This window comes from Kosakonia sp. SOY2, from assembly GCF_027109175.1.
In the GTDB taxonomy this organism is placed as follows: domain Bacteria; phylum Pseudomonadota; class Gammaproteobacteria; order Enterobacterales; family Enterobacteriaceae; genus Kosakonia.
Window position 1 is genome coordinate 975,047 of sequence record NZ_JAPVXH010000001.1, and the last position, 57,378, is coordinate 1,032,424.

53 protein-coding genes and 3 pseudogenes (2 of these 56 only partly in view) are annotated in these 57,378 nt (G+C 52.1%); 26 read left to right on the forward strand and 30 right to left on the reverse strand.

Annotated elements, in window-relative coordinates; all coding sequences use genetic code 11:
- Positions 1-207, reverse strand: the beginning of a protein-coding gene (gene ogt / locus O3S68_RS04635; RefSeq protein ID WP_016496243.1) for a methylated-DNA--[protein]-cysteine S-methyltransferase. 309 nt of this gene lie to the left of the window's left edge; the window shows 207 of its 516 coding nt (coding positions 1-207); it begins with the start codon at positions 205-207; the stop codon falls past the left edge of the window.
- A 523-nt stretch (positions 208-730) separates the two neighbouring features.
- On the opposite strand from ogt, the gene smrA reads away from it, so the two are divergent.
- The gene (gene smrA, locus O3S68_RS04640) at positions 731-1,294 is read left to right on the forward strand and encodes a DNA endonuclease SmrA (RefSeq protein ID WP_269230889.1); all 564 of its coding nucleotides are present in this window, start codon (positions 731-733) and stop codon (positions 1,292-1,294) included.
- Positions 1,295-1,371: 77 nt separating this feature from the next.
- Here the strand turns inward: smrA and O3S68_RS04645 are convergent, their stop codons facing one another.
- The 5 genes from O3S68_RS04645 to O3S68_RS04665 form a co-directional block, all read right to left on the reverse strand.
- Positions 1,372-1,575, reverse strand: a complete 204-nt coding sequence (locus O3S68_RS04645; protein WP_269230890.1) for a hypothetical protein — start codon at positions 1,573-1,575, stop codon at positions 1,372-1,374.
- 10 nt (positions 1,576-1,585) lie between these two features.
- Positions 1,586-2,656, reverse strand: a complete 1,071-nt coding sequence (buk, locus tag O3S68_RS04650) for a butyrate kinase (protein ID WP_269230891.1) — start codon at positions 2,654-2,656, stop codon at positions 1,586-1,588.
- Between the two features lie 2 nt (positions 2,657-2,658).
- On the reverse strand, positions 2,659-3,549 hold the full coding sequence (locus tag O3S68_RS04655) for a phosphate acyltransferase (RefSeq protein WP_269230892.1): 891 nt from the start codon (positions 3,547-3,549) through the stop codon (positions 2,659-2,661).
- A gap of 72 nt (positions 3,550-3,621) precedes the next feature.
- On the reverse strand, positions 3,622-4,365 hold the full coding sequence (phbB, locus tag O3S68_RS04660; RefSeq protein WP_442913097.1) for an acetoacetyl-CoA reductase: 744 nt from the start codon (positions 4,363-4,365) through the stop codon (positions 3,622-3,624).
- 34 nt (positions 4,366-4,399) lie between these two features.
- The gene (locus O3S68_RS04665; RefSeq protein WP_269230893.1) at positions 4,400-5,587 is read right to left on the reverse strand and encodes an acetyl-CoA C-acetyltransferase; all 1,188 of its coding nucleotides are present in this window, start codon (positions 5,585-5,587) and stop codon (positions 4,400-4,402) included.
- A gap of 526 nt (positions 5,588-6,113) precedes the next feature.
- On the opposite strand from O3S68_RS04665, the gene O3S68_RS04670 reads away from it, so the two are divergent.
- Positions 6,114-6,554: a MaoC family dehydratase gene (locus O3S68_RS04670; protein WP_269230894.1), complete on the forward strand. Its 441-nt coding sequence runs from the start codon at positions 6,114-6,116 to the stop codon at positions 6,552-6,554.
- A complete protein-coding gene (gene fabV, locus O3S68_RS04675) occupies positions 6,554-7,747 on the forward strand; it encodes an enoyl-ACP reductase FabV (RefSeq protein WP_269230895.1) in 1,194 nt (397 codons plus the stop codon). Before O3S68_RS04670 ends, fabV begins: the two co-directional genes overlap by 1 nt.
- An 83-nt stretch (positions 7,748-7,830) precedes the next feature.
- On the opposite strand, the gene umuC is transcribed toward fabV, so the two are convergent.
- Together umuC and umuD are read right to left on the reverse strand one after the other, a co-directional pair.
- Complete coding sequence (gene umuC, locus O3S68_RS04680) at positions 7,831-9,093, reverse strand: translesion error-prone DNA polymerase V subunit UmuC (protein ID WP_097407777.1); 1,263 nt, start codon at positions 9,091-9,093, stop codon at positions 7,831-7,833.
- Positions 9,077-9,511 carry a translesion error-prone DNA polymerase V autoproteolytic subunit gene (umuD, locus tag O3S68_RS04685; RefSeq protein WP_269230896.1) on the reverse strand — a complete coding sequence of 145 codons (435 nt, stop codon included), beginning with the start codon at positions 9,509-9,511 and terminating at the stop codon, positions 9,077-9,079. Before umuD ends, umuC begins: the two co-directional genes overlap by 17 nt.
- 369 nt (positions 9,512-9,880) lie before the next feature.
- Here umuD and O3S68_RS04690 point away from each other — a divergent pair, with 369 nt between their 5' ends.
- Both O3S68_RS04690 and O3S68_RS04695 read left to right on the forward strand, forming a co-directional pair.
- Positions 9,881-10,783, forward strand: a complete 903-nt coding sequence (locus O3S68_RS04690) for a hypothetical protein (protein ID WP_269230897.1) — start codon at positions 9,881-9,883, stop codon at positions 10,781-10,783.
- Positions 10,784-10,846: 63 nt separating this feature from the next.
- Entirely contained in the window at positions 10,847-11,116 is a 270-nt protein-coding gene (locus tag O3S68_RS04695) for a hypothetical protein (RefSeq protein ID WP_016496231.1), read from the forward strand.
- 239 nt (positions 11,117-11,355) lie between these two features.
- Here O3S68_RS04695 and O3S68_RS04700 read toward each other — a convergent pair whose 3' ends face one another.
- Together O3S68_RS04700 and O3S68_RS04705 are read right to left on the reverse strand one after the other, a co-directional pair.
- The gene (locus O3S68_RS04700; RefSeq protein ID WP_045513410.1) at positions 11,356-12,927 is read right to left on the reverse strand and encodes a methyl-accepting chemotaxis protein; all 1,572 of its coding nucleotides are present in this window, start codon (positions 12,925-12,927) and stop codon (positions 11,356-11,358) included.
- A gap of 577 nt (positions 12,928-13,504) precedes the next feature.
- A complete protein-coding gene (locus O3S68_RS04705) occupies positions 13,505-14,293 on the reverse strand; it encodes a MipA/OmpV family protein (protein ID WP_442913128.1) in 789 nt (262 codons plus the stop codon).
- A 124-nt stretch (positions 14,294-14,417) separates the two neighbouring features.
- Between O3S68_RS04705 and O3S68_RS04710 the strand changes: the two genes are divergently transcribed.
- The 9 genes from O3S68_RS04710 to O3S68_RS04750 all read left to right on the forward strand — a co-directional run bounded on the left by O3S68_RS04710 (position 14,418) and on the right by O3S68_RS04750 (position 26,891).
- The gene (locus O3S68_RS04710; protein ID WP_269230898.1) at positions 14,418-15,113 is read left to right on the forward strand and encodes a response regulator; all 696 of its coding nucleotides are present in this window, start codon (positions 14,418-14,420) and stop codon (positions 15,111-15,113) included.
- Positions 15,110-16,306, forward strand: a complete 1,197-nt coding sequence (locus O3S68_RS04715) for a sensor histidine kinase (RefSeq protein ID WP_269230899.1) — start codon at positions 15,110-15,112, stop codon at positions 16,304-16,306. The genes O3S68_RS04710 and O3S68_RS04715 overlap by 4 nt, the downstream gene beginning before the upstream one ends.
- Positions 16,307-16,384: 78 nt before the next feature.
- Entirely contained in the window at positions 16,385-17,539 is a 1,155-nt protein-coding gene (locus O3S68_RS04720) for an efflux RND transporter periplasmic adaptor subunit (protein WP_269230900.1), read from the forward strand.
- A complete protein-coding gene (locus tag O3S68_RS04725; protein ID WP_269230901.1) occupies positions 17,536-20,592 on the forward strand; it encodes an efflux RND transporter permease subunit in 3,057 nt (1,018 codons plus the stop codon). The genes O3S68_RS04720 and O3S68_RS04725 overlap by 4 nt, the downstream gene beginning before the upstream one ends.
- 208 nt (positions 20,593-20,800) lie before the next feature.
- On the forward strand, positions 20,801-22,408 hold the full coding sequence (locus tag O3S68_RS04730) for an EAL domain-containing protein (protein WP_016496223.1): 1,608 nt from the start codon (positions 20,801-20,803) through the stop codon (positions 22,406-22,408).
- 95 nt (positions 22,409-22,503) lie between these two features.
- Positions 22,504-23,568, forward strand: a complete 1,065-nt coding sequence (locus O3S68_RS04735) for an AI-2E family transporter (protein ID WP_016496222.1) — start codon at positions 22,504-22,506, stop codon at positions 23,566-23,568.
- A 380-nt stretch (positions 23,569-23,948) separates the two neighbouring features.
- Positions 23,949-24,305: a multidrug/spermidine efflux SMR transporter subunit MdtJ gene (gene mdtJ / locus O3S68_RS04740; protein ID WP_269230902.1), complete on the forward strand. Its 357-nt coding sequence runs from the start codon at positions 23,949-23,951 to the stop codon at positions 24,303-24,305.
- Positions 24,292-24,621, forward strand: coding sequence for a multidrug/spermidine efflux SMR transporter subunit MdtI (gene mdtI / locus O3S68_RS04745; protein WP_016496219.1), 330 nt, complete (start codon positions 24,292-24,294; stop codon positions 24,619-24,621). Before mdtJ ends, mdtI begins: the two co-directional genes overlap by 14 nt.
- A 107-nt stretch (positions 24,622-24,728) precedes the next feature.
- On the forward strand, positions 24,729-26,891 hold the full coding sequence (locus O3S68_RS04750) for a putative bifunctional diguanylate cyclase/phosphodiesterase (RefSeq protein WP_016496218.1): 2,163 nt from the start codon (positions 24,729-24,731) through the stop codon (positions 26,889-26,891).
- Position 26,892: 1 nt separating this feature from the next.
- Here the strand turns inward: O3S68_RS04750 and O3S68_RS04755 are convergent, their stop codons facing one another.
- The 3 genes from O3S68_RS04755 to O3S68_RS04765 form a co-directional block, all read right to left on the reverse strand.
- A complete protein-coding gene (locus tag O3S68_RS04755; protein ID WP_269230903.1) occupies positions 26,893-27,723 on the reverse strand; it encodes a trypsin-like serine peptidase in 831 nt (276 codons plus the stop codon).
- Positions 27,724-28,003: 280 nt separating this feature from the next.
- On the reverse strand, positions 28,004-28,339 hold the full coding sequence (asr, locus tag O3S68_RS04760; RefSeq protein WP_016496216.1) for an acid resistance repetitive basic protein Asr: 336 nt from the start codon (positions 28,337-28,339) through the stop codon (positions 28,004-28,006).
- Positions 28,340-28,502: 163 nt separating this feature from the next.
- Complete coding sequence (locus tag O3S68_RS04765; RefSeq protein ID WP_269230904.1) at positions 28,503-29,987, reverse strand: carboxypeptidase M32; 1,485 nt, start codon at positions 29,985-29,987, stop codon at positions 28,503-28,505.
- A gap of 133 nt (positions 29,988-30,120) precedes the next feature.
- Here O3S68_RS04765 and O3S68_RS04770 point away from each other — a divergent pair, with 133 nt between their 5' ends.
- Positions 30,121-30,213: a KPN_01571 family protein gene (locus O3S68_RS04770; RefSeq protein WP_016496214.1), complete on the forward strand. Its 93-nt coding sequence runs from the start codon at positions 30,121-30,123 to the stop codon at positions 30,211-30,213.
- A gap of 61 nt (positions 30,214-30,274) precedes the next feature.
- Here O3S68_RS04770 and O3S68_RS04775 read toward each other — a convergent pair whose 3' ends face one another.
- Positions 30,275-31,525 (reverse strand): MFS transporter, encoded by a 1,251-nt coding sequence (locus O3S68_RS04775; RefSeq protein ID WP_016496213.1) that lies wholly within the window; start codon positions 31,523-31,525, stop codon positions 30,275-30,277.
- A gap of 120 nt (positions 31,526-31,645) precedes the next feature.
- Between O3S68_RS04775 and O3S68_RS04780 the strand changes: the two genes are divergently transcribed.
- The 3 genes from O3S68_RS04780 to bioD all read left to right on the forward strand — a co-directional run bounded on the left by O3S68_RS04780 (position 31,646) and on the right by bioD (position 34,713).
- Positions 31,646-32,542, forward strand: a complete 897-nt coding sequence (locus O3S68_RS04780; RefSeq protein WP_016496212.1) for a LysR family transcriptional regulator — start codon at positions 31,646-31,648, stop codon at positions 32,540-32,542.
- Positions 32,543-32,671: 129 nt separating this feature from the next.
- Positions 32,672-33,892 carry a sugar metabolism global transcriptional regulator Mlc gene (gene mlc / locus O3S68_RS04785; RefSeq protein ID WP_269230905.1) on the forward strand — a complete coding sequence of 407 codons (1,221 nt, stop codon included), beginning with the start codon at positions 32,672-32,674 and terminating at the stop codon, positions 33,890-33,892.
- Between the two features lie 125 nt (positions 33,893-34,017).
- Entirely contained in the window at positions 34,018-34,713 is a 696-nt protein-coding gene (bioD, locus tag O3S68_RS04790; RefSeq protein WP_045513380.1) for a dethiobiotin synthase, read from the forward strand.
- Positions 34,714-35,307: 594 nt separating this feature from the next.
- Here the strand turns inward: bioD and O3S68_RS04795 are convergent.
- A pseudogene (locus tag O3S68_RS04795) lies at positions 35,308-35,409 on the reverse strand (Tat proofreading chaperone DmsD); the annotation flags it as partial.
- Between O3S68_RS04795 and O3S68_RS24265 the strand changes: the two are divergent.
- The 3 genes and pseudogenes from O3S68_RS24265 to O3S68_RS04810 all read left to right on the forward strand — a co-directional run.
- Positions 35,401-35,856, forward strand: a pseudogene (locus tag O3S68_RS24265) (RHS repeat-associated core domain-containing protein); the annotation flags it as partial. The pseudogenes O3S68_RS04795 and O3S68_RS24265 overlap by 9 nt on opposite strands.
- 684 nt (positions 35,857-36,540) lie before the next feature.
- Entirely contained in the window at positions 36,541-36,879 is a 339-nt protein-coding gene (locus tag O3S68_RS04805; protein ID WP_269230906.1) for an esterase/lipase family protein, read from the forward strand.
- Between the two features lie 66 nt (positions 36,880-36,945).
- On the forward strand, positions 36,946-38,682 hold the full coding sequence (locus O3S68_RS04810) for a lipoxygenase family protein (protein ID WP_269230907.1): 1,737 nt from the start codon (positions 36,946-36,948) through the stop codon (positions 38,680-38,682).
- Positions 38,683-38,826: 144 nt separating this feature from the next.
- On the opposite strand, the pseudogene O3S68_RS04815 reads toward O3S68_RS04810, so the two are convergent.
- The 3 genes and pseudogenes from O3S68_RS04815 to O3S68_RS04825 form a co-directional block, all read right to left on the reverse strand.
- A pseudogene (locus O3S68_RS04815) lies at positions 38,827-38,990 on the reverse strand (IS3 family transposase); the annotation flags it as partial.
- Between the two features lie 361 nt (positions 38,991-39,351).
- A complete protein-coding gene (locus O3S68_RS04820; RefSeq protein WP_269230908.1) occupies positions 39,352-39,696 on the reverse strand; it encodes an S-type pyocin domain-containing protein in 345 nt (114 codons plus the stop codon).
- A 99-nt stretch (positions 39,697-39,795) separates the two neighbouring features.
- Complete coding sequence (locus O3S68_RS04825) at positions 39,796-40,752, reverse strand: sensor domain-containing diguanylate cyclase (protein WP_016496206.1); 957 nt, start codon at positions 40,750-40,752, stop codon at positions 39,796-39,798.
- A gap of 536 nt (positions 40,753-41,288) precedes the next feature.
- On the opposite strand from O3S68_RS04825, the gene O3S68_RS04830 reads away from it, so the two are divergent.
- Positions 41,289-44,108, forward strand: coding sequence for an RHS repeat protein (locus O3S68_RS04830; RefSeq protein WP_269230909.1), 2,820 nt, complete (start codon positions 41,289-41,291; stop codon positions 44,106-44,108).
- Positions 44,109-44,511: 403 nt separating this feature from the next.
- Here O3S68_RS04830 and dmsD read toward each other — a convergent pair whose 3' ends face one another.
- The 6 genes from dmsD to O3S68_RS04860 form a co-directional block, all read right to left on the reverse strand.
- Positions 44,512-45,123, reverse strand: coding sequence for a Tat proofreading chaperone DmsD (gene dmsD, locus O3S68_RS04835; protein WP_269230910.1), 612 nt, complete (start codon positions 45,121-45,123; stop codon positions 44,512-44,514).
- A gap of 40 nt (positions 45,124-45,163) precedes the next feature.
- Positions 45,164-46,021: a DmsC/YnfH family molybdoenzyme membrane anchor subunit gene (locus O3S68_RS04840; RefSeq protein ID WP_269230911.1), complete on the reverse strand. Its 858-nt coding sequence runs from the start codon at positions 46,019-46,021 to the stop codon at positions 45,164-45,166.
- Position 46,022: 1 nt separating this feature from the next.
- Positions 46,023-46,640: a DMSO/selenate family reductase complex B subunit gene (locus O3S68_RS04845; RefSeq protein WP_045508601.1), complete on the reverse strand. Its 618-nt coding sequence runs from the start codon at positions 46,638-46,640 to the stop codon at positions 46,023-46,025.
- Between the two features lie 10 nt (positions 46,641-46,650).
- Positions 46,651-49,089, reverse strand: a complete 2,439-nt coding sequence (ynfE, locus tag O3S68_RS04850) for a selenate/tellurate reductase subunit YnfE (protein ID WP_269230912.1) — start codon at positions 49,087-49,089, stop codon at positions 46,651-46,653.
- Positions 49,090-49,240: 151 nt separating this feature from the next.
- A complete protein-coding gene (locus O3S68_RS04855) occupies positions 49,241-49,522 on the reverse strand; it encodes a DUF1161 domain-containing protein (RefSeq protein WP_249881997.1) in 282 nt (93 codons plus the stop codon).
- Positions 49,523-49,608: 86 nt separating this feature from the next.
- Entirely contained in the window at positions 49,609-50,526 is a 918-nt protein-coding gene (locus O3S68_RS04860) for a LysR substrate-binding domain-containing protein (RefSeq protein WP_269230913.1), read from the reverse strand.
- A gap of 109 nt (positions 50,527-50,635) precedes the next feature.
- Between O3S68_RS04860 and O3S68_RS04865 the strand changes: the two genes are divergently transcribed.
- The gene (locus tag O3S68_RS04865; protein WP_269230914.1) at positions 50,636-51,271 is read left to right on the forward strand and encodes a LysE family translocator; all 636 of its coding nucleotides are present in this window, start codon (positions 50,636-50,638) and stop codon (positions 51,269-51,271) included.
- A 79-nt stretch (positions 51,272-51,350) separates the two neighbouring features.
- Positions 51,351-52,061, forward strand: coding sequence for a YnfC family lipoprotein (locus O3S68_RS04870; RefSeq protein ID WP_269231659.1), 711 nt, complete (start codon positions 51,351-51,353; stop codon positions 52,059-52,061).
- Positions 52,062-52,080: 19 nt separating this feature from the next.
- Here O3S68_RS04870 and speG read toward each other — a convergent pair whose 3' ends face one another.
- Both speG and O3S68_RS04880 read right to left on the reverse strand, forming a co-directional pair.
- Positions 52,081-52,641 carry a spermidine N1-acetyltransferase gene (gene speG / locus O3S68_RS04875; protein ID WP_269230915.1) on the reverse strand — a complete coding sequence of 187 codons (561 nt, stop codon included), beginning with the start codon at positions 52,639-52,641 and terminating at the stop codon, positions 52,081-52,083.
- Between the two features lie 51 nt (positions 52,642-52,692).
- Positions 52,693-53,031, reverse strand: coding sequence for a DUF1283 family protein (locus tag O3S68_RS04880; RefSeq protein ID WP_016496191.1), 339 nt, complete (start codon positions 53,029-53,031; stop codon positions 52,693-52,695).
- Between the two features lie 148 nt (positions 53,032-53,179).
- Between O3S68_RS04880 and O3S68_RS04885 the strand changes: the two genes are divergently transcribed.
- On the forward strand, positions 53,180-53,506 hold the full coding sequence (locus O3S68_RS04885; RefSeq protein WP_269230916.1) for a YnfA family protein: 327 nt from the start codon (positions 53,180-53,182) through the stop codon (positions 53,504-53,506).
- A gap of 273 nt (positions 53,507-53,779) precedes the next feature.
- Here O3S68_RS04885 and O3S68_RS04890 read toward each other — a convergent pair whose 3' ends face one another.
- On the reverse strand, positions 53,780-54,046 hold the full coding sequence (locus O3S68_RS04890) for a hypothetical protein (protein ID WP_269230917.1): 267 nt from the start codon (positions 54,044-54,046) through the stop codon (positions 53,780-53,782).
- Between the two features lie 168 nt (positions 54,047-54,214).
- On the opposite strand from O3S68_RS04890, the gene O3S68_RS04895 reads away from it, so the two are divergent.
- Positions 54,215-55,678 carry a mannitol dehydrogenase family protein gene (locus O3S68_RS04895; protein WP_269230918.1) on the forward strand — a complete coding sequence of 488 codons (1,464 nt, stop codon included), beginning with the start codon at positions 54,215-54,217 and terminating at the stop codon, positions 55,676-55,678.
- A 79-nt stretch (positions 55,679-55,757) separates the two neighbouring features.
- Here the strand turns inward: O3S68_RS04895 and ydfZ are convergent, their stop codons facing one another.
- The 3 genes from ydfZ to ydfG all read right to left on the reverse strand — a co-directional run.
- A complete protein-coding gene (gene ydfZ, locus O3S68_RS04900; protein ID WP_016496186.1) occupies positions 55,758-55,961 on the reverse strand; it encodes a putative selenium delivery protein YdfZ in 204 nt (67 codons plus the stop codon).
- Positions 55,962-56,129: 168 nt separating this feature from the next.
- Positions 56,130-56,816, reverse strand: a complete 687-nt coding sequence (locus O3S68_RS04905; RefSeq protein ID WP_016496185.1) for a GntR family transcriptional regulator — start codon at positions 56,814-56,816, stop codon at positions 56,130-56,132.
- A gap of 89 nt (positions 56,817-56,905) precedes the next feature.
- On the reverse strand, positions 56,906-57,378 hold the 3' portion of the coding sequence (ydfG, locus tag O3S68_RS04910; RefSeq protein ID WP_016496184.1) for a bifunctional NADP-dependent 3-hydroxy acid dehydrogenase/3-hydroxypropionate dehydrogenase YdfG. The gene runs 277 nt beyond the window's last position; 473 of the gene's 750 nt are visible here — the last part of the coding sequence; its start codon lies beyond the right edge, outside the window; it ends in the stop codon at positions 56,906-56,908.

Consider the following 57,378-nt stretch of genomic DNA (forward strand, 5'->3'; position numbering starts at 1 on the left):
ATAGTCCTGCAATTTTTGGCTTAGCCCGCCCGGATTATGCGCTGCCACGCGCTGGTAACCCTCCCGGCGATAGTGGATATTTAATAACTCAACCATCCGATCGCTGTGTTCTTCCCATTCAACCGCGCGAAGCTGGAATTGTTCATCGCACAGCACCCAAAGTGGGCCAAGCGGCGTGGAAATATTATCTTCAAGTAAAGTCAGCATCTGGCATCCTTTTCAGTGGGCAACGGCGCCAATTTACCAAACGTCCGGCGATGCTGCTATACCCCGAAAGAGACTATATTCTGGGTAAAGAAATAAGCTGGTGAAATAATAGCCAGCGAAGTATGCATTATTTAATAGATGATATATTGCGCTTATTTCGCGAATAAAAAAATAGAGCCTGCCGACATCCGTCAGGCTCTACAGTACACACAGCAGCGCATCCGTTCGTTATTTTATGCATTTTCATCCTTGCGCGGTAAATATAGTTATAGCGTTCCTTCATCATATTTCCAGTAAGAATTGGTGATTGATTTCACGTTAATTTAACTGAAATTCAGAATATTAATTTTTCTTAAGTTGAGTTTTTCATAACATTACTAAGAGTGATGTTATTGGAATATCGTCCAGGAGAACCATTCGCTATTATTTTTTTCGGGTGCAAAAGCCATTTTGCCACCAGGCATTGTGAGCGCAGGCCCTGCCAGCTATAGTACGGGGGCTGAAGTAGCCGGAGGACTGCCCTATGAACCCTGACGACAAATTGCTTTTCCTTGACGCCATGGAAGATGTCCAACCCCTGAAGCGCAGTGCCGATGTGCACTGGCAACCGAGCCACAATTCGCGCACGCTACAACGCGTCGACACGCTGCAACTCGACAACTTTCTGACCACCGGGTTTCTTGATATCGTGCCGCTTGATTCACCGCTGGAGTTCAAACGAGAAGGCCTGCAGCAAGGGGTGCTTGATAAATTGCGCCAGGGAAAATATGGCCAACAGGCAAGCCTGAACTTACTGCGCCAGCCGGTCGAACAGTGCCGACAAATGGTGTTTCGTTTTATGTATCATGCGCGCCAGGATGGGCTACGCAATGTGCTTATCATTCATGGTAAAGCGCGTGAAGAGGGTTCGCATGCGAATATCATTCGGAGTTATCTGGCGCGCTGGCTACCTGAATTCGATGAGGTTCAGGCGTTTTGCACCGCGCTGCCGCACCACGGCGGAAGTGGCGCTTGCTATGTTGCGATCCGCAAATCTGAGCAGGCGAAACAGGATAACTGGGAACGGCATGCGAAACGCAGCCGTTGAAAATCGCGGTGGTGTCGGATAATTAGTTTGCGAATGATAAATAAAAGGCGGGAACCAGACCGGTTCCCGTTGTTTTTTTAATCGGCATATTCGGCCGCAATAAGAATTTCATTTTGCCGGGTACCCAGCGCGCTTGAAAGATGTTCTGCCTCCGTACTACTCAGCTCAATTGAAATATCCTCCTGTCCATCGTTGAAATCGATGTGCAGGCATACACTGCCATTAGATTTCGTCACGGAGATTTGATTTGGAAACAATGCAATATTCTTTTTACCCATCATTAATACCTCTTCAGTATTCGACTAACTCCCTTTGACCTTCCATCGCTGCCAGTACACCATCGGCCAGCGCGAACATTTCATCCTCACCAGGATAAACGACGATTTCAGATGTAATAAAACTGACGCGCTGACGAATAAGTTCGACAATTCTTCTGTTATAGGCAATGCCGCCGGTAATGATGATGGCGTCGACCCAACCCTCCAGTACGGCGGCGCACGAGGCGATCTCTTTGGCTATCTGATAGGCCATGGCTTCCAGAATGTCCTGCGCTTTTTTATTCCCATCCATAATCTGTTGCTCAACATCGCGGATATCCTTGGTGCCGAGATAGCCATATACGCCGCCTTCGCCAATCAACTTCTTCTTCAATTGCGCATAAGTGTACTGCCCTGAAAAGCATAGTTTTAATAATTCATAGCTGGGAAGGCGGCCTGCGCGTTCCGGCGAGAATGGCCCATCGCCGCCCAGGGCTGAATTCACATCCACAATACGACCGTCGCGGTGAGCGCCCACGCTGATGCCGCCACCTAAGTGGGCAACGATCAATTTAAGCGTGGAATAGGGGCGGTTTGTTTCCGTGGCATAACGGTGCGCGACAGCTTTTTGATTCAGCGCGTGAAAAGCGCCCACGCGTGAAATCTCCGGCATTCCGGATATTTTTGCTATCGGGTCATATTCGTCGACGACGACAGGATCAACGGTATACGCCATCTCTTCTTTATTTACCGCCCGCGCGAGTTCCCAGGCCAATATGGCACCCAGATTAGAAGCATGTTCACCGTTCAGGCCGACACTGGCATCGTGAATATAGTCATCATTAATACGATAAACACCGCTTTGCAAATGACGAACCAGACCACCGCGCCCGATAAATATATCAATGTCATTTAAGCGAAAACCATGTTCCTGCAATATGTCGAGAATAATCTGCTTGCGAAAGGCTTTTTGATCCAGAATCGTGGAAAAAGCCGCCATCTCTTTTTCATCATGGTTAAATGTGCGGTAAATAAGCTGCGTGCGGTTGTTATATACCGCAATTTTTGTAGACGTTGAACCTGGATTTATCACCAAAATATACATAGTCAGTCCTTGCATTGAGATATCGCACAAGCAATAGCAAAATATTTTGTTTTAGCGCTGTCTGATCGTGAGGTAAATACCACCGGTTTTGTTGTTCCCGTCAGTGTGCTTGCGCTCAATGCTCCGCCAAGCTGCATCACCGTTTTATAAAAGACATTGGCGCTGTTGATATCCGGAAGGATGGCCAGGTCAATATCGCCGCCGACCTGCGAATGCAACCCTTTATGTCGGCAGGATTCTTTATTAAAAGCCAGATCGATGGACAACGGCCCTTCAACAATACAGTTATCATAAGCGATGCCGCTCAGCGCCGCGGCATCCACGGTAGCGGCGATTGCAGGCGTAATATGCTCAACGGCGGCAATCAGCGCGACTTTGGGCACCGCAATACCAACCTGATGCAGGACATTAACCGACTGGGCAATCATCGTGGCTTTATCTCGCTGATCAGGTGTAATAGTGATACCGGCATCAGTGATTGCAAACAGCTTGTGATAATGCGGGCTTTCGATAAACGCTAATTGCGTGACAAGCCGCGATGCCGCAATGCCAGTCTCTTTATTTAAAATCGCTCGCAAATAAATGGCGCTATCGACAAGTCCTTTCATTAAAATATGCGCTCGCCCGGATTTAACGACGCTCACCGCCGCTTTGCAGGCTTCTGTTTTATCTGGAATATCAATTATTTCGATATGGCTGATATCAAATTTAAGATGTTCGGCGAGCGAGGTTATTTTATCCCGGCAACCAATCAGAATGACCTCTGCCAGCCCGTCATTTCTGATCCATTTAATGGCTTCGAGTGCATGAGAATCTTCTGCTGCGGCAACGGCAATTATTTTCGGCCTTTTCCTGCGCGCAAGCTCAACAAACGAACTTAATTTTTCAAGCATGATAAAAAATCCTGAGTCCCCAATATTGCCTCACCAGATGTATCACCGGTGAGGCCCGGAAATGGCATATCTTTAATACATATGCTGGCCGCCATTGATGGCGATATTGGAGCCGGTAATAAACCCGGCCTTATCACTGGCGAGATACAGGGCCAGTTCGGCGATTTCATCGGCTTCGCCGAGGCGACCAACGGGAATTTGCGCCACAATAGCTTCCAGTACATCGGTGGGGATGGCCTGCATCATCTCGGTGTTGATGTAGCCTGGGGAGATGGTATTAACGGTAATATTTTTACGTGCTACCTCCTGCGCCAGTGCTTTCGTGAAACCATGCACACCCGCTTTGGCGGCCGAATAATTAGTCTGTCCAAACTGTCCTTTCTGACCATTTATCGACGATATATTAATGATGCGCCCGCGCTGGTTAGCCAGCATGTTATCCAGAACGGGTTTGGTCATATTGAACATACTGTTCAGATTGACCTGAATAACCGCATCCCATTGCGATTTATCCATTTTTTTAAAGGTTGCATCGCGGGTAATACCCGCGTTGTTTACCAGAACATCGATATGACCATATTGCTTCAGCAGTGTACCGACCGTGTCCTGACACTGCGCGTAATCGCTGACGTCACAGCGAATAGCGTCGGCTTTGGCAAACCCTGCTTCTCGCTGGATCTCAACCCACTCTTTCAGGCGATCCGCATCCGTATCAATGGCGATAACCTGGTAATGCTCCAGCAGAAAGCGAAGGTTGATTTTTCCACCAATACCGCGGATCCCACCGGTCACAAGCGCAACTTTACCCATCATCATTTCCTCACGTTAAATAACATTCTTTATCGCGGCGTTATTCCATTTCGACGGTGACGGCGATGCCCATGCCACCGCCGATGCACAGCGTTGCCAGACCTTTTTTGCTTTTTCTGCGCTGCATTTCATGGAGCAAAGAGACAAAAATTCGCGTGCCGGATGCACCGATAGGGTGGCCGAGCGCAATCGCGCCGCCATTGACATTCACTCTGGAGAGATCCCAGCCCATTTCCCGGTTGACGGCGATGGCCTGAGCGGCGAAGGCTTCATTGGCTTCGATAAGATCCAACTCATCAACCTGCCAGTTCGACCTGGTTAGCGCATGACGAGATGCCGTGATGGGGCCGGTTCCCATTATTTCTGGCAAGACGCCTGAAGTACCGAACGCCACGATCCTGGCCTGCGGTTTGATCCCCAGCTCACGCGCTTTTTTCGCCGTTGCCAGGATAACCATTGCTGCACCATCGTTAACGCCAGAGGCATTACCGGCGGTAACGGTGCCATCGGTTTTAAAAGCTGGTCGGAGTTTGGCTAAGCCTTCACGCGATGTTTGCGGACGGGGAAATTCATCGGTATCAAACAGGGTGGGTTCTTTACGAGGGCGGGTGATGTCAACCGGAACAATTTCACTGGCAAAATGATGTGTTTCTAACGCGATTGCTGCTTTGTGTTGTGACGCAAGAGCGAAAGCATCCTGTTCTTCACGTGTGATCGCATATTTTTCGGCCACATTCTCGGCGGTGATCCCCATGTGATAATCATGAAAAGCATCCCAGAGGCCATCCTTCACCATACTGTCCAGCATTGGCCAGTTACCCATTTTCATGCCGCTGCGTGAATGGGGTAAAACATGCGGTGCCTGGCTCATACTTTCTTGCCCTCCGGCAATAATTAATTCGGCATCACCACATTTCAGCGCCTGCCATGCCAGTTGCAGCGCTTTTAACCCCGAGCCACACACTTTATTAATTGTCAGCGCCGGAACATCGACAGGAATACCTCCCTGAATTAACGTCTGGCGCGCCGGATTTTGCCCGCTGCCTGCGGTAAGCACCTGGCCGATAATAACTTCATCGATCTCTTTTGCTGCAATGCCTGTTTTTTTCAGAAGCGCTTTAATCACCGTGGCGCCTAATTGCGGCGCACTAATCTCAGCAAGCGCTCCATTTAGTACGCCGATAGCAGTTCTTGCACAATCAAGAACGACAATATCCGTGTCCTTCATTTGTATTACCTTTTGATTTAAATGATTCAACTATTAATGCGCAGAGATTTTTCTACAGTATTGATATGCGTCAATACTTAAAAGTTGTTAACAATGGCGTTAAAATTACAATGCTTCTTATTTTTCTGTAATTAACCTTATTTACTGCATTTGTCTGGTGGTTTTTTCATTCATCATTAATTCATCGGCCATGATCTTTTTCTTAAACTTTAATAAGGATTGCATGTAGATCTTTCTTGTTGGTACCGGAGGTATCTTATTGATAAAACGCTTTCTTCTCCTCGGGTAGCTACGGGGGTGGCGCTGCATGGCAATTTTCGACTTAAGTAAAAAATCTAATTTAAGGGGTAATTTACACATACTCCGTATCTGAAAAGATAAATATAAATCCATTCTTATAGCTAATGACAATCCGATGGGGGTTGACGAGGTTGGGGGGAAAAGGTGTATATGGATACAATTAGTTGTTTCTCTAAATGCTTCCGTTAAACGCTTTCAAAATATATCTGAAAAGGACGTGTGCTTTATGGTTAACTCAATCCACAATTTGCATATTGGTCAGTGTGCAGAGTTTAAAAAAACATTGACGGATAATGACGTCGCAGATTTTGCATTGGCATCTGGCGATACCAACCCCGTTCATCTGGATGAGAGTGCAGGGCGGGATAGTATATTCGGGCAACGTGTTGTTCATGGTATTTTGGTAAGTGGGCTCATCTCAGCGGTAATTGCTAATAAACTGCCCGGCAACGGTTCTATTTATCTTGGCCAGGATCTCAAATTTATTAAGCCAACATTTATTGGCGATACGATTACGGCGACGGCGGAAGTTATCGCGATTAATTGCGAAAAAAACCGGGTGCGGCTCAAAACCACGTGCACCAATCAGCATGGGGATAAGGTTATTGTCGGTGAAGCCGTCGTTCTGCCGCCGCTGGAAAAAGCGCTGGCTGAGGAGGTGAACTGATGGAGCTTATTATTCAAGGCAATGTGGCTAAAAACTGCCATCCTGAAGGTTTACGCCAGGGCATTGATAAACAAATTAACTATGTTGAGTCGCATGGGGAAATCTATGGTCCGCGCAAGGTGTTGGTGATTGGTGCCTCTTCCGGATATGGGCTGGCCTCACGCATCGCGGTGGCCTTTGGTGGCGGTGCCGATACGATTGGCGTTTCATTTGAAAAAAGTCCGGGCGAAAAAGGTATAGGCAGCGCCGGATGGTATAACAATATTTTTTTTCGTCGCCGGGCGCATGAAAAAGGGCTTATCGCGAAAAATTTTATCGCGGATGCTTTTTCCGATACGACCCGCAACGACGTGATTGCATACATCAAGCAGGAGTTTGGCGGCAGCATTGATCTGCTTGTCTATTCGGTTGCCTCTGGCGTGCGAATTTGCCCGGATGGTACGCGCTACACCTCGACGCTTGGCGTGCGCGGGCAAGCCTTTTCCGGCCCGGGTTTTGACCTGGAAACCCGCAAGATGGTGAATCAGACGCTGGAACCGGTGACCGAACAACAACTTGCCGATACGGTAAAAGTCATGGGCGGGGAAGACTGGCAACGCTGGATTGATATGTTATCGGCGGCTGGTGTGCTGGCTGAGGGGTTCAAAACGGTGGCGTACTCTTATACTGGCCCGAAATCAACGTGGCCGCTCTATAAAGAGGGCGCGTTAGGCGCGGCGAAAGCCCATCTGCACGCAACAGCCGATCATCTTGACGCACAGCTCCAGCGCATTAATGGTCATGCCTATGCGGTGGTGTGCAAAGCGCTGGTGACCAAAGCCAGCGCCTTTATCCCTATGTTTCCGTTATATATTACCTTGCTGTACAAGGTAATGAAGCAGAAGCGGTTGCATGAAACCTGCATCGAGCAGATGCACAGGCTGATGTTGAACCACCTTTACCCACCAATGGGCAACGTCGTAACGGATGAGGAGCGGCGGATCCGCCTTGATGATTTCGAGCTGCGCCCGGATGTTCAGCAAGCTGTGGAGTTGCTAAGAAAACGGGTCACCACCGAGAACTTTAAAACCGTTGGTGACTTCGCCGGGTATCTTGCCGAGTTTTACGCGCTGAATGGCTTCTCAATGCCGGACGTGGACTACTCCTCTGAGCTGGATCTGCGCCAGCTGGTAAAAGAGTACAGCCATGCATAAGCATGCCTGATATGACAAATGCGCCAGTCTGTCGGCGCATTTGTTGATGAAAATCTCGGTCGGTTATGGTTTCCGTACGGTCTTTATTTCACGACAGGCAGATCGGAATAGCGTGTGGTGTAGGCGGGGGAAAGCATGTCGCGTTTCATCGCCCAGTTTTTTTCAATTCCCTGTCCTGCAAACCAGACGCTTCCTCTCCCCGATGTATTTAAACGATCAATGGTTTCCATCAGCGCTGCGCTGTTCGCGTAGGGGCGATTCTCATCAAACAGATTGAGTTGGGCAACGCCGCTGCTGAAAAAATCTGAAAGCATCACGCCAGCCTTCATATAACGATGCCCCTCCCGCCATATCTGATCCAGCGAGCTTGTCGCAGCACGGATAATGTCGCGCGTATCATTGGTCGGCGTCATCAATGTCACGGATGCCTGATTTCCGTAGTAAATACGATTATCCGCATGCGGGCTGGTACGAATAAAGACGCTGATGAAGCGGCAGAACTGATGTTCCGCGCGTAACTTCTCTGCCGCGCGTTCAGCATAGGCGCAAATGGCCTGATGCATATCTGAATACTGCGTGATCCGCTTGCCAAAAGAGCGGCTACAGATAATTTGCTGCTTGGTGGGGGGAAATTCATCAAATGCCAGACATGATTCGCCGCGCAGTTCCCGCACGGTTCGTTCCAGCACAACATTGAAGTGTTTACGGATAACCCAGGTTGAACTGTCGGCAAGTTGCAGCGCATTTTCAATGCCCATTAACGCCAGCTTTTTACTGATGCGACGTCCCACGCCCCAGACCTCATGTATCGGCACGTGAAACAGTAATTTACGTTGCCGTTCCCGGGAGGAAATATCCACAACTCCCCCGGCGCTGGCCCATCTTTTGGCGGCGTAATTGGCCACCTTGGCGAGGGTTTTCGTTGGGGCAATGCCAACGCCCGTTGTCAGCCCGGTATTTTTCAAAATCTGATTACGAATCTGATGGCCGAATGCCTCAAGTGAAATACAGTTTGATACGCCAGACAGATCGATAAAAGCCTCATCAATAGAATAAAGCTCGACGGAGGGGGTGATTTCAGCCAGCGTCGACATGACACGATTGCTGAGGTCGGCATACAGCGCATAATTTGAGCTAAACACCGTCACGCGCTGACGATGAAGCTCATCCTTGATTTTGAAATAAGGCGCAGCCATGTCTATGCCCAGGTCCTTTGCCTCACGCGATCGCGAAATAATGCACCCATCGTTGTTGGACACGACAACGACAGGTTTCCCCTGCAGATCCGGGCGAAACAGCGTCTCGCAGGAGGCGTAGAAGTTATTCACATCAACAAGCGCGAACATGTCGATTTGACTTCAACGTAAATGTCACGACGCCGAAGATCTGCAACTCTTCCTCGGCCTGGAAAACAATCGGCGCATAATGAACATTATGCGGGATGAGCTGGAGAACAGGGCGGGTTCGCAACTCCTTCACCGTGAAATCCCCGGCAACCGCCGCAACAACAATATCACCGTGCACTGGGGTCAATGAGCGATCAACCACCAGCAAATCACCATCGCTAATCCCCGCACCGATCATCGAATCCCCGCTTACCCTGACAAAGTAAGTCGCGCTGGGGTGTTTAACCACCAGTTTGTTTAAATCAAGCCGCTCTTCGACATAATCCTGCGCCGGGCTTGGGAAGCCACAAGGAACGCGCTCAGCAAAGAGCGGAAGGGGAATGAGGCGATCACTCTCGGTCGATGGGATGAACTGCATGATGATGAACCCGGTTAACTGTGTTTATATACAGTATTGCTAAATTCTGTCACTGATCAAGAGGCGAAGCGGGCCACATTCAGGAAATGTTTGAAGTAGCAAAGAATTTAGCTAAAAAGTCTCGCCAAAAGCTGGTACCTGAAAGCGGGTAAAAATAGACTGTTCCCCGTAGGGAAAATCTCATTTATGCCTGATGCAAGCACATTGAAGCGTTCTCTTACCGCGAGTCAATGCGTGTCGGTTTGTGAGCGGGGCCGAATAATCGGGTCTTGCGCGTAATAAGCGCCGCAATCATTTAAACGTGAATGACTGATGATGCGCGATACAGGCGCAATCCAAACAGATAATAAATACACACAGGAATGAAACATGATCAAAAAAATAACCTACGCATCGGCCATGCTGCTTGCGGCCTGCATCAGCTTTAGCGTGAGTGCAGCACCTAAAACCGCGGTAAATAAATGCCCGGCAGCGATGGATGTGGATAGTGTTGAAATTCGCGATGGTCAGCAGCTTATGATCCTGACGAAGGCGGCACTAGAAAACTATGAAATGGCGGTAGCCAAGGACGCTAAGTGTGTATCAATTTATCGTGATACATATCGGGCTAAATATCTCCCTGAACTCAAGAAACTGGACGCCAGTACTTCGGAACCTGTCGTCAAATTAAAAAGCGCGCCATTGTTGGTTGCTTTTGAAAATGTTATGCAACCGGGCTTAGATATAAAGGAAACGGATAGCAGGGTTAACGCCTACTATGCTGTCGCAAATGCCTACCTTGAGACAGCGATGCCGGGTAAATGGAAAGTATCAGAAGATAGCGACGAAATGCGGGGCGAAAAAACGTATCTGTATACGCTGGAGTCTGAGGATGTCGCAAAACTTTCGCCTCCCTATAAACAAGCAAAGGCGACGATTCTGGTGATGCAGAAGGAAAAAGCGGGCGTGATTAGCGATCCGAAAATTATGTATTACGTTTCAGAGGGCCAATTAACGCTGCCTGTAGAAGGCGGTGAAATCGCGGCGAAATATGACGACGATGGAATCAGTCGCTATGACGGCACGATATGCAGTGATGACAATCGTGCTTTCTGCCCTAATCTGGCCATTTACCAGCTGTTTGCTTATCTGGATGTGCGCAGTAGCCACAAGGCTATCATTGAGTTGCCATTCTATATTGATGGCCCTTACCAATATCATTTTAAAACCACTGGCTTAATAACCCGGCGTACAACACCGGATTACTTGCTGCCAAAAAATGCGGGGAAATAGCGCAGTATCAGAAATTCAGTAATGTGAGGGTTACTATTTTTCGCGTATTAGGGAGAGGCGTAGATGTTAAATATTGCCAGAAGCACCGGTAATTCCACCACCGGTGTGCATATGCTGCAACGCTTTAAAAATGGCTACCGCATTCGTTGTAATCGCGAGACCTTAAAGCGGTTCACTTCCATCGATGTTAAGCCGGAGTATCAACATCTGTTCGGCGCAGATGGCGAAGGTATCTACCATTCGGCAACCTTTCCAACTATTGCTGAAGGCGCGCAAGCGCTGTGCAACTTCATCCGGACGGTTTGCGGTCTGGAGTGTCAATGGAAACCGTAACGGTATTGCGGTTTCACGCGTTGAACCTGTAAAAATAAGGGTATTTACGAGCATTTTCGTGCCTGTTGGCGGCGTCTCATCCGCGCCGGAAAAGAGTGGCGATGCCGTGGCTGACGTTGAAACGGGAATTGGCGTCGGCTGGCAGGAGACCAGCCGACGCTATGATTGTTGCGCACGTCGCCGATTTACGGCGACGTATTCATCACCACCGTTTTACTGCGAATCGTGTTCGTTCAAAGTCAAACGCTCGCCGGAACCCTGAAAACGCTCACCAACTCTTTCATCACTCTGGCTTGTTCGTTGAGCATTTCAGACGCGGCAACCGACTCTTCGACCAGCGCCGCATTTTGCTGGGTAGTGGTATCAATCTGGCCGATCGCAATGTTGATTTGCTGTACGCCGTCACTCTGTTCGAGGCTCGCTTGTTCGATCTCTTTCAGAATACTGGAGACGTTATCCACGTTCTCGACCATTTCGTCCATTTTACCGTTCACCTGACGCACCATCTCTAGGCCACGCACGCTCTGCTGCGTCGAGTTTTCAATCAGCGCACGGATATCTTTCGACGAATTCGCCGTTTTCTGCGCCAGATTGCGAACTTCCTGCGCCACCACGGCAAACCCTTTGCCATGTTCACCTGCGCGAGCTGCTTCAACCGCGGCGTTAAGTGCCAGGATATTGGTCTGGAAGGCGATAGAATCAATCAAATTAATAATGTCAGACATTTTGTCCGCCGAGCTGCTGATATTGTGAATTTCCTGCGTCAGCGAGGTCATCAATTTGCCGTTATCTTTCGCCGCGTCACTGGCTCTTGCAGAAAGCTGCGACGCATTTGCCGTATTATCACCCGTATTCTTAACCGTTGAAGAGATTTGCTCCATGGAGGCGGCAGTTTGCTCAATGGAACTCGCTTGTTCTTCCGTACGGGCAGATAAATCGCGTGTGCCGGCCATGATCTGCGATGCGCCAGTGGCAATATTTTCCGCGCCGCTGCGGATCTCCAGAACAATTTTTTTCAGCTCCTCCTGCATGTGGCCGATTGCGCCTGTCAGCAGCCCCGTTTCGTCTTTTGAGGTGACTTTTATCTCGGTGCCCAGATCGCCTTTCGCGATCCTGATCGCCGCATCAACGGCATGTTTGATAGGGCCAACAATGGCACGTGAAATAATGATTGCCATGATAATGCCGAATATAAAACAGATGAGGGTAATGAAGATCATCACCATTCGGCTCAGATTGTAATCATGCAAAAAATCACTATATGACGTTTGCATTTCATCCCGTTGCAGGCTGATAAAGTTATTAATTTTTTCAATATACTGACTTTCATAATTACGCGTGTTGGTTGTATATTCCGTCATGGCGGCGTCAGGATTGGTTTGTATATTGCCAATCACTTTGCTACGGGACTGAATATAGAGACTGCGCGCGGCGGTGATTTTCTCTAACAGAGCCTGAGACGCATCATCATCAGCCTGTTTATTCAGCTGTTTATACAGTTCGCTTATTTGTTCAGATCTGGCGGCAAGGTCTGTAATCAACTGTGCTTTTTTAGCTGCATCTTTTTCAATGATCGCATTAAGAAACAGCGTCGTTGAACCATTAACATCGCGGATTAAATTATTACCCAGCGCGGTGGTCGGGTAATCTTCAGTCACGATTTTGGATATTTTATTTTTCGCCTCATCAAGCCGGTAAATCGCATTTCCGGCAATAAAAAGTAATAACAATAATAATATCCCGAAAGATAGCATTATCTTATTTCTGATACTTATACCCTTTGGCTTACCGATCGTTGTTGTATTTTCCATGGTCTTCCCTTAGTGAAATTTATCTGCATGCCTGGCCGCTATAGCGGTCGGCATCTACGTTTTATCGGCCATGAGAAGGTATTGATTAGTGATCGATCGTTAAAATCTTAATAAAAATGAAAAGCAATAGTTTATATCTATCAATTGTAAGGTGATCGATCGTTGATATATTGTATAATTTTGATGCAGCAATTTTTTTGAATGAAATTGATATTGTTAACGTAAATTAAAGAAATATCACTGAGGAGAGAAACCGCGTAAATAAAATGTATGGCGGCAACAAACCGTAACGCACCGATCTACAGAGCAATATTTATTGCCAGAGAATAAATAATCACCTAAGTAAGTACTTCAGAATTATTGCATAAGAAATACATCAAACCAGACAGATATGGTCGCTTTGGTATGCCGCACGGCGTTCTCTATCCAGCGCGGCATTCACTATGGCTACTGCAACAGTATTTTTAAGGTTAACTGCTGATATAGGTCAGATAAGCCGCCAGATAAACGACACCACAGGCAAACCATATTTTTGCCAGAAACTGATAATCGTTTTTGTCCATTTTTCCCGCACCTTTCAAAAAGTATACGTAATGGCAATGACCGCTGAGCTTTGGTTACGGCGCAGCACAATTGGGCTGTCAGCCGCGTGATCGTTCAGCCATGTGTAATTGGCGCTCAGCAATGTTCCCCAGTGGGCATCAAATTGATGGCTCCACGTCAGGCTATTATCGATCCCATAAAATCCCTGTTCTGCGCGGTAGCGCGCATAGCCGGAACGCAGACTTTGCTTTTGGCTGACACCGTAAAACGTATTCATATATCGGCTATCGCCAAACAGCGCGGCAGACTGGAAAGCCAGCGTATCGCGGGTGGTCTGCACCGGCAGCAAGGTGAGGGACGCCTGATACTGCACCCCCTGGCTGTCGGTAAGTGGCAGGGTGGCTTTGCTTTCCAGCACCAGCCAGTCTGTGGCTTGCCAGCCAACCGCCAGCGCGGTATTCAGCGTGGCGTCAATATTGCCCATGCCTTTTAAGTTTTCCGCGCCGTCCCGCCAGCCAGAATCACGATCGGCGCGGCCTGACGCATAACCCAGCGTATGTTCCAGATAAAAACCATTGTCGGTTTGCAGGTCATAACCCAGCCCTTTTTGCGAATCAAAAAAGAGCGCATTATCGCGGATCTGAATTACCGGAACCACCTGCACACGTTGCTTGTCTGAACCGCTGTAGCGCGGGGCATATTCCCCGCCAATGCCCACCGTCACTCCGTTTTGCACGGCGGGGGCGTCGTCGGCTCTGGCTGTGGAGGCCAACAGAGCCAGCAGGGGACAGGCGCTATACAACACGGTTTTTCTCATTATCATCATCACATCTCGCTGGGTGGGGTAGTATGCTGCGGCGAAGGTTCGCCATGTCCTGACAAGGAATATAGACAGGTCATATCAATAAACGGTCAGGGAATTATTAAGAAATGGTCAAGGTAAGCAAATGATATCCCGTAGAGTGCTTGTGATTGAAGATGATGCCGATGCGGCCAGCGTACTGGAAGCCTATCTGCGACGTGAAAACTATGACGTTTCGCTGGCCGGAGATGGGCTGACAGGGCTGGACATGGCGCAGCGCTGGAAACCCGATCTGATCTTACTGGATATCATGTTGCCGGGCATGAACGGCACCGAGGTGCTGGCGGCGCTGCGGCGCATTAACGATGTCCCGGTGATCATGGTCACCGCCATGGGGGATACTTCTGAGCGCATAGGGGCGCTGCGATACGGGGCCGATGATTATGTGGTGAAACCGTATCACCCTGGCGAAGTGGTGGCACGCGTGCAGGCGGTGCTGCGGCGCAGTAAACGAACGAACACGCAGGAAGAGGTGCTCCGCTGGCAGACGCTGGAGGTGGATACTGTCGCCATTACCGCAACGGTCACGAAGGCTGAAAACAGTGTGCGCAGCCTGGAACTGACGCCAACGGAGTTTTCTATTCTGATAACGCTGATGCGCCACCCGACATTGCCGTTTTCCCGCCAGCACTTGCTGGAACACTGTTTGCCGGAGAGCGAAGCGCTGGAGCGCGTGGTCGATACGCATGTCTACAACTTGCGCAAAAAGCTGGAAAACGCGGGTGTTACCGGCGTTTTAGCGAATGTGCGTGGTATTGGATACAGGTTCCGCCAGCCATGAAAAATCGTGCTCATCAATCGCTGTGGCGCTGGATTTGCGCGCGCATCATCGCGCTGGCTATCGGCACTGTTATTGTCATTGCCCTGTGTATGTGGCTGCGTTGCGCCGTGCAAAACTTCTGGGTTTTGCATGATATGCCGTCTGCGGTGAAAGCGGAGTACCTCGCCCTGCTGGACAACCCGCAGGCGAACCCGGTGCGTTTCCATGAGATCGTCGATAAATGGTGGGGGATAAGCTATTCGAAGCCCTCCATCGCCTCGGCCGACTGGATCATGGTGGGCGTGCTGGTACTGGTGATGATCCCCTTTATTGTGATTATGGGGCTACGTTACGCCCGGCCACTCTCTTTACAGTTCAGCCACCTGCGCGAAGCGGCCGATGAAGTCACGCAAGGCGAATTTGGCCGCCAGGCGGATCTGGTAAAAGATGCGCCCGCCGAAGTGGTACGTTTTGTCAGCGATTTTAATGACATGACCCGCCAGCTGGCGCGCTACGACCGGGAGTTGCGCGCGTCGCACGTTGCGATGGCGCACGAGCTGCGTTCTCCGCTCACCGCCGCCATTGGTCGCCTGCAAGGGATGCTTGATGGCGTCTTTGAACCCAGCCAGCAACAACTGGGGATGGTGATGAAACAGCTACAGCACCTGAGCCGCCTCACGGATGAGTTGCATCTGCTTTCGCTGGCCGATGCCGGTCAACTGACGCTTAATCTTCAGCCGCTGTCGCTGGAAGATCTGTTAGCCGAGCAGCTCGCCTGGCTGAAACCGCAGGCTGATGCCGCAGGAATAGCTATGGCGCTGACGTCCCGTTCCTCTTCGCTGTTTACTGGCGATGCGTTCCGGCTGGGGCAGGTCTTTATCGTGCTGATGGAAAATGCGCTGCGCTATGGCCGGCGGGGCGGCCAGCTTGCGATCCACCTCAGTCAGCAGGGGAGCGCGTGGCGGATCGATTTTGAGGATGACGGACCGGGCGTGGAAAGCGATTTTCTGCCAATCATGTTCGATCGCTTTACCCGCGCGGAAACCTCCCGCGCCAGGCATTCCGGCGGCAGCGGGCTGGGGCTTTCTATCGCGCGGGCGATATGTGTTGCCCACGGCGGCAGTATCAGCGCGGCGCTGCCCGAAAAAGGCGGATTACGGATCAGCATCAATCTCCCTGTGGATGGTCGCGGCGAAAAAAAATTGCACTCTTGATGAATTCTTGACGAAACGTGGAGTGATTCTCGACGCACGCCGCGTTAAATGGCGCCATTACCGATCCGGAGTGGCGTCATGTCAGAACAATTCACCGATTATTTTCGTCAAAGCCTGCACCACCTTTTTAATGCGGCACGCGCTTTATCCTTCCTCGCTCTGCTTCCATTACTGGTTACGGCGGCGGTCATTCCGCTGTTGACGGGGTGCGGAGAGAAAAAAACAGACCACGCCGCACCGCCCAGGCCTGTGCGTTATCTGGTAGTCGCGCAGGCGTCGCCGAATCCGGGCACGGTACGAACCGGCGAGATCCACGCCCATGATGAAACGGTGCTGGCTTTCCGGCTGGATGGCCGCATGGTCAGCCGGCAGGTGGATATCGGCGCGCGCGTACATGCCGGGCAGGTGCTCGCCACGCTGGAAAGTGAAACCGGCAAGAACCAACTGGCCAGCGCCACCGCCGATATGGAAAGCGCCCGCGCCGCCGAACAGCTTGCCGCGCTGAACCTGAACCGGATGCAGAAACTGATGCCCTCCGGCGCGATCGCCCGCACGCAGCTTGATAGCGCCCGTGCCGACTGGCAGTCTGCCGCATCCCGCCTTAAAAGCAGCGCTGCAGCAGTGCGCAATGCCCGGGATAATCTGGCCTGGACCCAACTGACCGCGCCTGCCGATGGCGTTATCACCCGCGTTAGCGCCTCTGCAGGACAAGTGGTCAGCGCCGGAGAAAGCATCTTCACGCTGGCGACCAGCGACGCGCGCGATGTGGTTTTTGCTATCGCCGATCCGCAATTACTGCCCGCGCAGGCAGTAAGAACGCACCTATTTTCGGTCGCGCTGCTGGCCGATCCCACGCAGAAAACCACCGGCGTATTGCGTGATATCAGCCCGCAGGCCGATCCGCAAACGCGCACATGGCAGGTCAGGCTGACGCTTCAGTCCCCACCAGCGGCGATGGCACTGGGTGCCAGCGCCACCGTTGATATTCCGGTGGCGACATCGCCCGGCTTTGTGGTGCCCGCCTCGGCGTTGAGCCGCGTCGGCGACCAGCCGGCGGTCTTTGTCATCGACAAACAGTCGCAGGCGCAGCTTCGGACGGTCACGCTTGCGAGCTACACCGCCTCGTCTGCGGTGATTGCAACCGGCATCAGTGCGGGTGACCGGGTTATCACCGCAGGCGTAAGCAAACTGCGCGCCGGTGAAAAAGTGACGCCGGGAGAGCTGCAGCCATGAGGTCCGTTGAAACCAAACCGCGCTTTAATCTTTCTGCCTGGGCGCTTGAACACCAGCAACTGGTGAGCTTTTTTATGATGCTGGTTATCGCCACCGGCATCCTCTGTTATGAAAACCTGCCGCGCAATGAAGATCCGGCGTTTACCATCAAGACGGCGGTGGTCTCGGCGCAGTGGCCAGGCGCGACGGTTACCGACACTACCCGGCTGGTCACGGATGTACTGGAAAAAAAATTACAGGAGATCCCGTGGCTGGATTACATCGAAAGCGAAAGCCGGGCAGGCAGCGCCGTTATCTATGTAAATCTGCGCGATGACACCCCGCCGGCGCAAGTGCCGGACATCTGGTATCAGGTGCGCAAAAAGATGCAGGACATTGCGCCTTCGCTACCGCAGGGTGTGCAGGGACCGGCGGTAAATGACGAATTTGATGATACGTTCGGCACGATTTATGGCTTCACGGCGGAGGGCTACACGGCGCGTGAACTGCGCGATCGGGTGGAAGATATTCGCCGCGACCTGATGTCAGTGCATGATATTGGCAGAATCACTCTGCTGGGCGAACAGCAGGAGCAGATCGTCATTGCGTTTTCTCCCCGCCAACTGGCTGGCATGGGGCTGGATATCCAGCAGGTGAGCGATGCACTCAATGCACAAAATGCCGTCGAGCCAGCCGGGATTATTCGTACCGGGCAGGATAACGTTGCGCTGCGGGTTAGCGGCGCGCTGACTACGGAAGAGAGCCTGCGGGCGGTTACCCTGCATATCAACGATCGCTATATTCCCCTGACCGATATCGCCACCGTGAGCCGCCAGCTCGCCGAACCGCCAGCGCCGGTGTTTCGTGTCAACGGTCAGCCTGCGGTGGGGCTGGCCATTTCCATGGCCTCCACCGGTAACATGCTGCGTTTCGGCCAGGCGCTCAACGCCAGGATGGCAGAGATTAAAACCCAGTTGCCCCACGGTATAGAGATGACAAAAGTCGCCGATCAATCCGCGGTGGTGAGTGATGCGGTTAGCGGCTTTGTGCGTGTGCTTGTCGAAGCGGTGCTGATTGTGCTGGCTGTTTCATTTGTCTCGCTGGGGATGCGGGCAGGGCTGGTGGTGGCCGCCGCCATCCCGCTGGTGCTGGCGATGACGTTTGCCGGAATGATGCTGGCCGGTATTGGCTTGCAGCGGATTTCTCTGGGCGCGCTGATCATTGCACTTGGCCTGCTGGTGGATGATGCCATGATCACCGTCGAAACCATGGTCGCCAGGCTGGAAGCCGGCGAATCGCGCAAAAGCGCCGCTACCTACGCCTTTAAAACCACCGCGTTTCCTATGCTTACCGGGACGCTGGTGATGATCGCCGGTTTCATTCCCGTCGGGTTTGCCGCCTCCAGCGCCGGGGAGTACTGCTTTTCGTTATTTGCCGTGGTGCTGATAGCGCTACTTTGCTCATGGGTGGTGGCGATCCTGTTCTCGCCGTTGACCGGGGCCTGGCTGCTGCCCGCCAGAATAGAAAGCCACCGCAAAGGCAGCGGACGCCTGGCGCGTGCCTACCAGGTCTTACTGGCGCGCGCGCTGCGCCACCGCTTAATGACCATTGGCCTCGCGGTGGTGGCGCTGGCGCTGGCGTGCGTGGGTGCCACCCGAATGCACGGGGAGTTTTTCCCGGCCTCGGATCGCCCCGAATTGCTGGTCAGCCTGTCGCTGCCCGCTAATACCGCACAACTGGAAACAGAAAGGCAAGTCGAACGGCTGGAAAAGGTGTTGAACGGTAACAAGGATATTGATCACTACACGACCTATGTCGGCTCCGGCGCGATACGTTTTTATCTGCCGATGGATGTCCTGCGCGATAACGAAAACACGGCGCAACTGGTGGTGGTGGCAAAAGATTTAGCGGCGCGCGATCGCCTGCGCCAGCAACTGGACAGCGTGCTGGAAAGCCAGTTCGCTGGGTTTACCACGCGCGTTTCGCCGCTGGAGTTAGGGCCGCCGGTAGGGTGGCCAGTGAAATACCGGGTGAGCGGGCCGGATTATGCCAGGGTACAACAGTTCGCGCGTCGGCTGGCGAGTGACATTGGCACTTCATCGCTTGCCCGCGAAGTGAATTTGACCGCCGGTGAACCGGAAAGAACCATCACGTTGCAGGTGAACCAGACTGCGGCGCGGGCGGCAGGGGTTTCGTCGCAGAGCATTGCACAAATGCTGAATACGGTCTGGTCCGGGCGTACGGTAACCACGGTGCGGGATAATGATCGGCTGGTGGATGTGGTTCTCCGTGGCAACGATCGTGAACGGCTGGATATCGGCACGTTATCGACACTGATGTTGCCTGGCGCTAACGGCACGAAAATTCCGCTGAACGAAGTGGCAACCGTGCGCTGGGGCGTGGACGATCCGGTTATCTGGCGTCGCCAGCGGCTGCCGTTTATTACGGTGCAAACCGATCTGGCGCCCGGCGTGAGTGCCGAAAACCTGTCGGCTGGCCTGCGCCCGGCGGTGGATAAACTGCGTGCGCAACTGCCTGCAGGATACCGGATCGAAGAGGGCGGCACGGTAGCGGAATCGGCAAAGGGGAACGGCTCGGTTTACGCGGTGCTACCAGTGACGCTTATCGTGATGCTGGTGTTGTTAATGCTCCAGTTGCAGCGTTTTTCCCGCATGTTGCTGGCGCTGTTGATGGCACCTTTTGGTTTGCCTGGCATTGTGCTGGCGATGCTGCCGACCGGCACGCCGATGGGGTTTGTCGCCTTGCTTGGCGTGATTGCGCTGGCGGGGATGATTATTCGCAACGCCGTCATTTTGATAAGCGAAGTGGACAGCAATCTGGCGCAGGGGATGGCCGCGAACGAGGCGATTGTGGCTGCCGCCGAACACCGCGCCCGCCCGATTATGCTGACGGCATGTGCCGCCATTCTGGGCATGATCCCGATTTCACATCAGGTGTTCTGGGGGCCAATGGCCTATGCAATTATCGGCGGGCTGGTTGTCGCCACGCTGGTGACGCTTACCGTTTTACCGGCGGCGTTCAGCCTGTTGCTGGATAAAGAAAGACGCCATTAATGGAGGTGCCAGGAGGGGACATCACGCGCCAGGGCGAGATGTCTTTAAAGTAAATGCCAAAAGCGCCGATAAGGAGAGTGGGGCGCATGCAGGATTTTTCAGCGCCGGAAGCGATAAAGTAACCAGGATGTTGCCAATAATTTTCTGCAAAAGGGATTGATGACAGGCAGACCGCCAGCGCGGGGTGGTCTGCATAAAGGTATTCAAAATGATAAAGGTGCTGAAAAAAGGCGTTTCCATATATATAGCAGCGTTATTATTATCTTTTGCTTTTTTCTATATTGTTGCGCAAGTCGCCTACTATGCTTTTATCCAGGAAAAAGTAGAAGATTATGCCGAATCGATACTTGCCCGCAGCGATAATATTATTCTTCAGGTCCGCGAAATCAACGCATTACGCGAAGAGTTTTCCGTCTACACCCCGTGTAGCGATCCCTATTTGCACGCGTTAAGAAAACGCTTATGGCCTTATCCGCTGATCAAAGATATTGGCTATGTTGAAGACGGCAGAATAATCTGTTCCGCGCTGTGGGGGAAATATGCTGCGCCGTTGTCTCTCAATGTGTTCAAAAACAAAGTGAGCAGAGGCAGTTATACATGGGTGTTTGATGCACTGATTGAGAGCAATATCACTGCGGATGTCGTTTATAATAATAATTTTTCTGTTACAGTGTCACCTTTCGCTTTCACCCGTTTTCGCGAAGATTCTATCCGCTGGGGTTTTAATGCGGTGGTCGGAGACTACAACCACAAACAACATTTTTTCCGCGTAGGCAATAATACATCGCTGCTCGAAAATATAGAGCATGGTAAAGTGCATGAACTCTTTTTTATTACTGAAAAATCATGTGATGCGCGGCATGATATCTGCGTTGTGGCTGGCGTCAGACACTCTTTCGTGTTTAATAACAACGGCTATATTCTTCTTTTCCTATTTTGCGTCGCCTCGTTGGTGGGGTTGATTATTGGCGCGTTAATCAATAAAAATCAGCATGAGAACCAGTCATTATTAACCCGATTAGAAAATGCCATTATTAATAAAGAGTTGCATTTTGTTTATCAACCGCTGTACCGGGTAAAAGATAAAAGCATCATCGGTGTCGAAGTGCTGTTGCGCTGGAATGATAAACAGATGGGAAATATCGGCCCGGATATTTTCATTCCGCTGGCAGAAGAAAATGGTTTAATTAATAAGATAAGTCTCTACGTGGTTGAACATGCGATCAAAGAGTGCGGTGCTGCGTTGAGAGAAAAAGATATCACGCTAAGCATAAACGTCAGTTGTTCAGATATCTGTTCAAAAACGTTTTATCAGCGGCTTATCGATACCCTGCAACAAGAAGGCGTGGCAGGGAAACATATCATGCTGGAAATCACTGAAAGGCAGAGTGGCCGCATAGAAGATATTATGCAGTCAATATGTTTATATAAAGAGCATGGCGTGTTATTTGCGCTGGATGATTTCGGTACCGGTTATTCCAATTTAAAATGGCTGTCCATGCTGGATGTAGATGAAATAAAAATTGATAAATCAATAACGGATTCTATCGGTACACAGTCCATTAACCGCCATATTCTGCCCGGTCTTATCGCCATGTTTAAAGATATGCCACGCATTATCGTTTTCGAAGGCGTCGAAAATGAAGCGCAGCATCTTTTTTTGCAAGGCAATTTGCCGGAATCCTGTGCACAGGGCTGGTATTTTTCCAAAGCATTAGCTTTTTCTGAGATAGAAAATCTTCTGGCACAGGTAAAACAAATGGGTGAATGCGCCGTTGAGGGCGCTGACAACAACGTCGCCGTGATGGCACCCTGACAGCGAAACGGCGCTGCCACCGGAGGCGGCTCTGTTTTTACAATCAATGGGTAACGCTCTACACTGGTGGGCAGTTTCCCCATTGGATGTCCCGGATGACGACACTTAAAAGTAATAATTTCTTTTTTATCATTCTGTTATTACTGGTCAGTCTGGCGTTTTTCAGCCTGATCCAGCCTTACTACTCCGCCATTATCTGGGCGGTGATCCTGGCGCTGATTTTTTACCCGCTGCGCATGCGTTTATCGGCGTTGCTCGGCGGACGTAACGGCGTGGCATCGCTTATCACCGTGTTGCTGATCTGCGTGATTGTCTTTATTCCGTTGATGATGGTGCTCTCCTCGATCGCCGTGGAGGTCAATAGTCTGTACCAGCGGTTGCAGAATAACGGCACCGATTTGCCGCAGTTGTTAAGCGACGGGATCGCGCATCTGCCGGAGTGGGCAAAAAATTCGCTGCGTGAAAATGATTTCGATTCGGTCGCCGCGATCCGCGAAAAACTCTCCGGCGTGGCGCTGAGCGTTGGGCGCTATCTGGCGGGCAGCGCGGTACTGATCGGCAAAGGTACGCTGGGAATTACGGTCGGCTTCTGTTTGATGGTCTATTTACTGTTCTTTTTACTGAAAGATGGCGCAGAACTGGTGCGCAAAATCTACGACGTGGTGCCGCTGTCGGCGACCATCAAACGCCGCCTGTTTCTGAAATTCGCCGGTGTGGCGCGCGCAACGGTAAAAGGCACGCTGGTCGTGGCCATTGTGCAGGGGGCGCTGGGCGGTATCGGTTTCTGGTTTGCCGGGTTCAACGGCAGCCTGCTGTGGGCGACGTTAATGGCGTTTTTGTCGCTGATCCCGGCAGTGGGGACAGCGATTGTCTGGGTCCCGGCGGTGATCTTTCTCTATTCAACCGGCGAGCTGGTCACGGCGACCGTTCTGACACTCTACTTCGTGATTGTGGTGGGGCTGGCTGACAATCTGTTGCGCCCGCTGCTGGTGGGCAAAGATACCCGCATGCCGGACTACCTGATCCTGCTTACTACGCTCGGCGGGCTGCAGTTCTTTGGCATTAACGGTTTTGTGCTGGGGCCAATGATTGCCGCGCTGTTTATTACCTCATGGAATTTGCTGGCGCAGTCGCGGGCGAATACAGAAAAACAAGCGTAATAATATTAAAAACGCCGTCTGGAAATTTATGGCGGCGTTTTTGTTTGTCGTAAAGAAGTGCAAAGACTTTGAGTAAAATCTTAGCCTGTGATAAAAAAGGGCGGTGTTTAACTACTGAGGACAATTTATTCCCGCTACGATGAGAAGCAATTTGCGGATAATTGTAATTATATGGACATTCTGTTCAGCGTCTTAAAACCTGATTCTTCCCTCCCGTTTTCTTCCTGCTGCCTGTTGGCAGATGACCAGTACTGGCGCTCTGCGCTGTAGTTTTCTCTCTGCCTGAGCTGGCACGTTGTGCCCGGCTGACATCGTTGTTTTTCCGGTTTCCCGTCGTTCGGTAAGCCGCAGGAAAGTATGTTCTCAAGCAGGAGAAAAAAATGATTTACTGGATTTTATTAGCCCTGGCAATTGTTGCTGAAATAACCGGCACGTTGTCGATGAAATGGGCAAGTATTAGTGATAGTCACACCGGTTTTATTTTAATGCTGGTGATGATTGCGCTGTCGTATATTTTTCTGTCATTCGCGGTTAAAAAAATAGCCCTCGGCGTGGCGTACGCATTATGGGAAGGCGTTGGCATATTCATAATTACTATTTGTAGCGTCTTTCTTTTCGATGAACCATTATCGATGCTGAAAGCCGCCGGTCTGGCTACGCTGGTACTGGGCATTGTGTTAATCAAATCCGGGACGCGCAAAGCCGTGCGTCAGGAGCGTAACCATGCTGCAGTTTGAGTGGGTTCACGGCCTGTGGCTGGCAATGGCGATTGTGCTGGAGATCGCGGCGAACATCTTTTTAAAGTTCTCAGACGGTTTTCGCCGCAAGTGGTATGGTTTCGCTTCCCTTTTCGCTGTGTTAGCGGCATTTAGCGCCTTATCGCAGGCGGTGAAAGGTATCGATCTCGCGGTGGCGTATGCACTGTGGGGCGGGTTTGGCATTGTCGCCACGCTCGCCGCCGGCTGGGTGCTCTTTGGGCAGCGCCTGAATTATAAAGGCTGGCTTGGTCTGGCTCTGCTGATTGTCGGTATGACACTGATAAAACTCGCCTAATGTTAAGTTGCCCACGTTTGTGGGCAATGAAATTCGCGGGCGGTATCAGGCTTAGGATACTATCTCCCCACACCTCTGTTTCCCTCGACACCAGTAAGGGACGGCCAATGTTTAATCCGTTAAGCTGGCGCAATCTCCCCACGGCAAGGACGCTGTTTGTCATGCTCTTTATGGCCGGCATCGGACTGATTGTTTCCGTCGTCGCGCTGCTTTATCTTTCGCTGCACCTCATTAGCACTAAGGCCAATGAAATTGATGAACACCGCACCGCGCTGTCTGTGCAGGGGGCGATTCAAACGGCGGTAAACCGGACCCGGTCGCTGGTCATTGATAACGCTGTCTGGGATGAAGCGGTTAAAGAAGCGTATCGTCCTCAGCTGGATAGCGCATGGTTATACAGCACCTGGGGTTCGGGTTTTAAAATCAATAACCTGTACGACGGTACCTTTGTGCTGGATGAGAAGTTCGCCGTGCTGTGGGGGGCGTTTCGCAGCCAGCCTTTTACCGGGCCTAATCTGGCGTTTTTTGGTGACGGACTGGCCGCGCTGATTCGTGATAACAGCGAGCCGCTGCGCGCGGGAAAAGAGGTTTTCGCGGGGATCACCCGCACGCGCGAAGGGGTGGCATTTGTCAGTATCGGGCTTATTCGCCCGGCGAGCGGGCGGCTTAACGTTTATGACGAGACGCGCCGCTACCTGGTGATCACCCGCCATCTCAATGCGAAGCTCCTCAGCGATCTGGGAACGACCTTTCAGATTGATGACTTGCGCTTGCAGGCGCGACATGCCGGCGTAGCCAGCATACCGCTGCGCGGTTCGGCAGGTGAAACGCTGGGATATCTGAGCTGGACGCCGCATTTACCCGGCGCGGAGGCCGCGCAGGCGGCTGCGGCCAATATCCGCCAGATAGCCGCGTTAGCGGCGGGGTTGATCCTGCTGTTTATCGCCCTCAGCAGCGCCGGGCTTTACAAACTGGCGCGTGGGGAAAAGCTGGCGCGCAAAATCGCCCTGACGGACTGGCTGAGCCGTTTGCCTAACCGCCGCGCGCTGATTGAACATCTCGATAACCTGAGCGCAATGGGCGATCCCGAAATGATCAGCGTGGTGTTTATCGATCTCGACGGCTTCAAAGACGTGAATGACATATATGGCCACGATGTTGGTGACCGGTTGATTGTGACAATCGCCGATACGCTACGGCAGAAAGTGCCGACCGGCGGCATGCTGGCGCGAATGGGCGGTGATGAATTCGCCATGACGCTCAGCGGCCCGTGGTCACTGGAAAAAGCCGACGATTTTGCGCATAACGTGTTGCGCTACCTTGAGATGCCCGTGCGCATTGGCAAACGTACTATCCATATTGGTGCCAGCATCGGTATTGCCAGCGGTACGCTGCTGGAGTGCTCCAGTTCAGAGTTGTTTCGCCGCGCGGATATCGCCATGTATCACTCGAAAATTACCGGCAAAGCGCGAATGACCCACTATGACGCAGAGCTGAACAGCGCGCGTGAACGGCAATTAATGATTGAGAATGACATCCGTGACGGACTGGAGCGCGATGAGTTTGATGTCTGGTATCAACCGATTGTCGACGCGCAAAGCCAGACGATGATTGGCGTTGAAGCGCTGGCGCGCTGGCCGCGCCGCCCGGATGGCGAACTCAAGCCGGATGACTTTATCCCGGTCGCCGAAACCAGCGGGCTTATCTACGCACTCGGACAGTTTGTGCTGCGCCGCGCCTGCAGCGATTTGCAGCAGCTTAATCATCTGAAATTGTCGGTTAATATCTCGCCTGCGCAATTTCGCGACCCGGAATTTGAAGACAAAGTGGCGCGGGTACTGGAAACCTGCCTGTTTCCGGCGCACCGCTTACAACTGGAGGTGACGGAAACCTACGTGCTGGAAAACCCGGAGCGCGCCCGTTCGGCCATCGCCAATCTGAAAGCGCTGGGCACGGCGGTTGCGCTGGATGATTTCGGGACGGGTTATTCGAGTATTGGTTACCTGCGGCGCTTTAATTTCGACACCATCAAAATTGATAAATCGCTGGCCGGGCTGGTGGATGATGACGAACAAGCCTCGGCGCTGGTGAGCGGTACGATCCGTATTGCCAGCGCGCTGGGCATGCAGGTGGTGGCGGAAGGTGTGGAAAACGAGAAGCAGATGAAGCTGCTGCGGCTGGCCGGCTGCGACCAGCTGCAGGGGTACTATTTCAGCGAACCGATGCCGATTAAGGATATTTTGCAGTTACCTTTGCTGCGAAAGGGCTGAATTACTCGTCTGCCTCTTTTGCCAGCGCTTCCAGTTTGTCACGAAAACCGGTAACCGAAATGGCGCGGTTGTCGGCGCGCCAGCGATCTTTCGCCGCCGGCGCCGAGCTTTGTACGGCAATCAACTGCCAGCCCGCATCGGTTTTTAACATCAGTGGCGAACCGCTGTCGCCGGGCAGCGTATCGCACTGGTGTGACAATACGCTATTTTGCGCCCAGCCGGTGACGACACAGTCCTGGTGGCTGAACAGGCTATCAAGATGATCTTCCGGATAGCCCGCCTGCGTGACTTTACGGTCGGTCGCTTTTAATGCGGCGGTGAGTTCATCTTTATCGCCGACAAAGATCGGCAGCGGCATAATGCCGGAAGGGGGATAACGTAACACGATCAGCCCGAAATCCCAGGGCGCGGCAGAAGAGGGAACAATCCAGCCATCGCCGTCGGCTTTCAGGCGGTGGCCGAGCGACGGATCGACACGGCCTTCGATACCGTGAATTTCATACCGCCAGCTGCCTCGTTGCGAAACAAAGCGCAGCGCTACGGCTTTGTCCGCTTTGCCGCGCGGCGGTGTTAACAGGCAGTGCCCGGCGGTTAATGCCAGGTGCGGCGAGATAAGCGTAGCTGTGCACAGATTGCCGCTGGCGGTTTCCAACTGACCAATCGCATCCCACGGCGCTTTGGTAGGGGTAGTAACAGGCACCCTGTCATCATGACCAAAAAAGAGCGTTTTCACATCACGGGCGCTTATCGCGTCATCGCCGCCATCGTCAGCATGTCCAACAGCGGAAAACAAAAACAGCGGTCCCAGCAACAGCACAACGGTTTTTCGCATATCACACTCTGGTGGGGTAATTATGATTATTAACGTAAGCCCAGGTAAACAAATATAGACGGGACAAGCAGAAAGTGGGAGTAAAATCAGCGTGCTACATTAATAAAGATAAAAGCGGACGGCAATCAGTGCGCAGATGATTAACATCGCCAGAATGACTTCAAAACGATAACGTCGCAGCATCATAGGCCCTCCAGAGAAAAACGGCGCTTCACCCTAAGGGTTCAGCGCCGACTTGTCACAGCGTTCTGATACGAACGCCGGTATCAGACACGTTTACTTATGCAGCCGGTTGTGCAGCCGGTTTGGTCGCAGTGTGTTTAACGTGTTTTTTGTGGTGTTTTTTCGCAGCCTGAGCTTTCTGCTCTACAGCTGGTTTAGCTGCTTTTTTGTGATGTTTTTTCACTTTTGCGGCCTGAGCTTTCTGCTCAACGGCTTTTTTGTGTTTTTTGTGCACTTTTTTAGCCGGTGCAGCTTTAGTGGTGGCAGCCGGTGCAGCGGTCGTTGCTGCCGGAGCAGCAGCCGGAGCCTGGGTAGAAGTAGCGGTGTCAGCAGCGAAAGCAGCAGAAGACAGACCCAGAGCAGCGGCAACAACCAGAGCTAATACTTTTTTCATTCCGATATCCTCGAATTGGTTTCTTCATTCAACCCCACTGCGGGGCCGTTGAAAGAACTATATCCCTGTAATTAAACGCCTTCCGTGAGTGATTGGTTTCGGCGTGTAACGTAATGTACAGAGCGAGGAACCACGCCGGAACTGCCGCTCCGGCGCGGGTGTATCAGAGGTAACGGCGGAGAAGATGCTGGTGGAAATAGTCGGCGTTTAGCGCTTCGCCGGTGGCATTCTGAATAAGCTGCGCGGTACTGAAGCGGCTGCCGTGCTGCCAGATATTTTGTCGCAGCCAGTCAAAGAGCGCCGTAAGATCGCCTGCGGCAATCGCCTCGTCCAGCCCTGGCAGCGCGGTTCGCGCGGCGTGGAACAGTTGCGCGGCATACATGGCACCGAGCGTATACGACGGGAAATAACCAAAGCCGCCATCGGTCCAGTGAATGTCCTGCATACAGCCGTTGCGGTAGTTGCCTTCGGTGGAAAGCCCCAGCCAGGCCTGCATTTTTTCATTCCACAACCGCGGAATATCGTCAACCTCAATCTCGCCGTCGATCAGCGCGCGTTCAATCTCATAACGCAGGATCACATGCGCCGGGTAACTCACTTCGTCCGCATCGACACGGATATAACCCGGTTTTACGCGTTGGTTCCAGGCGACAAAGTTGCGCGCTTCAAACGCTGGTTGCATCCCGAAACGTTCAATAATGGCCGGTTGCAGGCGGCGCAGGAAAGCCTCGCTGCGGCCTAATTGCATTTCAAAGAACAGGCTTTGTGATTCATGAATCGCCGTGGAACGCGCCAGCGCAATCGGCTGCCCCGGCCAGCTGCGCGGCAGATTTTGTTCATAACGCGCGTGGCCGGTTTCATGTACCACGCCGAACAGCGCGCTCAACAACTCATTTTCATCGTAACGCGTGGTAATACGCACATCTTCCGGAACGCCACCGCAGAAAGGATGGGCGCTGACATCGAGCCGCCCACCGTTAAAGTCGAAACCGAGTTCCTTCATCGCCTGCAAACCCAGTTCACGCTGGTCGGCAATCGGGAACGGCCCCTGCGGTGCTATCAATGCTTGCTGCTCCTGTTTTGCCACCGCTTTTTTCAGCAGATCCGGCAACCAGGATTTTACTTCGCCAAACAGTTCATCAAGGCGGGCGCTGGTCATATCCGGCTCGAATTTATCCAGCAGCGCATCGTACGGTGAACACCCTTTCGCGGCGGCCCGCAGTCTGGCCTCTTCACGCGCCAGTTTAACCACCTCTTTCAGGTTGGCTGAAAAGCCTGTCCAGTCATTGGCCGGACGCTGCGTGCGCCAGGCGTGCTCACATTTGCTGCCCGCCAGCGACTGCGCTTCAACCAGCGATTCCGGCAGCAGTGCCGCTTCCTGGTAGTGCCGTTCAATTTCGCGCAGGTTGGCCTGCTCAATATCGTCCAGATCTTCTTGCTGCGCGTTGGCGATCCACTCGCCCACCTGTTTATCGGTCAGGATCTGGTGGCGCAGGACACTTAACTCTGCCAGCGCTTCGCCGCGTGCTGCGCTACCGCCTGGCGGCATCATGGCAAACATATCCCAGCTGGCAATCGAAGCGAGGTGGGAAAAGCGCGACAGGCGCAGGAAAGTGCGGGTGAGCTGGTGATAGTTATGCTTGTCCATAATGCCTCTGATTTTTAGCGTGTGATCGTGTAACCACCTAAAAGTAGTAGTTATTCAATACTTTTCCTGAACTGTATCATAATAGGAATAATCTATTTAAATAACCAATACCAACGCGTAACGCAGTAATATTATGAATCCTTTTGTCTGGGTAATATTTGCTCTGCTGGCGCTTGATGCGGTGCGGGAATTAATGGGCGCGGCGTCGATTTTGAGTCTGTTTTAACACACACAAGCACAGAGTAAAAAAAAGCCCTGCATGCGCAGGGCCGTTAACTATCGCGGCATCAGTGCAGGCGAGAGTGGAGCCTGCTTCCCACCAGGATGGCAATCACCAGCATGGCGGCGATAAAACCGCCGACGCCGTTCCAGCCATAGCTGTGCCAGAACACGCCGCCTAATGTCCCTGCCACGCTGGAGCCGAGATAGTAGCTAAATAAGTAGAGCGACGAGGCCTGGCCTTTGGCGCGTCGCGCGCGCGGGCCAATCCAGCTGCTGGCAACGGAATGGGCGGCAAAGAAGCCTGCGGTAAACAGCAGCATACCGATGAAAATCAGCCCCAGCGTTGAGAACAGCGTGAGCAACAACCCCAGCAGCATGATGGCAGTAGCGCCAACCATCACCGGCCCGCGCCCGTATTTATTGGTCATCACACCGGCTTTCGGCGAACTCCATGTGCCCGTCAAATAGGCAACGGAAAGCAGCCCCACCACCGCCTGGCTCAGCATCCACGGCGATTGCATCAGGCGGTAACCGATGTAGTTAAACAGGGTGACGAACGAGCCCATCAGCAAAAAGCCTTCCAGAAACAACAGCGGCAATCCCTGGTCGCGCCAGTGCAGGCGGAAATTGATAAACAGCGTTTTTGGCCGCAGCGAGGTTGGGCGGAAATGGCGTGATTCGGGCAGGATCCGCCAGAACATCAGCGCGGAAGCCAGCGCAAAGCAGCCAATCACCGCCAGCGCGATACGCCAGTTAAAAAAGTCGGTAAACACGCCGCTCAGCAGACGTCCGCTCATGCCGCCGATGGAGTTGCCGCTGATATACAGCCCCATTGAGAAGGCAACAAAACTGGGGTGGATCTCTTCGCTTAAATAGGTCATGCCAACGGCCGCAACGCCGCTCAGCGATAAGCCAATCAACGCGCGCATCACCAGGATGCCGTGCCAGCTGGTCATCATGGTTGACAATAATGTGCAGCACGATGCCAGCAGCAGCGCGGTGACCATCACTTTTTTTCGCCCGATGGCGTCCGAAAGCGGGCCGGTAAACAGCAGACCAATCGCCAGCATGGCGGTGGAGATCGAGAGGGAAATACTGCTGCTGGCCGGAGAGACGCCAAACTCCTGTGACAGCACCGGTAAAATGGGCTGAACACAGTACAGCAGGGCGAATGTCGCTAACCCGGCGGAAAAGAGCGCCAGCGTGACGCGCATAAATTGGGGAGTACCACGTTTGATAAATTGTCCCGGCAAAGAGACTGGTTTTTCGTCGACGACGCTTGCCGGCCCGGTGTCAACGGTTGTTGTACGACTCACTGGAGATCCTTAACGTTTTATACCCGTGATTTTGGTGACGGGCTTACCACGTCGCTAAGGGTATGAAAGTGGCAATATTCCGTCTAATATATTAATAATCTCAAATAATATGTATTAAATATGAATATTGAACTGCGTCATTTACGTTACTTTATTGCCGTTGCCGAGGAACTGCATTTTGGTCATGCGGCGGCGCGGCTGAATATCTCGCAGCCGCCGTTAAGCCAGCAAATCCAGATCCTTGAACAACAAGTTGGTGCGCGCTTGCTTGCCCGCACCAACCGTAGTGTGTCACTCACGCCTGCCGGGCGGCAGTTTCTGGCAGATAGCCGGCAAATTTTAAGCCAGGTCGATGAAGCCGCCGCACGCGCCATGCGACTACACCAGGGGGAAACCGGGGAGCTGCGCATTGGTTTTACCTCCTCCGCGCCGTTCATAAAAGCGGTCTCCGACACGCTCTCTTCGTTCCGCCAGCGTTACCCGGATGTGCATATCCAGACGCGCGAAATCAATACCCGTGAACAGATCTCGCCGCTCAATGAAGGGTTGCTGGATTTGGGGCTGATGCGTAACACGCCGTTGCCGGAGACGTTGGCCTGGGATGTGATCCTGCGTGAGCCGTTGCTGGCGATGATCCACAAAGATCATCCTTTAGCGGCGCGTTCGGCGGTGTCGCTGGTGGAACTGGCACAGGAGCCGTTTGTCTTTTTCGATCCGCATGTCGGTACCGGTCTGTATGACGAGATCCTCGGCCTGATGCGCCGTTATCAGCTGGCGCCAACCATTACGCAGGAAGTGGGCGAAGCGATGACCATTATCGGCCTGGTGGCGGCCGGGTTAGGGGTGTCGATTTTACCGGCGTCATTCCGGCGTGTGCAGCTAACGGAAATGCGCTGGGTGCCGATTATTGAAGCGGATGCGGTATCAGAAATGTGGTTAGTCTGGTCAAAACATCATGAGCAGGGCAGCGCTGCCGCCCGCTTTAAGCAGCAGTTGATCACCGCTGCTGACGGATAAATTTTGCACATAAGTCATTGCAAAATGTGCTGTAAATCACACGCCGGGGTAAATATTTGACGGCGACCAGTGAAGTGTTTCACCATAGCCGAACGTTTATTTCGAAGCGTGAAAATAAGGGAGTCAGAGGTGGTTGCTGATAGTCAGCCTGGGCATATTGATCAAATAAAGCAGACCAATGCGGGGGCGGTATACCGCCTGATTGATCAGCTTGGCCCGGTATCGCGCATCGATCTCTCACGCCTGGCGCAACTTGCTCCGGCCAGTATTACGAAAATAGTACGTGAAATGCTCGAAGCCCACCTGGTGCAGGAGACGGAAATCCAGGAGCCTGGCAGCCGCGGGCGTCCGGCGGTCGGGCTGGTGGTTGAGACCGAAGCCTGGCACTACCTTTCTTTGCGCATCAGCCGGGAAGAGATCTTTCTTTCCCTGCGCGATCTGAGCAGCAAACTGGTCGTCGAAGACCGCCTTGAGTTAGCGCTGGTGGATGAACTACCGCTGCTGGATCGCATTATTCTGCATATTGACCGCTTCTTTACCCGCCATCAGAACAAACTGGAACGTTTGACCGCCATCGCGATTACGCTGCCCGGCATTATTGATACCGAAAACGGTATCGTTCATCGCATGCCCTTTTATGACGATGTTAAAGATATGCCGCTGGGTGAAGCGCTGGAAAAGCACACTGGCGTGCCGGTGTATGTCCAGCATGACATCAGCGCATGGACGATGGCCGAAGCCCTGTTTGGCGCGTCGCGCGGAGCAAGGGATGTGATCCAGGTGGTTATCGATCACAACGTGGGGGCGGGGGTGATTACTGACGGGCGCTTGTTGCATGCGGGAAGCAGCAGCCTGGTGGAGATTGGCCACACGCAGGTTGATCCCTACGGCAAACGCTGTTATTGCGGCAACCACGGTTGCCTTGAAACCATCGCCAGGGTCGAGAGCGTGCTGGAACTGGCGCAGTTGCGCATGAGCCAGTCAATGAGTTCGATGCTGCACCAAAAACCGCTGACCGTGGAGTGGCTCTGCCAGGCTGCGCAGCAGGGCGATTTATTGGCGAAAGATATCATTAGCGGCGTGGGTGCGAACATTGGACGCATTCTGGCCATCATGGTGAATTTGTTCAACCCGCAAAAAATACTGATTGGATCGCCGCTCAGCAAAGCGGCAGACGTGCTTTTTCCCGCCATTGCCGCGTGCATTCGCCAGCAGGCGTTGCCCGCATACAGCCAGCACATTAGCGTGGAAAGCACGCAATTTACCAACCAGGGCACCATGGCCGGTGCGGCGCTGGTAAAAGACGCGATGTATAACGGATCTTTACTTATCCGTTTGTTGCAGGGGTAACATTTTTACACTGTTGCCATAAAAATTGCGCTACCTCAATCTTGCCCCCAGGCAGTTACCTTAGACTTTCCCCACTGAATTATTTTCCTGGTTTATATTTTCGTAGAACAACGGTGGGATGAGTGATGCTTAAGCGTTTCTTTGTAACGGGTACAGACACTTCTGTCGGGAAGACAGTGGCGTCCCGCGCGCTACTCCAGGCGCTGGCAGCCAGTGGTAAAACGGTGGCGGGTTACAAGCCTGTTGCCAAAGGGAGCAAAGAGACGCCGGAAGGGCTGCGCAATAAAGACGCGCTGGTGTTGCAAAGCGTTTCGTCACTGGAGCTGCCTTACCAGGCGGTCAACCCCATCGCATTAAGCGAAGAAGAGAGCAGCGTCGCGCACAGTTGCCCCATCAATTACACCCTGTTATCGAATGGCCTGGCTGATCTCTGCGATCGCGTCGATCACGTCGTTGTGGAAGGCACCGGCGGCTGGCGTAGCTTAATGAATGACTTACGCCCGCTTTCGGAGTGGGTGGTGCAGGAGCAGATGGCGGTGGTTATGGTGGTGGGTATTCAGGAAGGGTGTCTTAACCACGCCTTGCTGACCGCGCAGGCCATCGCCAGTGACGGCTTACCGCTGATTGGCTGGGTGGCGAACCGCATCAATCCGGGGCTTGCGCACTATGCCGAAATTATCAATGTGCTGAGCAAAAAGCTGCCCGCGCCGCTGGTCGGTGAATTGCCGTATCTGCCGCGCCCGGAACAGCGTGATTTGGCACAATACATCAATCTGCAAATGGCGACCGGCATGTTAGTTGCCGATCGTATTCTGGCCTGACGCGGGCCGTTCGCTCATAGCCCGCTGTTCCTGTTTCTCCGCTTATACTCTTTATTGCATTTGATGAAAAAGTAGACAATTTAAGCGGAGAATCTTATGAGCACATCCCTTTACAGTAAAACGCCCCAGGTCACGGTGCTGGATAACCGTGGCCTGGCGGTGCGTGACATCGTTTATCACCGCCATCCGGAAACGCCGGACACCACCGACGAGCGCATCACCCGCCATCAGTTTGACGCGCGCGGTTTACCATCACAAAGTGCTGACCCGCGCCTGGATGCCGCCGGGCGGGTGAATTTCAGTTATCTCCCCGACCTGAACGGCGCGCCGCTGCGTACGCAGAGCGCGGATGCCGGAACCACGATTGCCCTGAATGACGCTTCCGGGCGGGCGTTTTTGCAGGTCAGCAATATTCGTTCAGAGAATGACCGCACCGCCGCCGTTACCCGCACTTTTCAGTATGAAGCGGCAGGCCTGCCGGGGCGGTTGCTCAGTATTACCGGGCAGGGAAAAGTCTCTGAACGATTTATCTGGAGTGGGAATTCAGTGGATGAACAGAGCCACAATCTTGCCGGTCAGCTTGTCAGCCACTATTTAGCGAAACAGCGGTTTTTGCGCCACCGGAATAAGCAACTGCGATTGCCACTCCGCGAGCGCAAGCCGCGCAAGTTGCCCCAGTGCGGTGAAAAACGGGTGATTTATCTGCCCAGCAGCGCGGAAACTCTCAAGGTGATAACCGTCGGCGTTGCCGGTCGCGCACAGGTACGGGTGCTGCACTGGGAAAGCGGCCTGCACACCGGTTTCGCCAATAATCAGATTCGTTACAGCTACGACAACCTCACCGGCAGCGGCAGTCTGGAAATGGATGCAAGTGGCGAGCTTATCAGCCAGGAGGAGTACCCGTTCGGCGGTACTGCGTTATTTGCCGCGCGCAGCCAGCTGGAGGTAGATTACAAAACGATTCGTTATTCCGGCAAGAAGCAGGACGCAACCGGGCTGTATTACTACGGCTACCGCTATTACCAGCCGTGGACGGGCAGATGGCTTTCCGCAGATCCGACAGGCACGGTGGACGGGCTGAATCTGTTCAGGATTGTACAGAATAACCCAGTGACAATGCACGATCCCGACGGAATGGCACCAGCAAATGCCTGAGCGTTGGATACAGCGACGCGTCTTCATGAAGAGCTCGGGCACTACGAAGCTGCACGGTTATTCCTGATTACGACTGGATCATATTCGGGGTCAGGGTCATATGAAAACATTACTAACATCGCGGTGTATTAATCAATGGGGAGCAGGTCACGGGCTTTATAACGCGCCTCTGCACAACTGAATCATATCAGAATGGATGTATTATTTATGCCTCATTGTTGATATATATTCCAAAAGGATTTAGTAATGTGAAAGATATAAGCCATATGGTAGATAGATATTTTTTACTCTGGGTGTTATAACAGAAAACGATATCACTTATAAGGCAGCGCTTGATATTATTGCTGTCTCTACACATGAAGTGGCTCAGTTTATTTTTTTGGGAGAACCTGTCGATGCATATCGCCATTCCATATTTTTTGAATAGTTTGAATAATTCAAGGCTATTTTTCAATACTCGGCCTTCTGAATGATTTTCCAGGATTACCAATACCGGGGGTTATTTTTTTTCAGCCAACCGCAATAAGGAATATTATATGTTTGAATGATCATTAAAGTACCCCATCATACTTGTCCATAGCCTTTTGGGTTTCGATAAAATTGCCGAAGTATATCTTTTTTTCACGGCATCGAAAAAGTGTTCGGAAGGTCGGAGTAAATGTATATTCAGCGATGCTGTCAGCAATTAATAGTAATGAACTCCGCGGTGAGCAATTGTTGGAGTTTATACAGCAGATGTTTACAGAAACCGGCGCTGAAAAAGTAAACCTGATTAATCACAACCAGGGCCCGTTGGCTTGCCACTATGTGGCGGCTACTCATCCGGAGCTTATTGCCTCGGTAACTTCCGTTAATGGTGTCAATGATGGTTCTGAATTTGCCGACCTTATGCGGCTGGCGCTAAATCCAGGACATCTACCTGAAACGGTTGCAGATGCTGTAATAACAGCATTTGGAAAGCTATTATCGTATATTTTTTTCATAACGATTTTCTATCAAAGAAAAAATTAGAATGGGAAAGTGAATATGTTGAACTATGATTGGACCACAAACCTATCCCCACTAAATGGGGTGCCCATGTACAATTATCCAACGTCTCGGGATCTTCCTGATGAATTTCACCCCAGAAATTCATACACTGATAAGCTTTTGTCTCTTGTCAAACAATTGAAAGAGAATTTTACTCAATCACATTTGAGCATGCTTATCTCTCCTACCAAAGAGCAACTGGCAGATGTCGAGAAAATGGGAGAGTTGCATGCGAAGTACCTGATGAATTTATTCTGTAAAGATAGTCTTTTTTCAGAAGATGAATACTACCGTATGATTGAAAAGGTAAGATCATATTGTGATGTGGTCACCGATACAGACCTGGAAAAGTATGATTCTCAATATAAAACGATAGATCGCCCTCTCGTTTCTGAATACTTGTACGATGATGACTTTTTTGCCTACTGGCGAGTTGCAGGTAATAACCCACTGGCAATCAAAGGTGTGGTTGAAATTCCAGGTAAATTTCCGATAACAGATGAAATTTATCAGAAGGTTATGGGCGATGATGATACGCTGACAGATGCGCTGTCGGAAAAAAGAATTTATATGATTGATTATGAGACTCTGGATGGTGCCACCGCCGAAGATGGGGTGGAAAAACCAGAAAGTGATAGCTCATCAAAATCAGTTATCGGATATTCATACATGGCGATTGCGATGTTTGCGGTACAAAAAGGTACGGTGAAACTTAAAACTGTGGCTATCCAATGTGGACAATCATCTTCAGATGATAATCCATTATTTAGTCCGAGTGATAATGATACGTACCGCTGGGGCTGGCAGATGGCGAAAATGGTCGTTCACGCGGCTGATAAGGCTGAACACCAGTTGTGCCATCATTTGGGTGTAACACACCTTGTGTCCGAAGCTTTCGCTCTTGCAACTATAAGAAACTTCACGACAGATCATCAAGTTTATCGTTTACTTATTTCTCATATTGAAGGAACAAACAGGATTAACCATAATGCCATTCTGGCTCTTCTGGGGCCCCAGAAATTCGTCGACAACTTAATCGCCGCCGAACTGGGAACGTTGGCAAATAAGACAATTGAAATGCGTTTGTCCTTCGATTTTTATGAAAATTTTCTCCCAAGAGATTTAGAAAATAGAAATGTGTCTGACACAACAGCCTTTCCTGATTATCCCTATCGTGATGATGGATTATTGCTCTGGAATGCTATTCGAAATTGGGTTGGAAAATACATTTCATTGATATATCCTGGCGACCTTCAGCTAAACAGTGATAATGAGCTTCAGTCATGGATGCAGGATATCGTAGATAATGGTAAAATAAAGGGATTCCGGGTTGTTTCAACCAGAGATGATCTTTCTGATGTGTTAACGATGATAATTTTTACAGCTTCAGTTCAACATGCAGCATTAAACTTCCCACAAAAATCTCATATGATGTATGCTCCGGCAATGGTTGGCTCTCTGACAGAGAAAAAGCCAGTCAACCTTGCCGGTAATACAAAGGCTCACTGGATTTCCATGCTACCAGGTACCGTCCGTGCAGCGGCCAAAATACAGATATACACACTACTTGCTGGCGTTTATAACGGGTACCTTGGTGAGTATGTGTATAAAAATGGCAATGAGATATTTAATCAATCTGATGATGAGTTTATCTATTCCGCATTGGTAGAATTCAGGGATGAATTGAGTGCTATTTCAGCTAAGATAAAATCCAGAAACGAAAAAAGATATCATCCTTACGAGACGTTAATTCCTGCCAATATTCCTGCGAGCGTTAATATCTAATAGGGCGTATGGCCTATGAATTCTCATAGGTCAGAACAACAGATAATGCGAGAGCGGATGGTAAAGTTACCAACAGTCTGTCGTTAATATTAATGAATGGAGTGGTCTATTTTGGGGGGCTCTAAATATATAAGCGCACCCGTTTTAGTTCCAGGTGCTTTTTGAGATATCCGGCGTTTCAGTCATCAGTCGGTACTCTTCCAAGGTAAGGTTATTCAGGAATTAAGGGGTGCGCTCGCCGTTATATTCAGCCAGCGCCCTGTAATTTCCCGTGCTTCATTCAGCGTTCAGAATAAATAAAAATCCAGGCGACTGACAAGTTCCAGCGTGGACTGCAAATCAACCAGGCGGGCACTGATGTTGATCAGCGTTTCTTCAGCATCTCTGTTCCGGGCTGAAGGCCCGAACGACCTCTCTGTTTTACTGATGCATTTTCGCTCTTGCTGCCTCTCAGTCGCGCCATGCGCTTTCAACGCCGGTTTAATAGCGTCCAGATTATGATCCACCGCAGCACGCAAGTTACTCGAGTCCAGTTCGATTTGCGTTGGTGTATTACGTCGCCGTAAGTTTCACTGAGCTTCTGGTGAACCCTTTTGGGAATGACTATTGCGGAATCCTGATCAGTCAGTGCAAGGATCTCATTATCGTCCGGCAGTGGATAGTTAGCTCTCAAATAAACGTCAACAGCCGCCCTTGATGGCATATGGTCAGCTTCATATTTTCCCTGACGCCGCTATACAGCTCCACCTCCAGAAATTCAACTGGCTGTTTGCTCAGGTAGATATAAATCGGCGGAATATCCGGCACCGGCAGGATTAGAATGTAATCCGCAAAATGCTTCTCATCGGGTGTCGGGCTGGTCGTAGCCGTAATACCCGTATTATCCGGTAGCGGATCCACAATCACCGGGTTTGGCAGCACTGGCTGCACCTGATTACCGGTGTTCGACGGCGTATTTACCCCCGAATTATCCGCTGTCCAGATGATGGTGATGTGGGCTTCGTGCAGTAACAAACATGCAGAGAGAAGGGGACAATGATGAAAGAACGAGCGGAATCTGTTTCCGCTCACCTGTTACTGAACGCATGAGGACAAGTTGTGAAAGATGTGTGCTTATATCCTCTTACGACGCTTTGCGGAGTACATCACCTCGTCGCTCTCTTTAAGCATCTCCCCCAGCGACTGGTAACGTCGCGCGTCACTATGCAACATTCCAAAGGAATAATTAATGTTGTACGGCTTACCCGATTTTTTGTTGTACTCATCCACACTCTTGCGGAGGTTGTTCAAGAAAGCATCAGCATGAGCCTGCTGCGTAACGAGAACGGCGAATTCATCCCCACCAAGACGTCCTACGATATCTCCGGCACCAAGATGTTGGTGCAACAGCGCTGAGAATACTTTTAATACTTCATCACCTTCAGCGTGCCCCCATAGATCGTTGATAGGTTTGAATCTATCCAGATCAAAAAAGATAAGGCTAAATGCCGCATTATCTTTAGCAAGGCTGCGGAATCGTTTTTCCCCCGTCCTGTAAAAGCCACGACGATTAGCGATACCTGTCAGGCTATCTGTCATGGCCATTCCAATCACCCTGAATTCATCTTCCAGAATAAAGGCTAAATCCTTGAGTGAGGCAATATCATCGTCGTTAAAGCCACGGGGGGTGGTATTGATCAGACAAAGCGTACCTGCTACCTGTCCATCAGGCAGATGTACCGGGTAGCCTGCATAGAATCTGATGTAAGGCTCACCCGTCACCAGAGGGTTATCATGGAAGCGTTCATCATTAGCTGCGTCGTTAACAATAAAGGGGCCTTCCTGCAAAATGGCATGACCACAAAAGGAGATGTTACGGGGCGTTTCCTTAATACCCAGCCCCTCACATGCAAGCAACCATTGGCGCTCGCGATCAAGCAGGCTTATTAGTACGACAGGCACCTGGAAGACCTTTTTTGCAAGGCGAGTTAAACGATCAAAACGTTCATCGGCACCTGTATCCAGCAGGTCTGCCAGATGGAGAGACTTTAATCGTTCTTCTTCATTTTCGGGGATTCCTGGAAATTTCATACGGCCTCGCAGAGATATACTTGCTTTGTGTCAGCTACGTTGACTGCATCCAGACTGGCTAAGCCTTCCACGTCATTAGAACAATATAGTTCAAACGATAATGGACAGCCTGCTTGCTACGCGGTGCACGACATGTGATCCCGCCTGCTTTTCACCTGTCGCAGCCTTTCAGCTCACAACCCCCTCTTTTAGTAGAAAGTTAAACATCACTGAATCGCAGACAAAACGTCGGGTTGGTGGGGATGGGGTGCCTGTTTAACCCGTGGCGATTCAATGAGCGGTTGTCAGGGCATTTTGACTGTTGACCCTGACCCCGAATATGATCCAGTCGTAATCAGGAATAACCGGCTTCATGATGGCTGCATATTCTGCCAACCGGCAGACTTCTCAGCGAATTCGGATGGCGTCATCCAGCCCAGTGCAGAATGGGAACGCCTCTGAAAATACATATAAATCAAATCCGACAAACTTTGCAGAGGCCGTCAACTATACTTTCGGTGACCATTTTGGTTGCCTAACATCTAACGGAGTATTCCATGAGTCTTTCCCTTTACAGTAAAACCCCGTCGGTCACGGTGCTGGATAACCGTGGCCTGGCGGTACGCGACATCACGTATCATCGCCATCCGGAAACGCCGGACACCACCGACGAGCGCATCACCCGCCATCAGTTTGACGCGCGCGGTTTGCCGTCACAAAGTGCCGACCCGCGTCTGTATGCCGCCGGACTGGCGAATTTCAGTTATGTCCCCGACCTGAACGGCACGCCGCTGCGTACGCAGAGTGCCGATGCCGGCACGGTGGTTGTGCTCAGTGACGCCTCCGGGCGGACATTTTTACAGGTCAGCAATATTGGCTCAGGGAATGACCGCAGCGCCGCCATCACCCGCACCTTCCAGTATGAAGAGGCAGACCTGCCGGGGCGGTTGCTCGGCATTACCGAGCAGGTTGCCGGTGGCAGCGCGCGCGTTACGGAGCGGTTCGCCCGGGGCGGTCATTCCGCAGATGAACAGAGCCATAACCTTGCCGGCCAGCTTGTCAGCCACTACGACCCGGCGGGTCTGCTTTCCACGACCAGCGTTTCCCTGAGCGGTGTACCGCTTGCCGTCACCCGCCATCTGTTGCCGGACGATGCCGACGCAGACTGGCAGGGTTCGGATGCTTCCGCGTGGAACGACCTGCTGGCGGGCGAAACTTACACCACGACCAGCACGGTGGACGCCGCCGGAAATGTACTCACCACCACCGATGCGAAAGGTAATATCCAGCGCGTGGCCTATGATGTTGCGGGGCTGCTGAAGGGAAGCTGGCTGACGGTGAATGGCGGTTCTGAGCAGATTATCGTGAAATCCCTGACCTGGTCCGCTGCCGGGCAGAAACTGCGCGAGGAGCACGGCAACGGCGTGGTAACTACGTACGCATATGAAGCGGAAACGCAGCGGCTGGTGGGCATTAAAACCGAACGTATGACACCGGCAAAAGTGCTGCAGGACCTGCGCTACGAATACGACCCGGTGGGTAACGTGCTGGTGATTACTAACGATGCTGAGGAGACGCGTTTCTGGCGCAATCAGGAAGTCGTTCCCGAAAATCACTACGCCTACGACAGCCTGTACCAGCTGGTCAGCGCCAGCGGACGCGAAATGGCAAATGCGGTACAGCAGAGCAGTAACCTGCCTGATTTCACTTCCTTCGATAACGCCACGTACACAAACTACACCCGCATCTACACCTACGATAACGCCGGTAATCTGACGAAAATTCAGCACAGCGCCCCGGCGTCCGGCAATAACTACACCACCAGTATCACCGTATCCGACCGCAGCAACCGGGCGGTGCTCAGCGCACTCACCGAAAACCCGTCGGATGTGGAGGCGCTGTTCACTGCCGGTGGCCAGCAGAAACAGCTTTTACCGGGGCAGAGCCTGCTGTGGACGGCGCGACAGGAACTGCAAAAAGTCACGCCCGTCACCCGCAGTGGTGCAGCGGACGACAGCGAACGTTACCGCTACGACGCCAGCAGCCAGCGCATCGTGAAAATCACCTCGCAGCTGACCGGCAACGGCCCGCAGACCAGACGGGTGGTTTATCTGCCGGGTCTGGAACTGCGCAGCAGCGCCACAGAGGCGTTACAGGTGATAACCGTCGGTGTTGCCGGACGCGCGCAGGTACGCGTTCTGCACTGGGAAGGCGGGCAGCCTGAAGGTATCAGCAATGACGCGGTGCGTTACAGCTACGACAACCTCACCGGCAGCAGCAGCCTCGAAGTGGACAGCAGTGGCGAACTCATCAGCCAGGAGGAGTATTACCCGTTCGGCGGCACGGCGTTATTCACCTCGCGCAGTCAGCTGGAGGCGGATTACAAAACCATCCGCTATTCAGGTAAAGAGCAGGACGCAACCGGGCTTTATTACTACGGCTACCGCTATTATCAGCCGTGGGCGGGACGGTGGCTTTCCGCAGACCCGGCGGGGACGGTGGATGGTCTAAACCTGTTCACAATGGTGAGGAATAATCCTGTGATATTGAATGACCATCAGGGGCTTAATAGTTTTAATGGAAATGACGATGACTTTACGCCGGTTGAAGATGTTGAAATAGAATATCAGCGCACCAATGCACTTGGTGTATTGGATGCTGCGATCGCAAAACTTAGTGATAAAAAAATATCAGGAGATACAAAACAAAGGATTAGAGAAGTTTTACAAGGTACAACCTCCAAAACTAAAGTGAAGACTTCAAGATTTAAAGATGAGTTATTAGGTAGGTTTAAATTTATGCGCGCAAAACTGGCGAAAGCCTCATTTATATATGATACAAGTGAAGGTTCTGAACGCGTCAATGCATATGTGTATGCGGATCAGAAAGGTAAACATGCAGGGAAGGTTTTTTTTACCAACAACTTTTTAGAAAAAGCAGGTGACATAAGGAATATACAAACTCTTTTACATGAAACTTCGCATTTTAGCGGTTTGTATCGTAGTGCTAAATGGAGTGAAGTATATAAATCAGAAGGAAGTATGGATTATTTTTATACAAAAAAGATTGCAACTAATGATATTAATAAATTTATAGAAAGTGCTATTCTTGGATTTGAGAAATGGTATGGGGAAATGGACAGTGACCTTATTGGTAAAGGAGCAGATGTAAGACCTGCTGGGTTGAGTCGTTTGAAAACGGCTATTCATAATGCAGATAATTTAGCTGTCATAGCATTAAGTCTTGGTCGTGAAAAACTACATGCGCATGAGCATTTTAGTTTAAGATTGCGCCATGGTCGTATTAAACGCTTTTTGCAAAAAAACGAATTTTCATCCAGAGCTGCGGGTTCGAATACTCATATGTATATTGGCTAATTAATTCAGTGTTGAGTTGTTGGTTTGGAGTGCCGGTTAGGTTAGTAAACCTAGCCGGCATTATTTAATGCGGTTTGGCTATTATTTAAATAGTAAATGCTCGTTGCGTTTTTCTTTGGTTTAAATATTCCGCAACACGCTCCTGCCATAATGACAGCTTTCTTCATCGACAATCGACAATCGACAATCGGCATCTGGCAAGTGTTACTTTCATATAATCATCTGAGCACGCGCAGAGTAGTTTCGCTTTGACGAATCCAGTGCTTCGTCTTCGATAACCGGCATTATTAGGTGCGTAACAGTGCATAAAGCCCGGCGATCTTTCCGGGCGTGTTATAGGGGGTAACATTTCCTGAACGGGTGTGGCGTAACCGCTGCTTTCTAAACGTCAGTGGCGGCGACGTTAGCGAAACAGCGTTTTTTGCGCCACCGGAATAAGCAACTGCTCTCGCCACTGCGCCAGCATTAATTGCGCCAGTTGCCCGAGTGCCATGAAAAAAGGGTGCTGCGCGTTATCACAGAACTCGGCAAGAAACCGCCCGCTCCACGGCAGCAGATGCCAGGCCAGTAATTGATCGCAGGCGTTGTTTTTGCCTTGTTCCACCAGCCACGCCGCCATCAGCAGCAAGGTGCCGAAGTGATCTTCCGGCTCGTTTTGCCCGCTATTGAACGCAATATTGTTGTCGCGCATCCACTGGCGCAGCGCCAGCGTCGAGTCGCCAAACAATACGCTTTCTTTATCCAGCCAGACCGAACCCCACGGCGGCGCGGGTAGCGCCCACGGGCCGATCAACAATCGTTGCCAGGCCTCATTAAGCGGCTCGTTACATGGTTGCGCAAACGCCTCTGCCAGCGGAATAAGCGCCTCTTGTGGTAAAGGCCACTGTTCCAGCCACTCGCGACTGCGTAGCGCGGCGACGAGCGGCGCGGAGGGTTCGCTCTCCGGCGGATAGTAAAAAAGCGCGCCCAGCACGCGGGCGGTAAAAATAAAAGACTCGCGGGTTGCGTCCGTCATGCTTTCTCCTGAAAAGCGCGGGTTTCCCCGCGCATTGTGATTAACCCGCGACGGCAACGCCAACGGTCATATGCAGGCCGTAAAACAGACCACGGCCAATGATTTCACCGGCTACCACCAGCACAACGCCGACCAGCAAGCTGCTGGCTTTCGGTTGTCTGCGCATTACAAGCGGACAGATCCAGCAACCGAGACCGAGGGCGACCAGCAGTAAACGCACCACCTGCAACAGGGCGTAATCCGGCACCAGCGCGACCGCTTGCTGCACTGAGCTGTGGGTTTCGCCAAGCTGCATGCTCTGCAACATTACCACGGCAACGCTTGCGATAAGTGCCGCAACGCTGATGGCGGCAAAACGCGGGGCCGGAAAACGCATACCCGCCAGCCGCAGCAGCAACGCCGCCAGCAGCGGCCCGCCCGTCAACATAGTGAGGAAAAATGCGGCGGTGGTGTAGCCGTTATGCCAGGTCGGCACGGTATCAATCTGGTAAACCCGCGTCATCGCCCAGACAAACAGCACCCCCAGCACCATGCTGATAATCAGCCAGCCGCGCCCCAGTGCAGCGGGCAGTTTGCCAAGCCAGGCCAGCAACCACCAGAAACCGCCGACGGCGAAAAACAGCGATCCGGCGGCGATTTCATTACTCAGTGACGAGGCGCCAATGCGGTTTAGCGAGTTAAACGCGCGCAGCGGTGAACCGAGGTGCATCATTGAGGCGATAAAACCGATGCCCATCAACACCCAGAGCAAAAACTGGCTGCGGACAATCCGCACCTGGCCGCTATTGTCATCTCTGGCGTTCATCCACACGAAGCCAGTCACAATCAATCCGCCCGCCACGCACTGACCGAGCACCGTAAACAGAACCAGCGGCCATTCATGCCATCCGTTTCCCATCTCACACCTCCTGCGGGTTTGCCAGATAGCCGGTGGTATCCCCCGTCGGACGGCTGTTGGCGTTTGGTTTGATGACAATATTGGGCTTCGTGAAGTGCGATGCCGGAAGCGGGGCGATAGCGGCCAGTTCGCCATGTTGCTTACGCAATTCGTCAATCGGGCCGAAATCGAGCGCGCGCAGCGGGCAGGATTCCACGCAGATGGGCTTTTTCCCTTCTGCAACGCGGTCATAACAGCCGTCGCATTTGGTCATATGACCTTTTGCCGCATTGTATTGCGGCGCGCCGTACGGGCAGGCCATATGGCAGTAGCGACAGCCGATGCAGACATCTTCGTCCACCACCACAAACCCGTCTTCCCGCTTATGCATTGCACCGCTCGGGCAGACTTTGGTACATGCCGGATCTTCACAATGGTTGCAGGAAATCGACAGATAATACGCAAAGACGTTTTGCTGCCAGACGCCGTTATCTTCCTGCCAGTTACCGCCCGCGTATTCATACACGCGGCGGAAACTGACATCCGGGGTTAAGTCTTTGTAATCTTTACAGGCCAGTTCGCAGGTTTTACAACCGGTGCACCGGGCAGAATCGATAAAAAATCCATACTGGGTTGTCATCGGCTACTCCTTAAACCTTTTGAATATCGACCAGATTGGTGTGCTGCGGGTTGCCTTTCGCCAGCGGCGAAGGCCGGTGCGTGGTCAGCGTGTTCACGCAGCCGCCGTGGTCAATGCGATCGCCGTCCATACTGGCCTGATGCCAGGCCCCCTGGCCCATGGCGCTGACGCCCGGCATGATGCGCGGCGTCACTTTCGCGGCGATACGGACTTCCCCGCGGTCGTTAAAGACGCGCACCATGTCGCCCTGTTTGATCCCGCGCCGTTCGGCGTCGATCGGGTTGATCCACACCTCCTGGCGACACGCTTCCTGCAACACATCGATGTTGCCGTAGCTGGAGTGGGTGCGTGCTTTGTAGTGAAAACCGAATAATTGCAGCGGGAATTTTTCGCGCGCCGGATCGTCCCAGCCTTCAAAGGTTGAGGCGTAAACCGGTAGCGGGCTAATCACTTCGTCTTTATCCAGTTCCCAACTGTTGGCAATTTCCGCCAGCTTGCTGGAGTAAATTTCAATTTTGCCGGAGGGGGTTTTCAGCGGGTTGGCGATCGGGTCGTCGCGGAATTTTTTATAGGCAACAAAGTGGCCGTTCGGATCTTTGCGCTTATAAATACCCATCGCTTTCAGGTCTTCATAAGCGGGCAGTTGCGGATCTTTGGCGACCATTTTGGCGTACAGGTATTTCAGCCACTCTTCCTGCGTACGACCTTCGGTAAATTTCTGGTAGATATCCGGTCCCAGGCGGCGAGCGATTTCGCTGGTTATCCAGTAAATCGGTTTACGTTCGAACTTCGGCGCGGTGACGGGCTGGAGGAAAATCAGGTAGCCCATGTTCCCGGCATAATCATTGGGGATGATGTCTTCCTGTTCGACGGTCATCAAATCTGGCAGCAGAATGTCGGCATACATCGCCGAAGAGGTCATAAAGTTCTCAATGACCACGATCATTTCGCACTTGCTGTCGTCCTGCAGAATGTCGTGAGTGCGGTTGATATCGCCGTGCTGGTTGGTAATGGTGTTTCCGGCATAGTTCCAGATAAATTTAATCGGCACATCAAGTTTATCTTTACCGCGTACACCGTCACGTTTGGCGGTCATCTCCGGGCCGCGCGCAATGGCATCGGTCCAGGTAAAGCACGAAATCGAGGTTTTCACCGGGTTTTCCGGCATCGGCATGCGTTCGATGGTGATGGTGTAGGTGGATTCGCGCGCGCCGCTGTTGCCGCCGTTGATGCCGACATTGCCCGTGAGGATTGGCAACATGGCAATGGCGCGTGAGGTCAGTTCGCCATTGGCCTGGCGCTGCGGCCCCCAGCCCTGGCAGATATAAGCCGGTTTGGCGCTGCCAATTTCCCGCGCCAGTTTGATGATTTTATCGGCGGGAATACCGGTGATACGCGATGCCCACTGCGGTGTTTTAGCGATGCCGTCTTCGCCCTGGCCGAGAATATAGGCTTTGTAATGGCTGTTGGCGGGCGCATCGGCAGGCAGCGTTTTTTCGTCGTAGCCGACGCAATATTTATCCAGAAACGCCTGGTCGACGAGGTTTTCGTTAATCAGCACCCACGCCATACCGGCAACCAGCGCGGCATCGGTACCTGGACGAATAGGCACCCACTCATCTTCGCGTCCGGCGGCCGTGTCGGTATAACGCGGATCGATAACGATCATCCGCGCATTTGAGCGTTCACGCGCCTGCTCGAGGAAATAGGTAATGCCGCCGCCGCTCATGCGGGTTTCCGCCGGGTTGTTACCGAACATCACCACCAGTTTGGTGTTTTCGATATCCGAGGTGCTGTTACCGTCGTTGGAACCGTAGGTGTAAGGCATCGCACAGGAGATTTGCGCGGTGCTGTAAGTGCCGTACTGGTTGAGAAAACCGCCATACATCGCCATCAGGCGGGCAATAATCGACGCCGAAGGGGAAGAGCGGGTAATGTTGCCGCCGACAATGCCGGAGGAGTAATTAATGTAGACCGCTTCGTTGCCGTATTTTTGCACCACGTCTTTCAAACTGTTGGCGATAGTATCCAGTGCTTCGTCCCAGCTGATACGTTCAAACTTGCCTTCTCCGCGTTTACCGACGCGTTTCATGGGGTAGTTCAGGCGATCCGGGTGGTTAATGCGGCGGCGAATAGAACGGCCGCGCAGGCAGGCGCGCACCTGGTGATTGCCGTAGACATCCTCGCCGGTATTATCGGTTTCGACCCAGTAAACTTCATTGTCACGGACATGCAAACGCAGCGCGCAGCGGCTACCGCAGTTGACCGAACAGGCTCCCCACACCACTTTGTCTGGCGCGGGTTGCATCGCCTGTTGCACGGCAGCGGCGGCAGAACGCAGGCCAAAGGGCAGGGAAAAACTCCCGGCGGCCAGCGCAAGCGATCCTAAAGCGGTGGATTTCACCAACGTTCGTCGGCTGATCCCTCCCTGGTATTCACTATCGGACATAGCTCACTCCATTATTTTTTATAATAAAAAGAAATTGCCTGGTGTATTAAAAGCAGGCTAATGAAGTGATCATGTTAATCATTAGGGAGTAGAAGAATCTTAAGCGTGATCAAGTTGAGGGAAATCCCCCTGAAATGAAGGGGGATTTTATTTACTGCGTGCCGGCGCTTTCTTCGCTCTGCTGAGCGGCGCCGCTGTTGCGGGTGTAGAGAATTTTGTAGGTGTCATTGGCGCAATGACCGACGACCTGCGAACCTGCCTGGTCAGCCTGATCATTAGGCACGATGGTTAGCGTAAATCCCGTTTCCGGCACGCCATTATTGATAATACGTTGCTGAATATCGGTTTTAACCCGTTCGCATGAGTCCGGCGCGGCGAACGCCGGTACAGCACCCACCAGCAGTAATGCGCAAAGCCAACGTGAATAATGCATCCTCATCTCCTTCTGTTTTACCCGCTCTAAGCTTAGCACCTGCGATGGCTGCAAAAGGTAAATATCTGAATCATCTGAATAAGCCGCTATCGCTGTTTTAATAGCTCCACCTCCGGCGGGAAATCGACCGGGACGGCGGTGAGCAGGAATTCGCCCAGACGGTCAATATTATTTTTGCGCGGCGAATCTTTTGGCCACACCAGCCAGTAACTGTCGCCAGTGCTTATTGCTTGCGGGAAGGGCAGCGTTAGCTGATTTTGCGCCAGGGCGGGCAGGCTGAGCAGCAGATCGCCGACCGCCACGCCATGGCCACCGATCGCCGCCTGGTAGGCTTGTTCGAGCGTGTCAAAAACCGCGCCGCCGCCAGGGGCGAGCGTGGGAAATAAACCGCTCCCGGCTTGCCAGCGCCGCCAGTCGCGGCGATCGCGCGACGGATGGATCAAGGCGCAACTGCTCAGATCGCGTTGCGCCAGCGCTTTAAGCGCCGGGGCGCAGAGCGGGATCAGCCACTCATCAAATAAGCGCAGGCTTTGCGTGTACTCACCAAAATGGCCGTTACCCAGCAGAATGGCGCAATCGAAGGGTTCGGTGCGGAAATCGACGGTATCGATATCCATCCAGACACTACTGATCTCAATCTGCGGTGTGCTGTGCTGCTGGCGAAAGGCATTTAACACATCTAATAACCAGCGCATTGTCAGCGTCGATGGGGCTTTGAGCCGCAGTTGATGCTGGTGGCTGCGCAGTGTCTGGCAGGCATTTTCCAGTTGCAAAAAACCGTCCTGTAAACGAACAGCCAGCTGGCTTCCTGCGTCGGTCAGGGTAATTTTCGGGCCATGGCGCAGAAATAAACGACACCCAAACCACTCTTCAAGGGTACGAATATGGCGGCTTACCGCACCGGGGGTGACATTGAGAAAAAGGGCTGCCTGGCTAAATGATGCCATTTGTGCGGCAACGGTAAACGCCCGTAGTGCATAGAGTGGCGGCAGGTTTTGGTTCATCCGTTCGTTATCCATTATGAGTTTTTTGCATAGCGAACGGCAGTTTAACTCGTTTTTCAGGCCCGCGCTTTCCGGTGATACTTCGTCAATAAATAAAAGGAGGGAGAGGATGGGATCACTGAATGTGGTGCTGCTGGGAACATACATCGGCGTGGTAGTGACGTTGCTGGCAACGCCCGGGCCGGTGGTGGCGCTGGTGTGCGCGGCGGCAGCGCGAGGCAATCACGCGCGCGCGTTTTTAACGCTGGCAGGCACTAATCTGGCCTCGCTGGTATTAATCGCACTGGCGGGGTTAACGTTGGCGGGCGTTGTCACGCTCTCGGGCTGGCTACTAAATCTGGTAGCAATGGCGGGTTCGCTCTTTATTGCGATTAGCGCTGTGCAGGCATTGCGCGCCTTGCGGCGTGAAAAAGGCACGGGGATGACCCACAATAGCGGGCAGGGCGGGTTTGTTGCGGGATTTATGACGGCCATCGCTAACCCAAAGGATATTCTGTTTTTTATCGCTTTTTTCCCGCAGTTTACCGGCATTACCGGTGATTTCTCCGCCAGCATCACGTTGCTTACCGCCATCTGGGTAGTAATGGATTTTAGTGTCTTAACGCTCTATATCCTGGCCGTTAAACGTTGGTTACCCGCGAGGCAAAGTGGGCGTTTTGCTACCTTCTCATCGTTGATTTTATTGCTAACAGGCGTGGGTGGCGCAGGCTATTCGCTGTTGTTACTCGCCAGCCACCAGGCATAGCCACAAAGAAGTCATTGCCCTAAGTTATAAAGCTTTTGCTAATATAAGCGCATTACAAAAGAAGAATGTGGTGAACCCATTGAAAAAACAGCTGTTACTTATCTCTCTGGCGGTGGCGCTTGCCGGATGCGATAAGCCGAAGGGACCCGTTTCATTCACGCCGGAAATGGCGAGCTTCTCGAATGAATTCGATTTTGATCCGTTGCGTGGCCCGGTTAAAGATTTCAGCCAGACGTTGCTTAACGATAAAGGTGAAGTCACGAAACGCGTTACCGGAACGATGTCGAAAGAGGGGTGTTTCGATACGCTTGAACTGCACGATCTGGAAAATAACAGCGGCGTGTCGCTGGTGCTGGATGCCAACTACTATCTCGAGGCGGAATCGAAGGAAAAACGACTGCGTTTGCAGGGCAAGTGCCAACTGGCGGAGTTCCCGGCAGCGGGCGTGACCTGGGATACCGACGATAACGGATTTGTGGTTCGCGCAACGGGCAAGGAGATAGAGGTTAAATACCTCTATGACGATGAAGGGTATCCGCTGGGAAAAACCACGACATCGAAAGACGCGACGTTGTCTGTTGTGTCTACGCCTTCGAAAGATAAGCGCAAAAAGCTGGATTACACCTCTGTCAGCACGCTGAACGATAAGCCGCTGGGCAATGTGAAACAGGCCTGTGAATACGACAGCCATGATAACCCGGTGAGTTGCAGCCTGGAGATTGTGGACGAAAGTGTTACGCCACAGGTGTCGCACAAATACAGCATCAAAAACACCATCGAGTATTATTGATGCCGCTGACCACCGCGCTTTACTGCGCGGTGGGTTTCAGTAGCATCGGGCCGCTTGTTTTGTGGTTTTCAAGATACTGCTGCTGGAAAATACACATGCGAATGGTGTTGCGGTACTCACCGTTAATAAAGAACTCATGGATTAATTCACCTTCGACCATAAACCCCAGCTTGCGATAAATGTGAATCGCTTTTTCGTTCTCTTTATCCACAATCAGATAGAGCTTATACAGGTTCAGTACCGTAAAGCCGTAATCCATCGCCAGCTTCGCGGCTTTTGATGCCAGCCCTTTGCCCTGATATTCCGGGGAGATGATTATCTGAAACTCCGCGCGGCGGTGAACGTGGTTAATTTCAACCAGCTCCACTAATCCGGCTTTTTCGCCATTACACTCGACCACAAAACGGCGTTCGCTTTGATCGTGAATGTGCTTGTCATACAGGTCAGAAAGTTCAACGAAGGCTTCGTAGGGTTCTTCAAACCAGTAACGCATGACGCTGGCGTTGTTATCCAGTTGATGAACGAAGCGCAAATCTTCGCGCTCGAGCGGGCGCAGGCGGACGGTGTAAGCGTCACTCATGAAAAGTCCTTTTACGTAAGCGGAAATCGGGCGCGCGAGCGCCCGGGGCGGTTAACGAATTTGCTGTCCGGTGCGGCGATCCAGACAACGCAGGGTATTGGGTTCCCAGTAGGCGTTGAGGTTGCTACTTTTCTGGCATTTGTCCTGCGCATCAAACGCGACATCGGTTTTATCCCACTCTTTTTCCACGCGCTTGTTCACTTTGTTGCGCAGGCTGCGGGTGTCATTCCATTGCTCTTTTTCCATCGCTGCGGATTGGCGGCTTTGCGCGTTATCGCCGGATTCAATCACCAGACGATTGGTTTCGGCCAGTGCGGAGGTGGTGTACACGATGGCACCCAGCGTCAGCATTGCGGTGAGGCACAGGCGTTTGCTAAGTGTTTTAGTCATTGCGATTTCCTTAATTTGAGGGAGAAACAAGATGCCCATATCACTCTATTCTATGCTATCTCAGCCACACGGGATAGCCAGCCGGGACTCACTCTCAGAGCATTATCAGGTATGATAGTTCAACCAAGTTTGAATCAACGTGCCTCTGATGCTGAAAACCACACTCCTGTTCTTTGCCACCGCGCTGTGTGAAATTGTCGGTTGTTTTTTGCCCTGGTTATGGCTAAAACGCGGCGCTACGCCACTGTTACTCATTCCCGCGGCGTTCGCGTTGGCCATGTTCGTGTGGTTGTTAACGCTGCATCCGGCGGCCAGTGGGCGCGTTTACGCGGCTTACGGCGGCGTGTATGTATGCACCGCGTTGATTTGGCTACGTGTGGTCGACGGCGTCAAACTCAGTGGTTACGACTGGCTTGGGGCGCTCATCGCCATGTGTGGGATGTTGATCATCGTGGCTGGCTGGGGACGCGCGTAATGTACGCCGTTTTTGATACTCAGCGTGACAGCTCCGTTGTTCGCATGCGGTCTTTGTTTCTCTCCTGATTTCATTCTGTTAGCACGGTTTAAATAACAGCTAAGGCAATATCCGGCGCGTGAAATCGCGACAGGCGCGTAGAACTTCTGAAGAAAATGGGGCACGGCGACAGCATTTGACCTGGCAGGAATGTCTTCAACATGCCCGGTTCAGTAAGGCTGTTTAAGATGATATCCGTCACCTGCGAAGGGATTCATTTACTCTTTGAACGCTTCAGATATTGTTCGCGGGCGCGAATATTTTTAAAACGCTTTTTGCCGTAATGCCGTAATGCCGTAATGCCGTAATGCCGTAATGCCGTAATGCCGTAATGCCGTAATGCCGTAATGCCGTAATGCCGTAATGCCGTAATGCCGTAATGCCGTAATGCCGTAATGCCGGAACGCCGTAATGCCGTAATGCCGTAATGCCGGAACGCCGGAACGCCGGAACGCCGGAACGCCGGAACGCCGGAACATCTGCGCTATCGCGTAGTTTCATCTTCTCAACGCATGGCCTGAATCACAAAGGTAAATGTGTAGCGTTTTGAAATATTTGGTTACCATTCTAGTTGGTGTAGTCCGCAAATCCTGTCGCAAATCATAGTCTGGTTTACCGCAGTCCGTAATCTATTGAACCACTGTTTCACTTAATAAGATGAGTCTCACCATGGAAAACAGGCTATTAACGGCGAAAGCCACGCTACCCACTTATGACCGTAACAAACTGGTTGCGCGCATTGTGCATCTCGGCTTTGGTGCGTTTCACCGCGCGCATCAGTCAGTTTATGCCGATATTCTTGCCGCAGAGCATGGCAGTGACTGGGGCTATTGCGAGGTCAATTTGATTGGCGGTGAGCAGCAAATTGCCGATCTCAAGCAGCAGGATAACCTCTATACCGTGGCGGAAATGTCTGCGGACGCGTGGACTGCGCGTGTGGTTGGCGTAGCAAAACGCGCGCTGCATGCTCAGGTGGATGGCCTGGAAACCGTGCTCGCCGCTATGTGCGAACCGCAGGTTGCCATTGTTTCGCTGACCATCACCGAGAAAGGGTATTGCCACTCTCCGGCGACCGGCAAATTGATGCTCGATCACCCGTTAATTGTCGGCGATCTGCAAAATCCGCAGCAGCCAAAATCGGCCGCGGGCGTGATAGTGGAAGCTCTGGCGCGCCGTAAAGCCGCCGGTTTACCCGCGTTCAGCGTGATGTCCTGCGATAACATGCCGGAAAACGGCCATGTCACCCGCAATGTGATCTGCGCTTATGCACACGCGGTGAACGCAGAATTGGGCGACTGGATTGAAGCCAATGTGACATTCCCGTCAACCATGGTAGACAGAATTGTTCCGGCGGTGACTGCCGAAACGCTGGATAAAATCGAGCAACTGACCGGTGTGCGCGACCCCGCAGGTGTAGCTTGTGAGCCGTTCCGCCAGTGGGTGATTGAAGACAATTTCGTGGCGGGTCGTCCGGCGTGGGAAAAAGCAGATGCCGAGCTGGTGGCAGATGTTGTGCCGTTTGAAGAGATGAAACTGCGCATGCTGAACGGCAGTCACTCCTTCCTGGCGTATCTGGGCTATCTGGCGGGTTATCAACACATTAATGAGTGCATGGAAGATGAGAATTACCGTCGCGCCGCGCAAGCGTTGATGTTGAAAGAGCAGGCGCCAACGCTGAAAGTGCAGGGGGTGGATCTGGCGCATTACGCCGATCTGCTGATCGCCCGTTACAGCAATACCGCGCTGCGTCACCGTACCTGGCAGATCGCCATGGACGGTAGCCAGAAACTGCCGCAGCGTATGCTGGATTCTGTGCGCTGGCATTTAGTGCATCAGCGTAATTTCTCCTTGCTGGCGCTGGGAATTGCCGGCTGGATGCGCTATGTCGGCGGCGTCGACGAGCAGGGGCAAGCGATTGAAGTGTGTGATCCGTTGCTGACAGTGATCCAGAGCGCGGTTAACAGCAGCGCGCAAGGTGAAGCCCGCGTGCAGGCGTTGCTTGGCATTGAGGCGATTTTTGGCAATGAATTGCCGAAAGACGCGACCTTTGTGGCGCAGGTGAAAAAAGCCTATCTGACACTGCTGGAGAAAGGCGCGAAAGCCACGGTGGCGCAGTACGCTGCAACACTTTAACTGCGAGTCTTAACTCAACACAGAAACAGTGAATGCCGCCACGGCGGCATTCTTTTTTCACCACGCTTTTTTCAACCGCTTAGTGCAAACCAAGACGAATCAGTTCAACCGGTTCGAATTTGCCTTCACAGCCTTCCACTTCCACCGTTTTGCTACGGCGCACCTGCGCGGGGTTTAACCCCTCGGCGTGAATCGCGACGATTTTACCAGTGCGGCCAGTGCCATTAATCATCACGCGCGTGCCGGTGGTGATAGCGTTACGGTTACGATCATACGTCATCATGGTGGTTTCTCCTTATTGAAATCCGCAAAACGAAACGGGGCAGAAGATGTCCCCGAAATGGACGCCTTATAAATACGCCCCTGAGCCAGTGAGTTTTTGTTTTTGATCAAAGTCACACTTTTTTGCCGGAAAAAAATGTGACCTGGCGGAGATAAGAAGGGGGAAGGATTACTCTTCGCTGAACCAGTCGCGGTTTTCCTGGCGAATAGTTTTTACTGACTCGCTGATTTCCTGCAAATGCAGCGTCATGGCGCGATCAACGGCGTCAGCATCGCGCTTTTCCAGCGCGGAGAAAATATCCATATGCTGGCGCAACAGCATCTCCGGCGGCGAAACATGATCAAGGCTCATATAGCGCACGCGGTCGATGGTCGCTTTAATATTTTCGATAGTGTCCCACGCTAACTGGCAGTCGGCGATGAGCGCCAGCTTCTGGTGGAAATTATCATCCAGCTCAAAAAAGTCATTCAGTTGTTTACGCTCAATCGCGGTGCGCTGCTGATTAAGGTTTTGCTCCAGCTGATAACATGCGCTGTCATCAATCATCGTTGCGGCGCGGCGGGCGACGGCGCATTCAATGGCCTGGCGAACGAAGCAGCCGTTACGCACCTGCGTCATGGAGATCTTATTGACGTAGCTACCGCGTTGCGGGCGGATTTGGATCAGGCCGTTTTCAGCAAGCTTAATAAAGGCTTCGCGTACTGGCTGGCGTGACACGTCAAAGCGCACCGACACCTCTTTTTCAGACAGCGGCGTGCCCGGTGGGATCAGGCAATGGACGATGTCCCGCCGTAAGATGCGGTAAATCTGTTGATTGACGGGCTGTGTAGGGTTGAGTTGCGTTTCAGCGGCCATTCTCTCTTACTTTTTAAGGGGTTAACCGGTCTACCATACCATTAATTTACCGTACATCCCATACCCGGCCCGCAGGCCGGGCGCGGAAATTACCCTTCGCGGTGGACGCTAAGACCAGCATATGTCTGGCTGACTGGCATCATTTCGAGGGTATTAATATTGACATGCTTCGGCAACGTGGCGACCCACCACACCGCTTCGGTAACGTCTTCCGGCGTCAGCGCTGTGGTGTTCTCGTAAGTTTTTCCGGCTTTTGCATCATCGCCTTTAAAGCGCACATTCGAAAACTCGGTGCCGCCCACCAGGCCCGGTTCGATATTAGTCACACGCACGGCGGTGCCGCTAAGATCGGTACGTAAGTTCAGGCTGAATTGCCGCACAAAGGCTTTGCTCGCGCCATAGACGTTACCGCCTGCATAGGGCCAGCTACCGGCGGTGGAACCGATATTGATAATGTGGCCGCGATTACGCTCAACCATGCCCGGCAGCACTGCGCGTGTCATATACACCAGACCTTTATTATTGGTGTCGATCATGGTTTCCCAGTCGTCGACATTCGCTT

Bases quoted from the DNA above. Each gene is read 5' to 3' on its own strand.
- O3S68_RS04855 (WP_249881997.1), bottom strand. From the start codon at position 49,522: ATGCATTATTCACGTTGGCTTTGCGCATTACTGCTGGTGGGTGCTGTA.
- speG (WP_269230915.1), bottom strand. From the start codon at position 52,641: ATGAGTGACGCTTACACCGTCCGCCTGCGCCCGCTCGAGCGCGAAGAT.
- O3S68_RS04810 (WP_269230907.1), top strand. From the start codon at position 36,946: ATGTACAATTATCCAACGTCTCGGGATCTTCCTGATGAATTTCACCCC.
- smrA (WP_269230889.1), top strand. From the start codon at position 731: ATGAACCCTGACGACAAATTGCTTTTCCTTGACGCCATGGAAGATGTC.
- O3S68_RS04865 (WP_269230914.1), top strand. From the start codon at position 50,636: ATGGGATCACTGAATGTGGTGCTGCTGGGAACATACATCGGCGTGGTA.
- bioD (WP_045513380.1), top strand. From the start codon at position 34,018: ATGCTTAAGCGTTTCTTTGTAACGGGTACAGACACTTCTGTCGGGAAG.
- O3S68_RS04730 (WP_016496223.1), top strand. From the start codon at position 20,801: ATGATAAAGGTGCTGAAAAAAGGCGTTTCCATATATATAGCAGCGTTA.
- O3S68_RS04715 (WP_269230899.1), top strand. From the start codon at position 15,110: ATGAAAAATCGTGCTCATCAATCGCTGTGGCGCTGGATTTGCGCGCGC.
- umuD (WP_269230896.1), bottom strand. From the start codon at position 9,511: ATGCAGTTCATCCCATCGACCGAGAGTGATCGCCTCATTCCCCTTCCG.
- ynfE (WP_269230912.1), bottom strand. From the start codon at position 49,089: ATGTCCGATAGTGAATACCAGGGAGGGATCAGCCGACGAACGTTGGTG.
- O3S68_RS04695 (WP_016496231.1), top strand. From the start codon at position 10,847: ATGTTAAATATTGCCAGAAGCACCGGTAATTCCACCACCGGTGTGCAT.
- O3S68_RS04725 (WP_269230901.1), top strand. From the start codon at position 17,536: ATGAGGTCCGTTGAAACCAAACCGCGCTTTAATCTTTCTGCCTGGGCG.
- O3S68_RS04655 (WP_269230892.1), bottom strand. From the start codon at position 3,549: ATGCTTGAAAAATTAAGTTCGTTTGTTGAGCTTGCGCGCAGGAAAAGG.
- O3S68_RS04645 (WP_269230890.1), bottom strand. From the start codon at position 1,575: ATGATGGGTAAAAAGAATATTGCATTGTTTCCAAATCAAATCTCCGTG.
- O3S68_RS04860 (WP_269230913.1), bottom strand. From the start codon at position 50,526: ATGAACCAAAACCTGCCGCCACTCTATGCACTACGGGCGTTTACCGTT.
- O3S68_RS04735 (WP_016496222.1), top strand. From the start codon at position 22,504: ATGACGACACTTAAAAGTAATAATTTCTTTTTTATCATTCTGTTATTA.
- O3S68_RS04895 (WP_269230918.1), top strand. From the start codon at position 54,215: ATGGAAAACAGGCTATTAACGGCGAAAGCCACGCTACCCACTTATGAC.
- O3S68_RS04770 (WP_016496214.1), top strand. From the start codon at position 30,121: ATGAATCCTTTTGTCTGGGTAATATTTGCTCTGCTGGCGCTTGATGCG.
- buk (WP_269230891.1), bottom strand. From the start codon at position 2,656: ATGTATATTTTGGTGATAAATCCAGGTTCAACGTCTACAAAAATTGCG.
- dmsD (WP_269230910.1), bottom strand. From the start codon at position 45,123: ATGACGGACGCAACCCGCGAGTCTTTTATTTTTACCGCCCGCGTGCTG.
- O3S68_RS04880 (WP_016496191.1), bottom strand. From the start codon at position 53,031: ATGACTAAAACACTTAGCAAACGCCTGTGCCTCACCGCAATGCTGACG.
- O3S68_RS04845 (WP_045508601.1), bottom strand. From the start codon at position 46,640: ATGACAACCCAGTATGGATTTTTTATCGATTCTGCCCGGTGCACCGGT.
- O3S68_RS04720 (WP_269230900.1), top strand. From the start codon at position 16,385: ATGTCAGAACAATTCACCGATTATTTTCGTCAAAGCCTGCACCACCTT.
- O3S68_RS04690 (WP_269230897.1), top strand. From the start codon at position 9,881: ATGATCAAAAAAATAACCTACGCATCGGCCATGCTGCTTGCGGCCTGC.
- O3S68_RS04825 (WP_016496206.1), bottom strand. From the start codon at position 40,752: ATGAAATTTCCAGGAATCCCCGAAAATGAAGAAGAACGATTAAAGTCT.
- O3S68_RS04710 (WP_269230898.1), top strand. From the start codon at position 14,418: ATGATATCCCGTAGAGTGCTTGTGATTGAAGATGATGCCGATGCGGCC.
- O3S68_RS04805 (WP_269230906.1), top strand. From the start codon at position 36,541: ATGCTGTCAGCAATTAATAGTAATGAACTCCGCGGTGAGCAATTGTTG.
- mdtJ (WP_269230902.1), top strand. From the start codon at position 23,949: ATGATTTACTGGATTTTATTAGCCCTGGCAATTGTTGCTGAAATAACC.
- O3S68_RS04830 (WP_269230909.1), top strand. From the start codon at position 41,289: ATGAGTCTTTCCCTTTACAGTAAAACCCCGTCGGTCACGGTGCTGGAT.
- umuC (WP_097407777.1), bottom strand. From the start codon at position 9,093: ATGTTCGCGCTTGTTGATGTGAATAACTTCTACGCCTCCTGCGAGACG.
- ydfZ (WP_016496186.1), bottom strand. From the start codon at position 55,961: ATGATGACGTATGATCGTAACCGTAACGCTATCACCACCGGCACGCGC.
- O3S68_RS04780 (WP_016496212.1), top strand. From the start codon at position 31,646: ATGAATATTGAACTGCGTCATTTACGTTACTTTATTGCCGTTGCCGAG.
- O3S68_RS04890 (WP_269230917.1), bottom strand. From the start codon at position 54,046: ATGAAACTACGCGATAGCGCAGATGTTCCGGCGTTCCGGCGTTCCGGC.
- O3S68_RS04670 (WP_269230894.1), top strand. From the start codon at position 6,114: ATGGTTAACTCAATCCACAATTTGCATATTGGTCAGTGTGCAGAGTTT.
- O3S68_RS04885 (WP_269230916.1), top strand. From the start codon at position 53,180: ATGCTGAAAACCACACTCCTGTTCTTTGCCACCGCGCTGTGTGAAATT.
- phbB (WP_442913097.1), bottom strand. From the start codon at position 4,365: ATGATGATGGGTAAAGTTGCGCTTGTGACCGGTGGGATCCGCGGTATT.
- mdtI (WP_016496219.1), top strand. From the start codon at position 24,292: ATGCTGCAGTTTGAGTGGGTTCACGGCCTGTGGCTGGCAATGGCGATT.
- O3S68_RS04905 (WP_016496185.1), bottom strand. From the start codon at position 56,816: ATGGCCGCTGAAACGCAACTCAACCCTACACAGCCCGTCAATCAACAG.
- O3S68_RS04700 (WP_045513410.1), bottom strand. From the start codon at position 12,927: ATGGAAAATACAACAACGATCGGTAAGCCAAAGGGTATAAGTATCAGA.
- O3S68_RS04765 (WP_269230904.1), bottom strand. From the start codon at position 29,987: ATGGACAAGCATAACTATCACCAGCTCACCCGCACTTTCCTGCGCCTG.
- O3S68_RS04705 (WP_442913128.1), bottom strand. From the start codon at position 14,293: ATGATAATGAGAAAAACCGTGTTGTATAGCGCCTGTCCCCTGCTGGCT.
- fabV (WP_269230895.1), top strand. From the start codon at position 6,554: ATGGAGCTTATTATTCAAGGCAATGTGGCTAAAAACTGCCATCCTGAA.
- O3S68_RS04840 (WP_269230911.1), bottom strand. From the start codon at position 46,021: ATGGGAAACGGATGGCATGAATGGCCGCTGGTTCTGTTTACGGTGCTC.
- O3S68_RS04750 (WP_016496218.1), top strand. From the start codon at position 24,729: ATGTTTAATCCGTTAAGCTGGCGCAATCTCCCCACGGCAAGGACGCTG.
- O3S68_RS04755 (WP_269230903.1), bottom strand. From the start codon at position 27,723: ATGCGAAAAACCGTTGTGCTGTTGCTGGGACCGCTGTTTTTGTTTTCC.
- asr (WP_016496216.1), bottom strand. From the start codon at position 28,339: ATGAAAAAAGTATTAGCTCTGGTTGTTGCCGCTGCTCTGGGTCTGTCT.
- O3S68_RS04665 (WP_269230893.1), bottom strand. From the start codon at position 5,587: ATGAAGGACACGGATATTGTCGTTCTTGATTGTGCAAGAACTGCTATC.